We start from the raw sequence: 54,931 nt of genomic DNA on the forward strand, positions 1-54,931 counted from the left end.
GGGCCTTCTACACCGGTGGCGGCCACACCGAGGAGTCCTACAGCGACCCCGCGTTCCGCCGGCACCTCCTGGGCGGCATTCGCTGGGCCGCGGGCATGACCAAGGCGGACTGCCGCCCGGAGACCGGCTACACCTCCCTGTTCAACGGCTCCTCCACCACCGGCTGGCGACAGGCGGGCCCCGGCGGCTTCACCCTCGCCGACGGCAGCCTCACCTCCTACGGCGGTCTCGGCATGCTCTGGTACGCGGCCGAGGAGTTCACCGGCGACTACTCGCTCAAGCTCGACTGGAAAGCCGCGGGCGACGACAACTCCGGTGTCTTCCTCGGCTTCCCCGCCTCGGACGACCCCTGGTCCGCGGTGAACAACGGGTACGAGATCCAGATCGACGCCACGGACGCGGTCGACCGGACCACGGGCGCCGTGTACGGGTTCAAGTCCGCCGACCTCGCCGCACGCGACGCGGCACTGAACCCGCCGGGGGAGTGGAACACGTACGAACTCCGCGTCACCGGCGAACGACTGGAGATCTTCCTCAACGGGTCCAAGATCAACGACTTCACCAACACCGACCCCGCCCGCAGCCTCCAACAGGGTCACATCGGCATCCAGAACCATGGTGACGGCGACGATGTGGCGTTCCGCAACATCAGGATCGACGCGAACGACGACACCCCGCCGGGTCCCCGTACGGGTGCGGTGAAGGGTGTCAACGGCAAGTGTCTCGACGTGGACAACGCCGGTACGGCGGACGGTACGAAGGTCCAGTTGTGGACCTGCAACGGTACGGGTGCCCAGAGTTGGACGGTCGGTTCGGACGCGACGGTGCGGGCGCTGGGCAAGTGCCTGGACGTGTCCGGCGGAGGCAGTGCGGACGGGACGAGGATCCAGTTGTGGACGTGCAACGGTACGGGAGCCCAGCAGTGGGCACCGCAGCCGGACGGCACGGTCCGTAATCCGCAGTCGGGCAAGTGCCTTGACGCCTCCGGCGGTACGTGGAACGACGGCACCGCGGTCCATCTGTGGACCTGCCACACCGGCCCGAACCAGAAATGGACCCTCCCGTGACCCGTTGAGGGTCGGGAGTCTGCCCGAGCAACGCGGTCGCGGGGCGGCGGCGCTTCCCGGGGACCTCGACGAGATCCCCGGGGCGTCGTCGCCCTCCGGGCGGGTGAGATGCGCGCTGCCTACTGCTCGGAGTACGGCGGGACGGTCACGGACTACGGCATCACCAATCAACGGCGGCCCGCCCCCGGCCGCGACGGCGAGCGCAGCGGCGAGCAGCCAGGATCTCGGGGGCGTGGCCCGGGTGCCGAAGAGCCGGTGCAGGCGGAAACCGACCCGGATGCCAGCCGCCCCGCGACAGGGCGTGCTGGCGCCGATACCGTGCCGGTACCCGCGCTGCGCCTATATTCGCAGGTCAGAAGCCCTCTCGGGCAATGGTTCCCGAGCTCGGTCCTCGCTTCCCTGGTGCTCCCACCCTCCTCCACAAATCCTGCGCCGATCCTTCCTGAGCTGGATTGCCCGTTTGGGGTACTCGCACGCGGCAGGGGCCGGACCGGCCGGCCCCGGGAACGATGGACGGGAGGTGACCGCCGTGTCGAGCACGCAGCCGTATTCGTCCGGGACCGACCACAGCCCGCGCTCTGCCGGCCAGGAGTCGGTGGGCGAGCTGGTGCAGAAGGCCTCGGAGCAGCTGACAGAGCTGGTGCGCGGAGAGATGCGCCTGGCTCAAGCGGAGATGAAGGAGAAGGGCAAGCGCTACGGCAAAGGCGGCGGACTGTTCGGCGGCGCCGGAGTAGTCGGCTTCCTGATGCTGCAGGCCCTGGTGACCACCGCCATCGCGGGGCTGGCCGTACCACTGCCCGTATGGGCCGCGGCACTGATTGTCACGGCCCTGCTCGGGGTGATCGCCGCAGTGATGGCCCTGACCGGAAAGAAGCAGGTCAGCAAGGCCGCACCGCCGACCCCCGAACAGACGATCGAGAGCGTGAAGGCCGACGTGGCCGAGATCAAGGAGAGCACCCGCCGATGAACCAGCCACCTCGTGACGAGCAAACCGCCTCCAGCCCGGAGGAACTGCGCGAGCAGGTCGAGCAGACCCGCACGGAACTCGGCGACACCGTCGAGGCGCTCACTGCCAAGACCGACGTCAAGGCACGTGCCCAGGAGAAGGCCACCGTGGTCCGTGAACAGGCCACGATCAAGGCGACCGAACTGAAGACGAAGGCCGCCGACCTGGCCCACCAGGCGCAGGACAAGCTGCCCGATCCGGTCAAGGACAAGGCAGCCCAGGCGGCCGAGCAGGCCCGCTCGAAGGCTGCCCAAGCCGGTCAGATGTGGCACGACAAGGCCCCCGAGCCGGTACAGGAGAAGACCGCTCGATGGGCGCAGCTGGCCCGTGACAACCGCAAGGTGTTGCTGGCGGCCGCCGGTGCGGCCGCTGTGGTGTGGCTGGTACGGCACCGCAAGGAGTGAACCGATGAAGGCATCGAAGATTGCCTACAAGCCGGTCGGTCTGGCCATCGGCGCCGTCAGCGGCGTCGTGGCCGGGGCCGTCTTCAAGCAGGCGTGGAAGATGCTCGGCAATGACGAGGACGCCCCGGATGCCACGGACGAGGAGCGCACCTGGCGCGAAGTGGTGCTGGCCGCCACCTTGCAGGGTGCGATCTTCGCGGCGGTCAAGGCCGTCGTCGACCGCGCCGGGGCCTCCGCGACCCGGGGCCTGACAGGCACCTGGCCCGGCTGATCGCTACGGGGAGGCGGGGGCCGGACCCATGGGGCCGGCCCCCGCCTCAAGGATGCCTCCGCGCTGCTGGAGGAGCCACGGGCGTTTCACAACGCGCGGCGGCTCCTCAGCCCCGCGAGCCGTGCCCGGCGGGGCAGCGGGTGCCTCGTGGCGGGAGGGCCAGGTCGGTGAGGTAGGTGTCCACGGCGTTCCGCATGCACGGGCCGCTGGTGACACTGCCGTGGCCGTGACCCTCGTAGGTCAGGAGCCTGCCGCTGCGGCCGAGTTGCTTGGCCACCGAGACCGCCCAGGCGTAACCGGTGGCGGGGTCGTGCAGTGCGTTGGAGACCAGGATCGGCGGGGCGCCGTGCGCGTCGAGACGGTGTTGGGGGTTGGCGGTCGGCGCGCCCAGGCACGCGGCCACCATGTGCAGCGGTAGCAGGTAAGGCAGTGCAGGCGCGGCCCGGTTCATCGTGCCGACGAGCGAGGCGTACTCGCGGAAGTCGCGCACGGGCAGCTGCCAGTCCGAGCAGAAGACCGGCGTGGCCGCGGGCAGCGGTGCTACCGAGGTAGGCGCTGCGGGTAGCGGGGTGCTGGCTTCCATCGCGGTGATCGCGGTCGCCAAGCCCGCGTAGTCAGCTTGGTAGAACTTCCGGAACGCGATTCTGTTGACCAGGTCCGAAGACGACAGCGAGGTGTTGGGCTTCGCCGGGTCCTCGAGCTCGCCGCGCCCGGCCCGGGCGAGCAGGTCCTGCCAGACGGCGCCGACGTCACGGCCGTGCAGCGCGCAACCCGCGGTGTCGTCACACCAGTTGACGAACTCCTGGAAGGAGTCCTGGGCCGCGGCCGCCGTGGAGAGCAGGAAGCCACGGGTGGTCGGGACGCTGTGGTCCATGACGCTCTCCAGCACCATCGCGCGCACGCGACGCGGGTACGTCTCGGCGTACTGCGCGCCGAGCAGCGTGCCGTACGAGCTGCCGTGGAAGGTCAGTTGCCGCTCGCCGAGGGCCGCACGGAGGGCGTTCAGGTCCCGCACCGTCTGTGCGGTGTCCAGGTGATCGAACACCGGGCCGGTGCGGGCCCGGCAGTCGGCACGCAGCCGCTTGTTGTACGCCACCGTGACGTCGAAGTTCGCCTGGCTCGTCAGGTGCGGTGACGGCCGTCCGGCCAGCAGGTCGCTGGAGCAGCTCACCGGGTTGCTGCCGCCCACGCCGCGCGGGTCGAAGCTGACGATGTCGAACCTGCGGCGCACCTCGGGGCTGAACCGGCTGATACCGCGCACCACCCTCTCCACACCCGAGTCGCCCGGTCCGCCGGGGCCGAACACCATGGCGCCGACACGTGCGTCGGTATCGGTGGCCTTGCGACGAGCCAAAGCCAGGTCGAGCCTCGGCCCGTCCGGACGGGCCCAGTCGACCGGCACGGACAGTGTGGCGCACTCGGCTCCCGGGTTCGCCTGGTCGGCACATGGTGCCCACCGCAGGGCGTCAGACGGTGACGCGTGGACGGCGGGGGCGGCGGCGAGGCCGGTGATGACGGCCATCGCGCCTGTCATGGCCAGGGCCGTGCACCGCGCGGCGATGCGCCGCGGTACGGGTGTGCCGGCTAACGGCATGGATTCTCCTTGTGAGGCGAGTGGTCGTTGGAAGGCGTGCGGACCCGGCCGGGGCACCCTCGTCACGGTAGGTGCCCCAGCACCCGTGCGGTGCCCTTGTCAGGGGCTTTTCCGGGTCGGGGGACCGTTCAGGGGCGATCGGGGCGCAGAGCGAGACACGGTCACAGCGCGGCGAGGGGGAAGCGTCACCTCGCAGATCGGCCCGGCGGGTCTGTGTCCTTCGCCCCCGTGCAGAGAGCGCTGTCCTCAAAAACCTGTCGACGTGAGCGGCTTGGGCGTCGGCATCACGTCACGGTGATGTGGGTCCCGAGTGACTTCTCGCGGGCGGCGGTGACGACCAGTGAGGCGGCGACGGCGTCCTGAACCGCTACTCCCACCGATTTGTACAAGGTGATCTGGTCGGGTGAGGTGCGGCCCGGTTTGGTGCCCGCGACGAGTTCGCCCAGCTCGGCGTGGACGTGCCCGGCCGTGATGACGCCGTGCCGGATGGGGGTGAGCAGGTCGTTGCTGCCCGCCGGGAAGGGGGCCAGGGCGGCTTGCCGCGATTCGACGCACACCAGAGCCTCGGCGATGGTGGCGTCGTCGATTTCGCGGCCGGCCGGGTTGTAGCCGACCGACGTGATGTGCACGCCGGGGGTCAACCAGGGGCGGTGGATCACCGGTTGGTCGGCATGAGTGGTCGCTGCGGCGATGTGTGCGCCGTTGAGTGCCTCGATGGCGGGCATCGCGCGTACGTCGGCGTCCAGTTCGGAGGCGAGTTCCTCGGCGAGGGCGGTGGCCTTTGCCGCGTCGCGGCCGGCGATGCGGATCTCGCGGACGGGGCGGACGCGGCACATCGCGCGGGCGTGGGTGCGGGCCTGTACTCCGGTGCCCAGGATCGTCAGCACGGTGGCGTCCTCGCGTGCCAGCAGGCGTGCCGACAGCGCGGAGCAGGCAGCGGTCCTGGCCGCGGTGATGGCCGTGCCGTCGAGCAGCGCGGCGGGTTCTCCGGTGGCGGGGTCGAACATGACGATGACCGCTTGATGCGTCGGCAGCGGCGTTGTGGCGTTGCGTGGGAAGAGGGAGACCAACTTCGTCATGAGGACACCGGTCGACGGCACGTACCCCGGCATGGCCGCAAGGAAGCCTTCTTGTTCGGGCACGAGTGCCGCGATCCGCTCCGGCACGGAGGCGCGGCCCGCGCTGAGGTCGGCCATGGCCGGGGCCAGGGCGTCGATCAGCGCGTCCATGTCGATGAGGGGCTCGACCTGCGAGCGCCCGAGCACAATCATCCTGCGGAACCTCCCAAGGGTCCTGGCAGCCAGCGGCGGCCGGTCGGTCCGTCTCAGGGTTGTCCCACGGCGTCCGAGCCCGTGCCAGGACACGCCGGGACACACCGCCTTCCTGAGCCGGTCCACCCGTACATCATCCGGCCCGGTCCGCCTGCCCACGAGCCCCGTGATCGTCGACGCGCAGCGCGCGTTCGGACGTCGTCGCGCGTTCGCCGGCTGGACCGCCGGCACGCCACTGAGCATCTCAAGCCGCCCGCGCCTGGACGACGTCCACGGCGCACAGAGCGGGCGCGTGGAAAAGATCCTGACGGTCTGTCGGCTTCTAACCGTCCACCAGCGCGGTCACCAGGCGGGTCATGGCGGGGCGTGGGTCGGGTGTGCCCGGCCAGCTGCTCATCAACAGGTGGTGTGCGGTGCCGACGATGGCGAGGCTCGCCGTGGACGGGTGGACTGTCCCGGCGACCCGGCCGAGTTCCTGCTCGTCCTGGAGATAGCCGGTGATGGCGTCCTGGATCGCGGTGAAACCAGGTGCCCCTGCTTCCAGGGCCTCGCGGACGCGCAGCGCGGCGGCGGGGCGTGTCATGGCCAGGCCGGAGATGGCGGGGCCGCCGGACTCGAACAGGGCGAGGGCGACGGCTTCCAGGTTCTGCGCCACCGTGCCCTGTCCGGCGAGCTCTGAGAGGGCCTGTGCCTTTGCCGCGGTGCGTGCGAACCGGTCGAGGCAGAGCTCTGCCACGAACTCGTCGAACCCGGCGAAGTGCGCATGCAACAGCCCCTTGGCGCAGCCCGCTTCGGTCGTGACGGACCGGCTGGTGAGCGCGCCCGGCCCCTCCCTTTCCACGACGCGCTCGGCTGCCGCGAAAAGCCGCTCGCGTACATCGGGCGTCGCCACTCCGCGCGGGGACATGGGCCTCTCCTCCGTTCCACTCTTCCGTGCCGCCTCCGGCGTCCTCGAAGAGGGACACCGCCGCCCGGATAGTAGCGGGGGATTGCCTGTATGGGCATGTGCCCATACAGTTTGGGCGCATGCCCATTCTGGTCGTCAGCACAGGAGGCACCCGTGCCGGACATCGTCAACACCGAGCAGGCCCAGGCGTGGAACGGCCCCGAAGGAACCCACTGGGCGCGCAACCAGGACCGCTGGAACGCCGTGAACCAGGGCTTCAACCAGCCCCTTCTCGACGCCGCCGAGATCGCCGACGATCACTGGACCCTCGACCTCGGCTGCGGCTCCGGGCAGACCACGCGCCTCGCTGCGCTGCGGGCGCCGCAAGGGCACGCGCTGGGCCTTGACCTGTCCGGCCCGATGCTGGCCGAGGCGCGGGCCCAAGCGGAGCGAGAGGGCATCACGAACGTCTCCTTCACACAAGGCGACGCGCAGGCGCACCCGTTCGAGGCGGGAGTGTTCGACGCGGCGATCAGCCGCTACGGGGTGATGTTCTTCGCCGACCCCGTAGCGGCATTCGGCAACGTCGGTCGTGCGCTGCGGCCCGGCGGGCGCCTGGCGTTCGTCTGCCCGGCCGACGCCGCACGCAACGACTGGGTGCTGGCCATGGCAGCACTGCGCGACTTCCTCCCGGTCGGCGACTTCGGTCAGCCGGGGGTGCCCGGCATGTTCTCCCTGGCCGCGCCGGACCGCATCCGCGAGGTCCTCACCGAGGCGGGATTCACCGGCATCACCATCGACCGGACGCAGGCCTACGGGACATGGGGCGACGGAGCCGAGGACGCGGCGGAGTTCCTGCTGGCCACGGGCCCCGGCCGGCACCTGATGGAGCAGGCCGACGCGAGCACACAGGCCCTCGCCGGCCGCACCCTGACAGACCACCTGCGCGACCACGAGGACACAGACGGAACCGTCCGGCTGCGCAGCACCTCATGGCTGGTGACGGCGGCCAGACCGGCCGAGGCAGCGGACAGGACCTAGCTCGGCCGGCCCGGCCGGGCGTCGCCGATGCCGTCGCGCTGCTTGTCGGGTGTGCGAGAGATGGCCCCGCGTCGTGCAGGGGCGGACGATGACGGCCCCACCTGGTTCCCATTGGACAGCTGACGCAAGCCTGCGGACGGACCCGGTGCACAACCGGGCCCGTCCGGAAGCCGGACCCTAGTACCAGCCGGTGCAGGTGATCGCCGTGTTGTACCCGGAGTCCCCGCAGGCCCGCATGAGGTAGCCGTTGGCGTCCTTCCAGGCTTCGGTGTGGACGCTGGTGCCCGCGTCGATCTGGCGCCAGCCCAGCTGCGGTTCCCAGGTCCTGCCGCCGTCGTGGCTGCGGTCGACCCAGACGTGCATGCCGACGGAGCCGTTGGTGACCCGGCCCCAGGCACAGGTGTTGTTCCCGGAGCCGTTGTACCGCAGCTCGAAGAGCTGACCCCTGGCTCCGACCGCCGAGCGAGCGGTCCCGGTCACCTGGCTGGTGCTGCAACCGTCCGCGGCAGTGGCGGTCGAGGCAGCTCCGGACATGGCCAGCAGTCCCGTGGTCATGGCCAGCGCCGAGACGGTGGCCGCGACCTTCGTGTTGGTGCGCATGTGGCGTGTTCCCCCTTGGGAGCCTTGGGCTCTCGTGGTCGGTTTCGGCTTGCGTGAACCATCCTGCTGTCGGGTCGTCAGGGGGAACAGTTCACGAACCGTCCACGTGTGAACGGTCCGCCGGAAGCCGATCGAGCTGTCCCTGCACCTCCTCGGCCTCCCGGTCACGGCCCTGCCGCCGGTACAGGTCGCGGGCTTCGCGCCACACCTGCCGGGCCTGGTCGTGCCGGTCGAGGGCGGCGTGCGGATGGCCGAGCCGCTCGAGCGTGTCGGCGGCCTCGTAGAGGTTGTCGAGATCGCGGTAGAGGTTGATGGCCTGGCGGTAGTGCTCGACCGCGTCGAGGTGGCGGCCGCTGTGGTGGTCGATGTAGCCGAGGCTGTCCAGGGTCTGCGCCTGCCCGTTCACGTCCTGGTGCTGCCGGTACAGGGCGAGGGCGGCCTGGCAGTGCCGGCGCGCGGTGTCGTCGGCTTCGCCGGAGCCGGACGCTTCGCCGAGGAGCGCGGTGTACCAGCCCACGGCGTTGAGTGCGTTGGCCTCCGCGATCGGCTGGTCGAGGCCGCGGTAGAGGTCCAGTGCGCGCCTGGCGTGCTCCAGTGCCCGGCGGCCGTCCGGCCAGATCGACGCGAGCGTGTAGTGGGCCTGGGCCTGGAGGGCACGGTCGTTCTGCTGTTCGCTCAGGGCCAGGGCCTGGTTCAGGGCGTCGATCGCCTCCTGATGGTGTCCGAGCACGACGTGGGCGCGGCCGAGGAGCCGCTGGGTGAGGATCTGGGCGCCGGGATCGGGCAACCGGGCCGCGGAGTCGACCGCGATGCGCCACACGGCGAGCTGGTCCTGACGGTGTCCTCGCCGGTAGTGGTAGTCGTTCAGCGTCCAGGCCAGCTGCCATGCCGTACGGTGCCACGCGTGCGTGACGGCGGTGCGTTGTGCGGCGAGCAGGGTGCGGTGCTCGGTGTCGAACCAGTCCATCGCCGCCGGGATGTCGGGCAATACCAAGGGGCGGCAGCCAGGGTCCAGCGGTCCGAGCTCGATGGGCTCGCGGTGGGAGTCCAGGAGGCGGGCGGCGGCGTGCGCGGTGTGCGTGTAGTAGGCGAGGACCCGCCGCAGCGCCGAGCGCCGTATGTCGTCGGCCGGGGCATGGGCGGTGGTGGCGTAGCGCCGGATGAGGTCGTGCATGCGGTAGCGGCCGGCTGCGTCCCGGCTGAGGAGGGAGGCCTGTTCCAGCCTGCGCAGTACGGTCCTGGTCCAGCTCAGGCCGCGGCCGGTGAGGCTGGCGGCGGCGTGCAGGCCGGTATCGGGTCCGGGTGCGATCGCCAGCAGCCCGAACACCTCGGCCTCCTCGTCGGTCAGCGCGCGATGGGACGACGAGAGCACGGCGGGCAGACTCGCCGCGGGGTCGGCGTCGTCGAGTACGTCGAGGGCGTCGTCGCGCAGTTCGTCGGCGAGCTCGGCCAGGGACAGGTGCGGATGGGTGTGGGCTCGCCCGGCCATGATGCTCAGCGCCAGCGGGAACCCGCCGCACAACTGGATGAGTTCACCTACGGCCGCTGGTTCGGCTTCGATACGTGCCGTGCCGATCCGGGCGACGAGCAGCGCGCGGGCCTCGGTGTCGGGCAGTGTGTCCACGGACAGCAGGTGGGCACCGTGCCCGGTGATCAGGCCCGACAGCCGGTTGCGGCTGGTGACCGCCACGGCGCAGCTGTCGCTCCCCGGCAGCAGCGGGGTGACCTGGGCGGTGTCGACAGCGTTGTCGAGCACCAGCAGCATCCGCTTGTCCGCCACCAGGCTACGGAACAACGCCGCCTGCGCGTGCGGGGCGACGGGGACGCGGTCGGGCTCGACACCCAGCGCGTCGAGGAACCCGCGCACCGCCACGGCCGGGTCCATCGGATCGCTGTCGGGGCTGAAGCCTCGTAAGTCGACGAAGAGCTGCCCATCGGGGTAGCGGTCGGCGTTGCGGTGCGCCCAGTGCAACGCCAGCCACGACTTGCCCACTCCGCCGGCGCCGGCGATCGCGGAGACGACCACGGTAGCCGTCTCGCCCGAACCGGCCCGCATCGCGGAGTCCAGCAGGTCCAGTTCTTCCAGGCGGCCCACGAACGGCGCGGGCGGGGCGGGCAGTTGGCGCGGCACGGGGACGGTCGGGGGCTCCGCCGTGGCCGCCGCCGCGGCCAGCAGTTCGTCCAGTTCCGCCGACCGCAGCTCGAGCGCCGCGGCCAGTTGCCGCACCGACGCGAGCTGGGGGTTGCGGCGTCTGCCGGTCTCCATGCCGCGGATCGTGCTGACCGAGATGCCGGAACGCTCCGCCAGCGCCTCCTGGGTCAGCCCCGCACGCAACCGAAACCGGCGCATCGCCGCAGCGAAGTGATCTCCCACAGGAACCTTCCTACCAGGGGGATCAGCCATCCGTGACCGGTTCGACGGCACCGGCACCACCCCCGCACACGACTTCGCACGGGCCCGCCGGATGAGCAGCCCTCGGCAGCTTGCCCACGGAAGGAGGAGCGCCTGATGGTTCACCCTCAAGCGAGTCCTCCGGCGACGTGGTCCGGTCGCGTTCGGTGGGACGTGGAGCGTGGACGTGTCCGCTGTCTCGGGGAACCCGGCGCGTTGAGCGGGTGAAGCTTGGGCCCGCGCTTGTGCCGAGGGGCATGCATGTGGTTCGCGGCCGAAGCCGGTCGAGTCGACGGGCACAACCAGCTGGAGGCGGGCCATGGACCCAAGAGACCACCACACCGACCACACGACCCATCACGTCCCTGTCCTCATCGTCGGCGGTTCTCTCGTCGGCCTGTCGACCTCGCTGTTCCTGAGCCGGTTGGGCGTACGGCACACCCTGGTGGAGCGCCACACCGGCACCTCCATCCACCCTCGTGGGCGCGGGAACAACGTTCGTACGATGGAGCTGTTCCGCACGGCCGGGGTCGAGCCGGCGATCCGGGAGGCCGCCGCCACACTGGACGACAACCACGGGATCCTCCAGACACCCACCCTGGTGGGTGACGCGGGGGAGTGGCTGTTCAAGGAGATCGACGCGGGTGGCGCACTGGCCCGCTTCAGCCCCAGCTCATGGTGTCTGTGCAGCCAGAACGACCTGGAGCCGGTGTTGCTCGAACACGCCGAGCGGCTCGGCGGCGATCTGCGCTACGGCACCGAACTGCTGTCGTTCGACAGTGACCCCTCCGGCGTCACCGCGGTGGTCAAGAGCCGGGAGACCGGCGAGCACACCACCATCCGCGCGGACTACCTCGTCGCCGCGGACGGCCCCCGCAGTCCCGTTCGCGAGCAGCTCGGCATCGCCCAGAGCGGCCCCGGCGACCTGTTCAGCAACGTGAGCATCACCTTCAGGTCCCGCCGCCTGGCGGATGTCGTGGGCGACCGCCGCTTCATCGTCTGCTACCTGACGGACCCGGCGGCCGACGGTGCCCTGCTGCCCGTGGACAACCGTGAGAACTGGGTCTTCCACGCCCCCTGGCATCCCGAACACGGCGAAACCCTGGAGGAGTTCACCGACGAGCGGTGTGTCGAGCACATCCGGCGCGCGGTCGGAGTGGCCGACCTCGACGTACAGGTCACCGGCAGGGCTCCCTGGCATGCCGCCCAGCGGGTCGCCCGCAGCTACCGGGCAGGACGGGTCTTCCTGGCGGGCGACTCGGCCCACGAGATGTCCCCCACCGGGGCCTTCGGCTCCAACACCGGCATCCAGGACGCACACAACCTCGCGTGGAAACTCGCCGCGGTCCTCGGCGGATGGGCGGGGGAGGGGCTCCTGGACACCTACGACGCCGAGCGGCGCCCGGTGGCTGAGGCGACCAGTGCCCGCGCCGCCGAACGGTCCGTGGAGCACAGCCACCCCGGTTTCGCCCCGCCGCCCGGCATGGGCGGTGGCGGTGGGCCGCAGCGCGGCATCCTCAACGCGGTCCTGGGCTACCGCTACCCACGCGGCGCCGTCATCGGAACCGACCCCGAGACTCCGGTCGTACCGGAACGCTTCGACCTGTCCGGGGAACCCGGCAGCAGGGCACCCCACTTGGCGGTACGTCACCGAGGCGAGCGGATCTCCACGCTGGATCTCTACGAACGGTCCTTCGTCCTGCTCAGCGACGCTGATCACCCAAGTGGCTGGCACGAGGCGGCCATCCGTGTCGCCGAGTCGATGTCCGTCCCCCTGACCTCGTACCGGGTGGGGAGCGCTCCCGATGCCGAGCTGACGCCCGAGGGCGAGACGGACTGGTCGGCCGTGCACGGGACGCCGCCTGGGGGCGCCGTACTCGTCCGGCCCGACGGGTTCGTGGCCTGGCGGGCCGCAGCACCGGAACCTGACGCCGAGTCGGCACTGCGCCATGCCCTGAGGACACTGCTGGCAGCGGTCTGACCTCGGGATACAGGGCCGGCCGCCCCCATGAGCGGGGCCGGCCGGCCCTGTCGTGCCTCGTGATCCCGATCCCGTCGGGATCCAGGCGTGTTCACCCGAGTGATCGTCCCGAGTGGTGTGAGACAGGCTGCGCCCTGACGGTGGATCACGTCGAGGGCAGGCCACCTCAGCTGACGAACTGGCAGCTGCCCGCTCCTCGGCGGAGGGAATGTCAGATGCACTCTGCTCGCATGCTTCTTGCCACCGCGGCGGCTTCGACCGTCCTCGTTCTCGGCGCACCCGGCGCCTATGCGGCCGGGAACGACTGGGAGGACCACACGGACGCCTCGTACAGCAAGGAGCACGACAAGGACAGCGGACACGAGTCGCCGCGCGGTGGCATGCACACCGGTGGTGGCGCCCTGACCGCGGTGAACGCGGACGGATCGGACCCCACGAAGGACTCCAGGTTCGACCCGGAGACGTACAAGGACAAGGACAAGGAGGACTCCGGCAGCGGCAGGCAGGAGCAGGACTGGAGCGGCAAGCACGACGGCGACGGGTGGAGCGGCCGCGGGGAGAAGCCCAGCGGCGGCATGCACACCGGAGGCGGCGCGCTGGCCTCGCCGGCCGTGACCGCGGGCGGGCTGGCCGTCCTGGCGGTCGTCGGTACGGGTCTGTACGCGGCACGCCGTAAGAAGACCGCTGAAAGCGTGGCCTGACCCATGCCGGGTGCGATAGCCGAGCGGGCCGCCACGCACGTGTCGCGTGGCGGCCCGGCCGGCCCCCCCGTGCCCGTTTCTCGTCCGAACTTCCGCCGTGCCCTGATGAGGTAGCGTCCGATGGCAGACCGTCCCTCTTCCCCCGCGGACAACCCGCCCCGCACCAACTTGCTGGTGGTGGCTGCGGCAGCGGCCCTGGCACTGGCCATGGTCCTGTTCGCAGGCAACGACACCCCGTCCGACGCCTCCCGCGCGTCACAGGCCCCGCACACCGCCGCCGCGGCGCCGCCGGCCGGACAGGGCGCCGGGAAGCGTCTGCCGCGAGCGAGGCCCGTACGCCTGGTCATTCCGAAGATCTCCGTCGACGCGCCCTTCACGGAACTCTCCATCGGTCCCAACGGACAGCTCCAACCGCCCCCGGGAGACGACACCAATCTCGTCGGTTGGCATGCCGGGGGAGCCTCCCCGGGAGAGGCGGGCACGTCGATCATCGCCGGGCACGTCGACACGGCGACCTCGGCGGCTGTCTTCGCGGACCTCGGAGAGCTGAAGAAGGGGGATGTCTTCGAGGTCAGACGATCCGACGGGCGCACCGCGTCCTTCGTGGTCGACACCGTGGAGACGTTCGACAAGGACAACTTCCCCAGTCGACGTGTCTACGCCGACACGGCCCAGGCGCAGGTCCGGCTCATCACCTGTGCGGGTGACTACGACCATGCGGTCAGGGACTACACGGACAACCTGGTGGTCTTCGCCCACCTGGTCTGAACAGAACTCATCGTTGCAGCCCGGAGATCGTCCACGCGGTCGCATACGAGTCGCGCGCTCGCGGGAGCGGGCTGAGGATCGAGGGGATCGAGGGGCTCGAGGCACGTCGGAGGCGTATCGACGTGATCGAGATCCATCCGGTTCCTTCCCGGCCAAGGAGATGTGCGCAGGATGACCACCACGTCCGATCGTGTTTCGGAATCTCTCATGCGAGAGGCGTCACAAGGCGTCGCTCAGTCCGTCTTCGACGGTTCCCGGCTGCGGGTCGTCCTGCTGGTGGACGTCTACGACGGCGCCCAGCAGCAGTTCCTGGAGGCGTACGAGCAGCTGTGCAACCAGGTCGCGTCTGTCCCCGGACATGTCAGCGACCAGCTGTGCCAGTCCATCGAGAACCCCTCGCAGTGGCTCATCACGAGCGAGTGGGAGAGCGCCCCTCCCTTCCTCACCTGGGTGAACAGCGAGGACCACGTACGGATGGTGCAGCCCTTGCACAGCTGCGTCCGGGACACCCGCTCCCTCCGCTTCCACATCGTCCGCGAGACCGGCGGCCCGGCGGCGGGCAGCGAACCCGGCACCCGTCGGCTCCAGGCGTCACCCCGCATGGGGGACGGGCTGGTCCGGCACGCGCTCACCTTCACGGTCAAGCCGGGCAGCGAGAAGGCCGTGGCCGAGATCCTGGCCGGGTACGCCTCGCCGGAGTCGCGGGTCGACGACACCACCCAGCTGTGCCGCACCTCGCTGTTCATGCACGGCAACCGGGTGGTGCGGGCCATCGAGGTGCGGGGCGACCTGCTCGCCGCCCTGCGCCACGTCGCCAAGCAGCCCGAGGTGCGCGCCGTCGAGGAAGCCATCAACCCCTATCTGGAGCAGGACAGGGACCTCGACGACCCCGAGGCCGCCCGCCTCTTCTTCACCCGCGCGGCACTGCCCGCCGTCCACCATGTGACGTCGGGCCAGGACAGTGCGGATGCCGTACGGCAGGCGCTGTACTACCCGGCCCGTGCGGGGTGCGGTATGCGCCTGGCCGAGCTGCTCGCCCGTCAGGACGTGGCAGCGCTGGACGATCCGCGCACGCCGGTGTTGCGCAGCACGATCTTCCAGCGCGACGACGTCGTGGTGCGGCTCATGGAGGTGCGCGGCGGCCTCGACAACGTTGCCCTGCCCGGCCTCCCGGACCCCGGCCAGGTGACCGAGCTCATGGAACTCCTGGACGCGGAAGCCCTCGCAGGGGACGCCATCCCCGCCGGCGACCTCACGGTCCCCCGCATGGCACTCGTCACCGACCGCCGGGCGCCCGACGCCTGATCCGCCACGCCGGCATCCGGGCCGTGACGGCCACGTGTCATGCCGAAGTCACACATGTTCGGAGGAACGTCGTGAACAAACGTCCTGGGATCGTTGATCTGAGCGATGTCGAGCCCAACACCCGGCGCGGCGGGGACCTGCGCGCCCTGCTCACCCCCGCCACCGTCGGCTCCACCAGCGGTTTCATGGGCGTGGCCATCGTGCAGCCCGGCGACCGCATCGCCGAGCACTACCACCCCTACTCCGAGGAGTTCATCTACGTCCTCTGCGGGCAGCTGGAGGTGGACCTGGACGGTGAACCCCACGCGCTGCAACCCGAGCAGGGACTCCTGATCCCCGCTCACATGCGCCACCGCTTCCGCAACGTCGGCAGGGTGGAGGCCCGCATGGTCTTCCACCTCGGCCCGCTCGCCCCGAGTCCGCCGCTCGGCCACGTCGACACCGAGGACGCGGACGGAGTGCCGATCGCGGCGGACGCGACCCACTCGGGCATGGGGCGGGTGGCCGGGCTGCCTCAGGTCCGTTCATGACCAGGCGCGTGGCCGTCACCGGCATGGGCATCGTCGCCCCGGGCGGCATCGGAGCACCGGCGTTCTGGGACCTGCTGTCCCACGGACGCACGGCGACGCGGGGCATCACCTTCTTCGACCCCGCCGGGCTGCGCTCGCGGATCGCCGCCGAGTGCGACTTCGACCCGGCGGCCCACGGGCTGGACCCGGAGCAGATCGCACGGTGCGACCGCTACATCCAATTCGCCCTCGCAGCCGGGGAGGAGGCGGTACGGGACTCCGGCCTCGACCTCGCCGCGGAGAACCCGTGGCGGGTGGCGGTCTCCCTGGGCACCGCGGTCGGTGGCACCACCCGGCTGGAGCACGACTACGTGCTGGTCAGCGAGCGCGGCAGTCGCTGGGACGTGGACCACCGGCAGGCCGGCCCGCATCTGCACCGGGCGTTCTCGCCGAGCACCCTCGCCTCGACGGTGGCGGAACGGTTCGAGGCCCGCGGCCCGGTACAGACGGTCTCCACCGGCTGCACCTCGGGCCTGGACGCGGTCGGATACGCCTTCCACACGATCGAGGAAGGTCGGGCCGACATCTGCATAACCGGGGCGTCGGACTCTCCGATCTCACCGATCACCATGGCCTGCTTCGACGCGATCAAGGCGACCTCCCCGAACAACGACGACCCCGCCCACGCCTCGCGCCCCTTCGACGCGGACCGCAACGGCTTCGTCATGGGGGAGGGCGGCGCGGTCCTCGTCCTGGAGGAGCTGGAACACGCTCTGGCCCGCGGCGCACACGTGTACTGCGAGATCGGCGGGTATGCCACGTTCGGCAACGCCTACCACATGACCGGTCTGACCGGCGAGGGTCTGGAGATGGCCCGCGCCATCGAACACGCCCTGGACCAGGCCCGGTTGGACGGTACGGCGATCGACTACGTCAACGCGCACGGCTCGGGCACCCTCCAGAACGACCGGCACGAGACGGCCGCGGTCAAACGGGCCCTGGGCGCGCACGCCTACGACACGCCCATGAGCTCCATCAAGTCCATGGTGGGCCACTCCCTCGGAGCCATCGGGGCGATCGAGCTCGTCGCGTGCGCGCTGTCCCTCAAGCACCAGGTCGTCCCACCCACCGCGAACTACGAGACGCCCGACCCCGAGTGCGATCTGGACTACGTCCCGCGCACCGCCCGCGAGCGCAGGCTGAACAGCGTGCTGTCCGTGGGCAGCGGATTCGGTGGCTTCCAGTCCGCGGTGGTCATGACTCTGCCGAGGGAGAAGACACGATGAGCGGACATCCCCGGCGCGCGGCCGTCACCGGGATCGGGCTGGTCGCGCCCAACGGGACCAGCACCGAGACCTTCTGGAAGGCGACCAAGGAGGGCATCAGCGTCCTGGACCGGATCACCCGCGAGGGCTGCGGGCACCTGCCGCTGCGGGTGGCCGGCGAGGTCCGGGACTTCGACCCGCCGACGGTGGTCGAGGAGCGCTACCTCGTCCAGACCGACCGGTTCACCCACTTCGCGATGGCCGCGGCAGACCAGGCGCTCGACGACGCCGGCCTCGGCCGGAGCACCACCGACGCCGCGCCGTACTCCGTGGGCGTCGTGACGGCGGCGGGTTCCGGCGGCGGCGAGTTCGGGCAGCGGGAGCTGCAAAGGCTGTGGGACAAGGGCAGTCGCTTCGTCGGGCCGTATCAGTCCATCGCCTGGTTCTACGCCGCGAGCACCGGCCAGATCTCCATCCGCCGTGGCTTCAAGGGCCCTTGCGGGGTGGTCGCTGCCGACGAGGCCGGTGGCCTCGACGCTCTGGCGCAGGCGGCACGGGCCGTGCGGCGCGGCACTGACGTGATCGTGGCCGGTGCGACCGAGGCGCCGCTGGCCCCGTACTCGATGGTCTGCCAGCTCGGCTACGAGGAGCTGAGCACGGTCGACGAACCCGAGCGTGCCTACCGCCCCTTCACCTCCGCGGCCTGCGGATTCGTGCCCGCCGAGGGCGGCGCCATGCTCGTCGTGGAGAGCGAGGACTCGGCCCGTCGACGGGGCGCCTCGGTGCGCGCCACCCTGGCGGGCCACGCGGCCACGTTCACGGGTGCCTCCCGCTGGGAGCAGTCCCGCCAGGGGCTGGCCCAGGCCGTCCTGGGCGCCCTGGACGAGGCCGGCTGCGCGCCCGAGGAGATCGACGTGGTGTTCGCCGACGCCCTCGGTGTACCGGAGGCGGACCGTGCCGAGGCGCTGGCGATCGTGGACGCCCTGGGCGCGCACGGCCGACGTGTCCCCGTCACCGCGCCGAAGACCGGCACCGGCCGGAGTTACTCGGCGGCGCCCGTCCTGGACGTAGCCGCCGCGGTGCTCGCACTCGAGCACGGCCTGATCCCGCCCACCCCCAACGTCTTCGACACCTGCCACGACCTCGACCTCGTGACCTCCCGCGCCCGTGCCACCGAACTGCGCACAGCGCTGGTCCTCAGCAGAGGACTCATGGGGTCGAACTCGGCGCTCGTGCTCCGGCGCGGCGCCGGCGACGCCTGGTGACCAGGCATCGCCCGCACTGATCACACCACACCCGACACCACAGGGAGACACACCGCATGAGCGACCGAATCACCGTGGAAGAGCTCGCCGAGCTCATGAAGAAGTCCGCCGGAGTGACCGTCTTGCCGGAGGACCTCCGCAAGCGGTACGACTCCGGCTTCGACGCCTTCGGCATCGACTCCCTCGCCCTCCTCGGCATCGTGGGCGAGCTGGAGAACCGGTACAGCACGCCCATGCCTCCCGACGCGGAGAAGAGCAAGAACCCCCAGCAGTTCCTCGAACTGGTCAACAGCGCACTGCTGGCGGGAGCCTGAGATGGCCGGGCACACCCAGAACGAGATCACCATCGCCGCGCCGCTCGACCTGGTCTGGGACATGACCAACGACGTCGCGAACTGGCCGCGGCTGTTCAGCGAGTACGCCTCCGCCGAGATCCTCTCCCAGGAGGGGAACCGGACCACCTTCCGGCTGACCATGCACCCCGACGACAACGGGAAGGTGTGGAGCTGGGTGTCGGAACGCGAGCCGGACCGCGACTCCCTCAGCGTGCGGGCCCGCCGTGTCGAGACCGGGCCCTTCGCCTACATGAACATCGTGTGGCGGTACGAGGAGGTGCCGGAGGGCGTCCGGATGGTGTGGACCCAGGACTTCGCGATGAGGCCGGACGCACCGGTCGACGACGCCTGGATGACGGACAACATCAACCGCAACTCCAAGGCGCAGATGGCGCTCATCCGGGACCGGATCGAGCAGGCCGCCCGGGAACGCCGGCCCGCGCCGGTGCTCTCCGACTGAGGCGAGAGGGAGGACAGACCATGCACCAGTCCCTGATCGTCGCCCGTATGGCGCCGGAGTCGGCCCTCGACATCGCCAAGCTGTTCGAGGAGTCCGACCGGGGGGAGCTTCCGCACCTCGTGGGAGTCGCCCGCCGCAGCCTCTTCCAGTTCGGCGACGTCTACATGCACCTCATCGAGTCGGAGCGGGACCCCGGACCCGCCATCGCCAAGGCGGCGGGGCACCCGGAGTTCCGGGACATCAGCGAACGGCTGTCGGCCTACGTCACCGCGTACGATCCGGCGACCTGGCGCTCACCGAAGGACGCGATGGCGCACTGCTTCTACCGCTGGGAGCGGGACGCCACCTCCTGAAGCCCTGGTGTGAACGGCCGGTGGCCAGGCACGCAACGCGTGCCTGGCCACCGGCCGTTCGGAGGACATCACCCGGGGATGGTGCAGTCGAACGCATGCAGATAGGGGTTGACCGGGCTGACGTCGTCGATGACCAGGCCCGCCTCCGTCAGCCTGCTGATCATGCTGGCGGTCGTGTGCTTGGCGCCGCCGACGTTCAGGAGCAGCAGCAGGTCCATGGCGGTGCTGAAACGCATCGAGGGGGAGTCGTCGACGAGGTTCTCGATGACCACGACCCGCCCTCCGGGACCACCCGCCTGGATGACGTTGCGCAGCGTGCGCGTCGTGCTGTCGTCGTCCCACTCCAGGATGTTCTTGATGACGTACACATCGGCCTGGACCGGGACGGCCACACGGCAGTCACCGGGCACGAGGCTCATCCGGTCCGCGAGCGCGCCTCCCTCCCGCAACCGCGGATCGGCGTTCGCCACCACACGCGGCAGGTCGAGCAGAGTACCGTGCAGCGACGGGTACTTCTCCAGCAGACTCGCCACCACATGCCCCTGACCGCCCCCGATGTCGGCGACCGAGGTGGCTCCCGACAGATCGAGGAAGTGCGCCACGTCCCGCGCGGACTGCACGCTGGACGTCGTCATGGCACGGTTGAAGACGTCGGCCGACTCCGGTGCGTCTTCGTTGAGGTAGGGGAAGAACTCCTTGCCGTACAGATCCTGTACGACGTTGCGGCCGGAGCGGACCGCTTCGTCCAGCCGCGGCCACGCGTCCCAGGTCCACGGCTCGGTGCACCACAGCGTGATGTCGCGCAGGCTGTGCGGGTCGTCCGCGCGCAGCAGCCGGGACATGTCGGTGTGGGTGAAGGTCCCGTCCGGCCGCTCGGCGAAGACGCCGTAGCAGGACAGGGCCCGCAACAGCCGTCGTAGCGGCTTCGGTTCGGTCTTCACCATGGCCGCGAGATCCTCCGCGGTCTGCGGGACGTCACCGAGGGCGTCAGCGACCTTCAGGCGTGTGGCCGCGCGGAGGGCGGCAGCGCATGCCGCTCCGAAGACGAGTTCCCTGAGCCGCATCGGCGGCGCCGGGGTGGCCGGTGGCGTTTGGGTGGTCTGTGCGGTGGTGGTCATGGGCCGTCTCTTTCTCGCAGTTCATGGGCCTTCCCGGGGCCGTCAGCACAGTCCCGCGGGCTGGGACGCCCGGCAGGAGTTGCCGTCGAAGGTGTTGTCCTTGCCGGTGTCCGTGTTGACGAGATCCGCCGGGGCGTTGCCCTTGAGCTGGTTGCCGGTGATCCGGTTCCGCTGGTTGGTGGTGCCCACGAAGCTCTTGATCAGGACGATGCCGCCCGACATCGACGAGCGGCCGATGTTGTTCGAGACGTGGTTCTTCGTCACCAGGGTGTCCTCGACGCCGGTCAGCACGATGCCGGAACCCTGCAGTGCGTCGAGCCGCGCGGTCTTCGGGCAGGACTTGTTGTTCCCTTCGACACGGTTGTCGCGCACGGTCAGCGCACCGGCCCTCGGCTTGTTCTCGTCACCCACGACGAAGACGCCCGCGCAGTTGCCGGTGGCGCGGTTGTGCGCGACGGTGAGGTTGCGCAGGCGCCGGACGGTGAGACCGATCCGGTTGCCTTTGAGCAGGTTGCCTTCGACGACTGTTCCTCTTGTGTCCTCGGCGCCCTCCTCCGATCTGACGGTGTTCGCGAGGAACAGGCCGGCGTCGCCGTTGTCCCGGGCGGTGTTCTTGCGCAACACGCTGCGGACCGCGTGCTCCTGCGCGATCCCCCACACCCCGTTCTTCGCGGCGGTCACGTTCCGCACGGTCAGCCTGTCGGTCCCCACCGCGAACACCCCGGCCTTCGCGAAGCCGCGCACGGTCAGAGAGGCGATGGTGACGTCCTTGAGGGTCCTGTCCTTCTTGCCGACCACGCAGATGCCGTTGCCGTTCCAGCCACAGCTCTCGGCGGCCTTCGTCCTGGCCGGCTCGAGGACGGTCTCGTGGCCCATGCCGCGCAGTGTGAGGCCGGGCGTGGTCACCTTGACGCTCTGGCGGTAGGTGCCAGGGGTCAGGAGAACGGTGTCGCCCGGCTGTGCGGCGTCCACCACCTTCTGGATCGAATCCCCCGGGAAGACCACGTGGATCATGTGGTCCGCGGCGACCGACGGGGCGGCGCCGAGCCCCACCCCGGCGAGGGCTGTGGCGCATGCCAGGTAGGCGACATGAGTTTTCATCATATTCAACACGTTATGACCAGAAGATCGGTGAACGGGCGCGATAGACCATCCGGTGGCGTGTCACGGTGTGCCGGTGATGCCGGTGGCGGTCCCGGTGAACGGGGGCCGGGGCCCGACGATCCGTCAGGCCCCGGTGCGGAACAGGGAGGTCAGGCGGCGGGGACGTTGTCCTGGAACGTGGTGCCCGCGCTGCGGTACGCCGCCACTTTGGAGGCGACCTGGGCCGGTGTGAGGACCTGGTCCTTGACGTGCAGTACGTAGTCGACCTGCTGGTCGTAGGCCCGCGGGGTGCTGCTGGACAGCCCGCCGAAGTCGATCAGCCACTGGTTGAAGTTGATGGACATGGGCCGCTCCGGCAGGTACGCGGCGTCATGGGTGCCGAAGAGCCGGCCGTCGACGTAGTACTTGATGCTGCTGTTGTCGATGGTCACCACGAGGTCGTGCCAGCCTGCGTAGCTCTGACGGCTCTCGCTGTGCTGGTTGACCGCCACCCAGGGCTCGGCCTGGTAGGTCTCCCAGGACGTGGTGTAGAGGATGTCGGACGGCTCGCCCCAGCCGCCGTTGGGCAGGTACTCGAAGTCGTACTCGGCGTAGTCGTCCGCCAGGGGCGCCTTGAGGTCGTTGATGGTGAAGAAGGTCTGGACGATGTGGTCGCCGTCCGGCCCGGACCTGGGTGCGTCGCTGAACTTGACGCGGGCCGCGTAGGTTCCGTTCTTGAACTTCATCGACTTGGTGAGGATCTCGGTCTGCTCGGTGCTCGCTCCGGTCCCGGCGGTCGAGGTCTCCAGGTTCATGATGGAGTTGCCGGCGACGGTGGAGAAGGTGACGTTCTCGGGGGCCCAGGTGGCGCCGGAGACGCCGGGGCCACCGGAGTTGGAGCGTACGTTCCAGCCGTTCGCCGAGATCTTCGGGTCGGTGTGGCCGGCGTAGTTGAAGTCGTCGAACAGGGTGGCGCCGCCGGTCGGAGGGTCGGTTGGCGGGTCGGTGGGCGGGTTCGTCGGGTCGTTGCCGGCGGGGGCCTGGCCCCACAGGGTGGTGCCGGCGAGTTGGGCTGTGACCTTGGACCAGTTGGCGTACGAGGTCTGGGCGGCGCCGAAGGAGTAGTCGTCGCTCTGGTTCAGCGGTGCCCACGTCGACTGGTAGAAGCGCAGTTGCATGTCGCCGGTGTCGGCGCCGGGCGCGAGAGAGCCGGCCCCGGAGGTGAAGCCGATCTCCAGGTAACGGTCCGCCGTGGCAGTGGGGTTGGTGAGTGTGCCGAAGGTGCCGGTGATGTTGGCGCAGCCCTTGACGGCCCAGGAACACGCGAAGCGGTAGGTGGCGTTCGCGGAGTCCGCCTTGAAGTAGTAGCGGATCTTGACGTTGTGCAGGGAGACGCTGTTGGTGCCGGTGTTCCGCACCTTGAACCAGGGTTCCGCCTGATCGGCACTGGCCCCGGAGGCGCTGGTCCGGTACTGGACGCTCAGGCCGTCGGTGGCCGCGTTCGCGGTGGCCGGGAGCGCGGTGAGTGCGGCGGCGCCCATGCCGACCGCGACGGCGGCGGCTGCGGTGGCGCGCAGTCGGCTCGTGGTGGATCTCATGGTTGTGCCCTCCAGAAAGGTGGGGGTGTTTCCCGGAATGGGACAGGGTGTGCGTCGGGGATGGTGTGGGGTGTGCCTGCGTTTCCCGTCGTCGAGCCGAGCGGTGTGGTCGCTGAGACGGGACCGGAAGTCGGCCCAGTCGGTGGTGAGCGAGGGTGAAGTGACCGGGTGCGAAGGCGGCTTCGGTGGGCGGGGGACGAGAGCGGGCATGCGTCGCTCCAAGGCGGGGTGGCTGGGCGGGCGGTTCAGTCCTTGACTGCGCCTGCCCGTGAGCCGGAGGGGACGTGGTGCTGGAGCGGTGCTCAGGCGGGCGAACGCCGGGTGCGGGGGGACAACATCTGACCACCTGGCCAGTGGAGGCCACTGGTCAGTTCACCTGTTGAGGTGAGGACGAAGGTGGCATAGACCAATTGAGGCGTCAACCCCCTTTGCACACAAGGGTTTTGCTGCGTTGGGCAGCGGCCGAGCCGACGACTTCCGGATGGTCTGCGGCTAAACTTCGGTCGCTGACAGGGGGAGCCACTGGTTCACCACTGGTCAACTGGTCAGCTGGGTTCAGGGCGAGGGGGAACGCATGAAGGCCGACGCACCGGGTGCGGTGCTCAAACGCGAGCGGGTCCGCGACTTCCTCCTCGACCTCGTGGAGTCCCACCGCCCCGGAGACGCCATCCCCTCCGAGCGAGTCCTCTGCGCCCAACTGGGAGTGTCCCGCCCGACCCTGCGCGCGGCGGTGGACGAACTCGTCGCCGCGGGCCTGCTGGTACGCGAACACGGTCGGGGTATGTTCGTGGCACCCGAGAAGATCACGCAGGAACTCGTTACCGCCGAGCATTCCATGACCGTGCCGCCGGCCGCGGGCGCCTGGTCGAGCCGCCTGCTGGAGTTCACCACCCTTTCCGCCGGCGCGCGCGTGGGCCGCAAGCTGCGTATCTCGCCCTCTGCCGAGATCGTGTACGTCGCGCGGTTGCGCCTGGTCGACGGCGCCCCGATGGCCATCGAGCACCTGCACCTCAAGGCCGAGCTGGTGCCCACCTTGTCCGCGGAGGAACTGGAGGCCGGCGACTTCTACGAGCACCTGCGCCGGCAGCACGGCGTGCACGTCCGGGAGGCCGTCCAGGCGATCGAGCCGACCGTCGTCACCCGCGCCGAAGCGGAACTGCTCGACGTCCCCGAGCTGTCCCCGGCACTGCTCTTCGAGCGGCTCACCTCCGACACCAGGGGGCAGCCCGTCGAATACGTCCACTCCATCTACCGCGGGGACCGGTACCGCATCGTCTCCCGGCTCACCCTCGGCCCCGCGGCCACGGCACCATCCGACCGGCTCGGCCACCACCCGGGCATCCCCCCTGGCGACTTCGCCCACCGCGACGCCATCGCGTCCTCGACACGGGGGGACATTCAGTCCGGAGCCTGAGAGGAAACGGCCGTACGGCAGCGACACCCGCGTCGTCACCCGGTGCGCACCGCTGCCCCGCTTCTACCGCTGCGCCGCCACCGTGTTCGCGATCGACCCCGCCGGACCGATCGACTGGGGCGACCTCGCCGGTGGCGCAGGCTATTGCGACCAGCCCACTTCGGCCGCGAGTTCCGGGTGTCCACGGGACTCACGCCGACCCGGTGCGTCGACTCCAGCGGTGACGTCCCGTCGGGCGAGACTGCTCAGACGCCCTCACGCTCGGCACGCCGGCGGACCAGTTCCTCGACCGCGCTGGGCAACGTCGTCTCGAAGTCGATCAGTTTCGCCCACGTCGGGGTCACCACGATCCGCACCATGCCGTCGTAGAGCGAGCGGACCTCGGCCTCCCACGCGACCCGTTGCTCGGGTGTCATCTTGTACGAGCCGTTGATCTGGAGGTACTCCTCCGGGATGCCGTCCACGACGTCCAGCTCGGCACGGCCGCGGATCAGGAGGATCTTGGGTGGGTGCACCTCGGTGTCGATCGTCAGGGCCACCATCGGGTTCTCGCGCAGGGCCGGGAGCTTCGGGGCGTTCTTCGTGGTGCACATGACGATTTCGGCACCGTTCCAGGTGAACGCGATCGGGATGTTCCGGGGCGTGCCGTCCTTCGCCACGTACGCCAGTCGGACCACGTCGCGCGCGAGCAGCTCCTGGCTGATGGGCCGGCCGAGGATCTCGGTGATCTCAGTCTCATGCATGGCTGTTCCTCCAGGGACGTTGTATCTGTCCCTGGGACGTAGCTGTCGGAGGAGTCTCGACATCCTTCGGCAAAGAATTCCCGCCTCTTGTCCTCGTTCTTCTCGCCCTCTTGTTTCTCGCCCTCTTGCGTCAGGGCTGACCCTGCCTGCGGCTGCACACCGGGGCGGAGATGATCACAGCGGTCATGACGGGGAGGCCCAGGGGAGGCCCGTCGCGCCAGGTGGGCACGCGCGTCCGCGCGCCGCGATCAAGAGGCAGCGGGGAGATTGGCATGCACCGGGCGCGACGGGGTAGGCGGGCTGAGTTGGCCGGGGAAGGACACGTGATCTGGGGAGGTCGAAGTGTCCTTTCCCGGCCTCTGACCCTCACGGGTGCAGAACTCGCCGCCGCGCAACCCTTGTGGTCCGCCGGGTGTACCTGTCGAGGTCGACGGGTGTCGGGCCCCTGCTCCTGATGATGAAGAGCAGTGGGAGACTGATGAGTATGGATATCCGACGCAGGAACAACGTCACTGTCAGCGGGTCTGCGGACGGGGCGGTGCTCTTGCTGGCTCACGGGTTCGGCTGCGACCAGAACATGTGGCGTCTGATGGCTCCCGCGCTGGAGAAAAACTTCCGGCTGGTGGCCTTCGACTACGTCGGCTCGGGCCAGGCGGACCCCTCGGCCTGGGACGAGCAGCGCTACAGCTCCCTGGAGGGCTACGCGCTCGATGTGCTGGAGGTCTGTGAGGAGCTGGACCTGCGGGACGTGACGTTCGTGGGGCACTCGGTCAGCGCGATGGTGGGGGTGCTCGCGGCCGCGAAGGCGTCGGACCGCATCTCCCGCCTGGTGATGGTGGCCCCCTCGCCCTGCTACATCGACGACGAGGATTACCGAGGCGGGTTCAGCGCCGAGGACATCGACGAGCTGCTGGAGTCCTTGGAGTCGAACTATCTCGGCTGGTCGGCGGCCATGGCCCCGGTCATCATGGGCAATGCGGACAGGCCGGAACTCGGGCAGGAGCTGGCCGCCTCGTTCTGCGCGACCGACCCGGACATGGCCCGCGTCTTCGCCCGCACCACGTTCCTGTCCGACAGCCGTAAGGATCTCGCGACGGTCACGGTGCCGACGCTGGTATTGGAGTGCCGCCAGGACGTGATCGCGCCCCGTGAGGTCGGCGCCTACGTCCACGACGCGATCCCCGGCAGCCACCTGGTCACGTTGGAGGCGACGGGGCACTGCCCGCAGCTGAGCGCCCCGCAGGCCACCGCCGAAGCGATCATCGGCTTCATGGGAGCGGCGCGGTGATGTGCCGCACCGACCAGGGGCCCGGTCCGGACGGGGAGCAGGACGTGGACGCCACGAACGCGGCGTTCACCTCCCTGCTGGAGGACAGCGCCGAGGAACTGTACGAGCAGGCACCCTGCGGCTACCTGTCGACGTTGATGGACGGCACCATCGCGAAGATCAACGCCACGTTGCTGGAGTGGCTGGGCCTGGACCGGGCCCAGGTGGTGGGTCGGATGCGGTTCACCGACCTGCTCACCGTGGGCGGAAAGCTGTACCACGAGACACATTTCGCGCCGCTGCTGCAGATGAAGGGCGAGGTCAGCGGCATCGCCATGGAGATCAAGGCCTCCGGCGGCCGGATGCCGGTACTGGTCAGCTCGAAGGTGAAGAGCAGCGACGACGGCGACCCCCTGCTGATCCGCACGACCGTCTTCGACGCCCGCGACCGCCGCGCCTACGAGGCCGAGCTGCTGCGCGGCCGCCGCGCGGCCGAGGAAGCACGTCGGCAGTCCGAGGCCGACCGCCAGCGGCTCCAGGAGGCTCTCGCCGTCCTCCAGCAGAGTCTGCTGCCCGCCGAACTGCCGGCAGTCCCGGGCCTGGAAGCCGGCTCGTACTACCACACGGCCTCTCCCGACCTGCTGGGCGGAGATTTCTACGACCTGTTCCCCCTGGGCCCCGGTCGCTGGGCCTTCTTCCTCGGCGACGTGTGCGGCAAGGGCCCCCAGGCTGCGGCAATGACCTCGCTGACCCGCTACACCCTGCGGGCCGCTGCCCTGCACGATGCCGACCCCGTCACCGTGCTCACCACCCTGAACACCGTGCTGCACGAACGGTACGCAAGCGGCGACACCCGCTACTGCACCGCCATATTCGGTGTCCTCGAACCCGACGACGGCCATGTCAGCGTGCGCCTGGCCTCCGGCGGACACCCCTCGGCACTGATCCAGCGCGCTGACGGCAGCGCCGACTACCTCCCCACCCCCGGTGGGCTGCTTGTCGGCGTCCTGCCCGACGCCCCCTTCGCAGCGGCCCACACCACGCTGCTGCCCGGTGACACCCTGCTGCTGTACACCGACGGCCTGACCGAGGCCCGCACCGGACCCGGCCGTGAGCTCTACGGTGAGGACGCCCTGTGTGCCTTCGCCGCCGCCCAGCCCCCGGCAGGCGCGCAGGCATTGATCACCGCCCTCGCCGGACTGGTCGCCTCCTTCGGTGACGGTCTCGACGACGACACCGCGTTGCTCGCCGTCAGTGTGCCCGCATCCGTTCCCACCACCGCGAGCGAAGACCTGACATGACCCCACTGACGATCACCGTCCGAGACGCCGCAACCGGTCCCGTCCTGGAGATCGCCGGCGATCTTGACCACGCGACGGCGCCCGAACTGCGCCGGGTCATGGAAGGCCTCACCCTGACCACCGGGCAACTGCTGGTGATGGATCTGGCGGACCTGACCTTCTGCGACTCCAGCGGGATCAGCACGCTGCTCATGGCCAGAAGCCAGGCCATCGAAGAGGGCGGCGACATAGCTCTGGCCGCCGTCCCCGCCAACACCGCCCGTATCCTGCGCATCGTCGGCCTGGACCAGGTCTTCACCATCCACCCGGACGTCTCCGCAGCCGTCACCCGCTGACGAGGTGCACTCCCGCGTGTGTTTTCCGGGGTCGGCCCCATGCCTGCGTGAGGTACGCCTGTAGGTTCCTGGTCGGTCGCTGAGGACGAGGACCTCACCGGAGTTACCAGGGGGAGCCCGCAGCATGCCCGGCACCACGGAGGCCCTCGGCGGGGCTGCGGTCGACGATGCGGCACGCAGCGTCACACGCCCGTTCTACGTATACGCCGTGCTCGCCAACTCACTGTTCCAACGTGGCGTATTCGTCCTCTTCCTCTATCAGCGCGGCTTCTCCGCCGGGCAAGTGGCCCTCCTCCAGACACTGATCTACCTGGTCAGCGGAGTTGCGGAGTTGCCGACCGGAGTCATCGCCGACCGCATCGGCAGGCGTGCCAGCATCGTGATCGGCCAGGTGCTGATGGCCGGCTGTCTGCTCGGTCAGGTGACCTCTTCCAACTACTGGGTGTTCCTGACCCTGTTCATCGGCCAGGGCGTCGGCATGGCATGCGTGTCCGGCTCGGACACCGCCCTGCTGTACGACCTGCTCGTGCGCCGTGGCGCGACGGCCGACTACGTCAAGGTCAGGTCCCGCTTCACCATGCTCGGGACGGTCACCTCGGGAGTGGCCATCGCCCTCGGCGGCCAACTGCAGCAGTTCTCCTGGGGAGTTGTCTACGTCGGTTCGTCGGCCTGCCTCGTCCTGGCCGTGGTGGTGCTGATGGCCGGGGTGCCCGAGATCCGCGGCGCGGACGCGGTGGACGAGGAGGGTGGAACCGAGAAGGAGCACGGCGACGCCACAGCATGGCGGGCGCTGCTTCGGATCGCCACGCCGGCGCTGGTGACCCTTGCCGTGGTGTCGGGCCTGATGCATGCGACGTTGACGCCGTACATCATCTTCACGCAGAAGACCCTCTCCGATCAGGGAGCGGGCACCGCGTTGGTCAGCGTGGTCATATCGGCGGGATTCTTCGTCGGCGGACTCACTCCCCTGCTGTCGGACCGCGCGGACGCGCGCATCGGGTACCGGGTCATCGTCCCGGCGTCTCTCCTGACGCTCGCCGTGGCGCTCGGCCTCAGCGGCCTCGGCCTTGTCTGGGTCACCATCGCCGCGTTCCTGGTCCTGGTCGGGATTCCCGAGATCACCGCCGTGCTCGTGGACAACGTCTTCAACGAGGCCGTGCCGTCGCGTCACCGGGCGAGCCTGCTGTCGATGATCGCCTTCGTGGAGTCGGCGCTCATCGGCATCGGCTATCTCGTCCTCGGCGCGCTCATGGACAGGATGGGCTCCAGTATGGGCATGGCCGCGTATGCAGCAGTCCCGCTGCTGGCCTGTCTTCTGTGGCTCCCGGTGCTCTTCCGAGGGTCACGCGTGGCCACCGAGACCAAGAAGGCCGCCGAACAGAAGGCATCCTGAGGCAGACCTTCTCGCGGCGCGTCCTACCCGACGGTAGAGGTGCCGCTCAGCGCTGAGCGGGCTGAGCGGGCTGAGCGGGCTGAGAAGAATCGGGCCACTGAGAGAGCCTCAGTGCGGCGACGTGAGCTGATGCCCATGTGAGACCTCTCTTCGGTCAACCGCTCCCGAGCGGCCAGACGTGTCGTGCCGGTGCTGCTGGAGACCGACGAGGTTCACCGCCGTGTATCCGGTGGCCAAGACCTACCTGCGACGCCGAAGCAACCAGCCCACGATCAGCACCACCAGTAGCGACAGCGTGAACGCCCATACGGTTGTCGCGGTGTCATAGGACCGCTACACGATGGCCAGCATGCAGTGCCGCATACCCGGTCTGGGGTGCGCCAGCCCTGCGGAGATCCGGACCGGCATCCGCTCCCGCCGTAGGGTTCGGGCCCGTGCCCAGCGGGGGCGACAGCTCAGCCGGTTGCCGGCGTGCATTGAGCGGTGAGCGGTGCTGGGCCGACGGCATTCACCTGCGTATACACCTGGAGGAGGCAAAGACTCCCTCAAGCTGGTAGAGCCAGCCCACGCCCGCTGGTGTGCTGTGAACGCACCCCACCTCCTCGCTCTGGTCCGTGCCGGGGCCCGCTTCGAACGCGGCCACCTCGTCGAACGCCCCGAGACCCTCTCGGCGTGAGCAGCCTCAGCCGATCCGCGGCAGCCGTGAGGCTCTCAGGCACCCGCTCGCCGGATGTGCAGGTGGCCATCGCGGGGGAAGGAGGGCGGTGCCGCGGGCAGGATGGTGTCGAAGTCGTAGCGGCTCTTCTGTGCAACCCGGCACGATGCCAGGTTGTCCACCTGGTGCAGGAGTTCGAGACGCTCCAGCCCGTCCGCTTGGAAGGTCTCGAAGGCCCAGCCGGTGAGTGCCTCCAGAGCGCGGGAGGCCACTCCTCGCCCGCGAGCGTGTGCCGCGGTCCAGTAGCCCACTTCGGCCGCCGGTTTGCCGGAGACGACTTCCTTGAGGACCACGTTGCCCACCAACTGCTCGCGCGCTGAGCCGGGTTGTTCCTCAAAGACGGCGAAGCCGAACCGGTTCCCCGCTGCCCAGCCCTGCTGCTGAGCCTGCACCCAGCGTGCCCCGTCGGCGTCGTTGTCCAGGACAGGGTTCGCCCACTGGCGCAGTGCGGGATCCCGGCTCACCTCGACCAACGCGGCAACGTCCTCCAAGCGCCAGGGGCGAAGAACGAGAGCGGGAGAGACCGGCGACGCGGCCACCTGAAGTACGACCTGGGCACTCATCAACTGATCATATGCGGTGGCGTTTTCACCCGACGCCAGCCGCGTCCGCCCCATGCCCCCTTGCGACCATGCCGTCGTTGCTGTGTCCGGACGCGCAGAGCCTGGGCGGACCAATCGGACACTGGAGCCAGACTCACCGGGGCCGGGTTCGGGTCAACTGCAAGGTAGTTCACCTGGGACGGGGCCGGTTGGCGCGATGAGTCGTCCCGGGCCCGCTGGACAGGGCGGGATCTGAAGACACGGTCTGCGACATGCAACCCCAGCCGATGTGGCTGCCCGCAACCTTGCCCCCCATCCCGTGCGCCGCTGCGGGCGGCAGGTCAGAAGGCGCTCCAGGCGCGCAGCTGGCGGCCGATGAGGCCGACCCCGGTCGCCCCGGACGCCGCATCCCGCACCAGGGCCACCGCTTCCTTGGGCGCGTAGTCGAGCCGGTGCCCGTTGAGTGCCAGGTAGGCCTCGGTTGCGTGCCAGGCGAAGGCTTCGTTGCTGTGTTCCAGGCAGGGCAGGCGTACCAGGGTCTGGAGGAGTGCTGCGGCTCTGAGGTGGATGGAGCCGTACACGTCGTGCTCCAGGGCGCGTGCGTTGACCCGGGCGGCGGCCGCGTACAGGGGGCCGTAGTCGTCGACCTGCGGATCACCAGGCAGCAGCTCGGCGGCGTGGAGCAGGAAGGCCACATCGAGAGGGTGCGGCGTTTCGTGCTGGGTCACGCGGCGTGGCCCCGGCCCGGCTTGCGCGCGTCGAGCTCATGGCGGGCCTGGAGCTCCGCGGCGCGCTGCTGGGCACTGGGGTCGACCGTGCTGGCCTCTTCGGCGAACGCGGCTTGACTGTGGGCCATCGAGGCGCGGAAGGCGTCGAGGAAGGCGTTCTCCACGGCGGTGGCGCGGTCGTAGGCGGCGGACAGGATGTATTCCTGCAGGCTGACGCCCGCTTGCTTTGCGGCGGCCTCGATCGCGGCGTGCTGAGCCGGGTCTGGGAAGCGCAGGCTCATGGCTTTCGGTTGCGGCATGGTATCGACGATACCGCCGATACCAAAAGCTGTGCCAGCGAGTCAGATCCTGAGCTTCTTAAAGACGCAGAGGCGGAGCCCCCGGCTTGCCGTGTGCTGACACTCCTGCTGTTCCGTTCCCCGGAGCGGGCCGGGATCGCCTGCATGGGCAGCGGCCCCGCCGCGCGAAGACGCTGCTCGATGCGAAATACTCTCCGGATGAGTTCACGCACCTCCCCGATCAGTCAGCCGGTCACGGTTCGGAGGGCTGTCGCGCGGGATGCCAAGCGGCTCACGAGGCTCGTGCGTGGTTCAAGCGCCTACGAGGGTAAGTACGCGGCCGCGGTCGCCGGCTACCGGGTCGGCGCTGATTACATCGAGGCCCATCGCACGTTCGTTGCCGTCGGCGCCGAGGAGTACCAGGGCAGGATCCTCGGGTTCTACTCTCTCGTCCTCGCTCCTCCGGAGCTTGACCTGCTGTTCGTCGCGGACGAAGCGCAAGGCCGGGGTATCGGACGGCTGCTCATCGCGCACATGCGGTCCGAAGCCCGCGCCGCCGGGCTCGACCGTCTCAGGGTGGTGTCGCACGTTCCGGCTGAGGGCTTCTATCACCGCGTTGGCGCGGTACGCACCGGGACCGTGTTCGCGAACCCACCGGCCGTGCCGTGGGACCGCCCTGAATTCGAGTTCCGCTTTCCTGAGAATTGACGCGTGTGCCGGATCTGTTGCGCCTGTACCGACGCTCGCCGCTCCGGCCAAGTTCCCGAAAATCACACGCGGCCGCAGCCGCGTCCGGGAGAACGGAGAGCAGATTCACCGCTATCGGAGGGCGCGGCGAATGCGCAAGGGGCCGTGTGCCTCGCTCTCCTTGACGGGCCGCCCGCCCTGGGTGACCTCGACTTCGCCGGCCGCAGCCAGGCGCCAGGCCGCCCGGCGCGCCGGTCCCATCAGCGACCGCCAGCCGTCGTCGTCGCCCTCGTACACCTCGCGCGCGGCTTCGGACGGGCAGATCGAGGCGGTCTCGGCACGGCGCTCCAGCAGGCCCCGGATGGCCTGCTCCAACCGCCTGTCCAGTTTGTCAGCGTTTTGCGTCACGCTATCCAGTTTGGCACCGCCCTGGAGGGGGCGGCCGGGTGCGGGCAGGAAGGGCAGGACCTGGCCGTTGCGAGCGCTCCTCGTTGGTATGGCCCGCCTCGTACCCCAGTCGTAGTTCGTGATCTCGATCCTGAGGGGAGTCGAGGGGCGCCGAGGAGGCAGGGGGCAGCGTCGATCATCTGGACGCCGGACGCGGGAGTGTGAACCGCAGCAGCACACGCGGCACTGGTCCATCCTCGCTGTGCCGCCGGGCGGACAGCGAGGGCGGTCCGGTGGAGTGTGAAGCAGGTGTGGGAAACGGTGTCTCCTGCTGCGGTGATCACGGTCCGGTCAGCGCACCGCTGGGTGCTGACGGTGAGGTTCTTCCTGGTGGTTCGTGGGCTCGACCTCGCATTTGAGGCGGATGCATGGGTACCAGCACGACCGAACTCCCGCACCGACGCACGACAGGTACCTCATGGCCTTCTTCGCCCTCTCCCGAATACACCAGCTGACCCTGCACTCCCACAGTGATCTGGTGATGGAGAACGACCGCCTGAGCGTCGAATGCCAGCAGCTGGGGCAGGCGGTCACCTCGCACGCGATCGTCGACCAGGCCATCGGAGCGGTGGTTGTCCTGGGGCAGATGCCGCCGGAAGAGGCCTGGCGCGCCCTACGGGATGTCTCCCAGCGCACCAACACCAAGCTGCGCGTTGTTGCCGAGCACGTGATGGAGTTCGTGCAAGGAGGCGACCTGGCGGATGCCGAACGCGTCGAACTGCAGCAAGCGATCGCTCGGTACACCCACCATCCGGCCCGTACGCCGACCCCCACCAGCCGCAGTAGGGACTCGACTCCTTGACGTGGGCCACGTTGATCGGCGCGCCAAGCTTCTGTGACGGTGGCCTGGCCGACCAGCGGCGGGGTGAGGTGCAACAGACCCCACCCCGCTGCCTCGCGGCCCGACCGATCAGACTCCAAAAGGGGCACGTCCGCTTCTCAGGCACCGCGCAGACAGATGTCCCCCCTCGGGCAGGCGCCCACGGTTCTCCGCCACGAGCCGGTACACGCCGTGAGCGGCCCATCGCACCGGCGGAAGCGTGAGGACCGCTCCCACCGCCGGCCACACACCGCCAAGCGCCCCCGCCCGCTGCCCGCCCCCGTCCCGGGTCATCAGCCGCGGCGTCGGACCGTCCGCGCCACCCCCTTGACGCCGCCGCCCCGCACTGGTTCAGTGGCTCATCCACTGAGCCACTGGGAGGACGCGTGGAGGCACTGCCCCGAGAGACCATCGTGGACGTCCTGGAAGGCCGTTTGAGGGAGGACATCCTCAACGGACGGCATCCGGCCGGCAGTTATCTGCCGCCGGAGCGCACCCTCGCCGACGGATACGGAGTCACCCGTACCACCCTCAAGCACGCCTTCGGCCGCCTGACGCAGGCGGGGTTGCTGGAGACCCGGCACGGGGTGGGTACTCGGGTGAGGGACTACCTGCGCCTGGGCGGGGCCGATCTGCTGCCCATGCTGGTGCGACACAGCCCCGACTGGATCGGCGAGATCTTCGAGGTGCGGCACAGCATCGGCGCCCTGATCGCGGAACGCGCGGCCCTGCGGGCGACGGACAGCCAACGCCGGGAACTCAAGGACCGGTTGGCGGTCGTGGGCGCGGCGGTGGACGCGGACGCGGTGCAGTTGGCGGACATCGAGGTCCACCGCGCTCTGGCCCGCGCCACCGGGAACCGCGTCTACGTACTGCTGACCAACACCCTCTTCAACGCCTACCTCCCGGTGCGCGCCGCGCTGAAGGCCCCGTTCACCGACCCGCAGGCGGCCCGCGAGCGGTTGGAACCCATCATCGAGGCAGTGTCGGCCGGTGACACGGCCGCCGCCCGGCAGGCCGCCGAACACTACCTGACCGTCACCGAACGGCTCATGCTGGAGGGCCTCGCATGAGCCTCGCAGGCACCTCGCACCCGGCAGCCGCCAAGGGCTCCACCGCCCGCGGGACCAGCTTCAGCGAGACGATGCTCGGCACCCTGCGTCTCGACGGGGACGACCGTACCCGCCGAACGCGCCTGGACCTGACCGTCTCAGCCGACCGTCTCCTCCAGCCCTTCGGTACGACCGAGGCCCGCGCCGGCGGACGGATACGCATCGCAGGCTGGGCCGACGACCCCGAAGTGCAGGGCGAGTTGGAGATCTCGCCGCTCGCCCGCCGGCGCATCCGCTACCGGCTGCGCTTCACCGCGGACGGCCGCCGGCTCACCCTGGACGGCTGGAAGTCCATCACCGCCCGCCGCCCGGTGTCCTCCATGACCGTCCTGCCGTTCACCCTCCTCGAGGACGGCGCGCGGATCGGCGCCGGCACCTTGCGCTTCCCCCTCGCCACCGGGCTCGTCCCCTTCCTCGCCGGGTTCCGCTTCCCTGTCCGGGAAGACCCCGCCGCACTGCTGCGACCGCGCTGGCGAGGTGAGGCGGGACGCACCGAGGTCTGGTACACCACCCTCACCGACCCGGCCACCGGCGCCGGACTGTGGCTGCACCACGAACTGACCGCCCCCGACGACGGATCCGAGCCCTACGCCCACGGTTGGGCCGCGGTCTTCCCCACGGACGGACCGGTGCGGCACGCCCGTTTCGGCCCCAGCCGCTGGAACCCGGGGACGACAGGCTTCAGCGCCGACGGCATCGACGTACGACCCGGTCGCCTGGTCGGGTCGGCGGACGGCGGTGCTCTGCACTGGGACCTCACCGAACACGCCACCGACCGCCCGCTGTTCACCTTCCCCCGTTGGGCCTGGCGCCGACCCCTGCTGCCGGCCGCCCACATGCTCCCCGCCGCACGCGCCACCTACGACGGGACCTTCACCCACGACGGCGAGACCCTCACACTGCGAGGCGCCCCGGGTGCGTCCGCGCGCATCTACGGCCACGGCAACGCCCGCCGCTGGGCCTGGCTGCACGCCGACCTCGGCCACGGCGACGTTCTGGAGATCGTCGCCGCCGTCTCCATGCGCCCCGGCCTGCGCCGGCTGCCGCCCCTGGTGTTCCTGCGGCTGCGCCACAAGGGCCGCACCTGGCCGCGCCGCGCAGAACGGAGTGCGGTCGGCTTCGTCGGCCTGGGACGCTTCCGTGCCGACGTCGCCCTGCCCACCTGGACCGTCGTCGGCCGCAGTGGTCTGCGCCGCATCCACGTCCAGGTCACTCAGGCCGCCGACCGCACCCTCACCCTCGACTACACCGACCCCGACGGCCGGCACGCGACCTGCCGCAACAGCGAACGCGCGGATGCGCACGTCATGCTCCAGCGGTGGTGGTTCGGCGGTTGGCGCACCGAAGCCGAGTGGATCCTGGACGCGACCGCCCACGCGGAGGTGGGCACCCGATGAGCCTCACCGGCCTCGCCGCAGCCTTCCTTGCCGACGACCGGGACACCGTGTGGACCTTGGACGCGACCGCCCACGCGGAGGTGGGCACCCGATGAGCCTCACCGGCCTCGCCACCGCCCTGCTCGCCGACGACCGGGACGCCGTATGGACCAGCCGCGTCCCCGCCCGGCTGGAGACCACCCTCGCCGCCCTGCCGTTCCCCGCCCGTACCGCTGTCCGCACGGCCGCGCACGCGGTCAACGCCTACGCCCTCGCACGCACCGGCCGCGCCCTGAACGCACTGACCGGACCGGAGACGGACTCGGTGCTGGCGCAACTGGCCGCCCACTCCACTCTCCGATCACTCCTGGACGTGCTGAAGGTCCCCGTCCTCATGGCGGCCGGCACCGAGCGCATGCTCCAGCACGAGCGGCCGACCTCCCGCGCACTCATCCGCGACGATCCTCCCCTGCACCTGACTCCCGCAGCCCACTGGCCCGCCCGTTCGACCGCCGACGCGGTGGTCATCGGCTCGGGTGCGGGCGGGGCGGCCGCCGCCCGCACCCTGGCCCGCGCCGGCCTCGACGTGATCGTGCTCGAAGAAGGCCACCACCACACCACCGCCTCCTTCGGCCGCCGCCCGCCCTTGGACCGCTTCACCGACCTCTACCGCGACGGCGGAGCCACCATCGCCGTCGGGAACCCGCCCCTGCTGCTGCCGGTGGGCCGCGCCGTCGGAGGCACCACCGTCGTCAACTCCGGGACCTGCTACCGCACCCCCGACCATGTCCTGGACCGCTGGAGCAACGACTTCGGCTTCACCCTCGCCGACGACTTCGACCGCCACCTCGACGAGGCCGAACGCACCCTCGGCGTGGCCACCCAGCCCCTCGACGTCCTCGGCGACAACGGCCGACTCGCCCTCGCCGGAGCCCGCGCCCTCAACTGGCGCGCCGCACCCCTGCGCCGCAACGCGCCCGGCTGCCAGGGCTCCTGCCAGTGCGTGGTGGGCTGCCCCACCGGCGCCAAGCAGAGCGTCCAGCTCTCCGTCCTGCCCGACGCCTGCAGCGCGGGAGCACGCATCGTCACCGGCGCCCGCGCCGAACGCATCCTCATCGACAGGGACCGGCCCGGCGGCCCGCGCGCCGCGGGCGTACGGGTGCGCGGGGACGGAGGCGGAGGCTTCGAGATCCTCGCCCCGCTGATCGTCGTCGCCGCAGGCTCCCTGCAATCTCCCCAGCTCCTGCGCCGCTCCGGCCTGGGCCGCCACCCCCGTCTGGGACGCAACCTCAGCGTCCACCCGGCAACCAGCCTCGCCGGACGCTTCCCCGAACCGGTCACCGCATGGAAAGGGGTCCTGCAGAGCGTCGCCGTCGAAGAGCACCACCCGCAGGGCGTCCTCATCGAAGCCACCGCCACCCCACCCGGCATGGGCTCCTTCGTCCTCCCCGGCCTCGGCACCGAACTACGCCGCGAACTCGAGGACGCCGACCGGCTCGCCACCCTCGGCGCGATGATCGCCGACCGCCCCTCCGGCCGCGTCCTCGGCCGCAACCACACCTTGCTCCGCTACGACCTCGACCCCCGCGACGCCGGCCGGCTGATGCACGCCGTCCACGCCATGGGCAAGCTGCTGTTCGCCGCCGGCGCCGAGGAGGTACTCACCGGCATCCCCGCCACACCCCGCGTGCGCACTCTCGCGGACCTGGAAGCCGTCCTCGCCGCCACCAGCGCCCGCCAACTCCACCTGACCGCCTACCACCCCACCGGCACCATCGCCGCCGGCGCGGACCCGCAGCAGTCCCCGGCCGACCCGAAAGGCCGTCTGCGGGGAGTGCACGGCGTCCTCATCGCCGACGCCTCGGTGCTCCCGAGCTGCCCGCAAGTCAATCCGCAGGTGAGCGTCATGGCAGCGGCACTGGCGATCACCGAGGCCCACACCGGCGGGTGACGGCGTGCACAGGCTGAGCATGGCCTACCCGGCTGCCACGCTGCCCGACTGTCCGCCTGCCCCGCTGCCCCGCTGCCCGGCGAACGCGTCACGCCGCGCTTGAAGGCTGCGCCGAGGGTTGCCCGCCGTGCCCGCCGTGCCCGCCGTGTTCGCCCTGTTCGCCGTGCTCGTCGACGGAGTGGGAGTCGGTGAGGGTGAGGGCGCCGCCTGCCGCGATCACGCCGACGATCACTGCCAGGACGGCGTAGGTGATCCGCTCGCCGTGGAAGAAGGACTGCACGAGGGTGCTGTCCCAGACACCGGCGGGCAGCCGGGTGGTGACCAGCGCGGCGATCATGGTGCCGACCACCGCGGTGCCGACGCTGGTGCCGACCTCCTGGGCGGTGTCGTTGAGGGCCGTGCCCATGGAGGTGCGGTTCTCCGGCATCGCCTCGACGAGGGCGACGGCGCAGATCGTCATGACGGTGCGCAGTCCGATGGTCATCACGACCATGCAGACGGCGATGGCGGCGTATCCGTGCTGCACGCCCCAGGCGAGACCGGCGAGCGCGCCGGCGAGGCAGGCCGCGCCGACCAGGCAGGCGATCCGGTGGCCGAACCTCTTGGCGAGCCATTCGGACAGGGGAGTGGCGATGATCATGGTCAGGATGATCGGCAGGTTCGCCAGGCCCGCCCGCACGGGACTCCAGCCGTAGGCGTACTGGAAGTGGAGGATGAGGCCGAACATCACGCCGGCCATCGCGATGGACGTACCGGTCTGAGCGATGGCCGCGCCGCGGACGGTACCGGTGGAGAAGATCTTCAGGTCCAGCATGGGTGCCTTGCTCCGGCGTTCGTGCCACCCGAACGCGATGCCCGCGGCCAGGGCACCGGCGATCGACACGATCGTGGTCGCGGAGAGCCAGCCGTGCTCGACCCCGCTGGTCAGCGCGTAGCAGGCGAGGCCGATGGTCAGCACGCTCAGGGCGGCGCCCGGCAGGTCGAGCGGGTCCTTGGTCAGGTCGTCGGGCCGGTCGGGCGCCACGCCGAGCCGTACGCCGATGGTCGCGATCAGCGCGATCGGCGCGTTGACGAGCAGGAGCCACTGCCAGCTGACGTGGGTGAGTGCGGTGCCGCCCAGCAGCGGGCCGAGGACGAAGCCGGACATGCCGACGATGATCATCAGGGTCATCGCGCGCATGCGCAGCGCATGGTCGTCGAAGAGCCGGAAGACGAGCGAGTTGGTGATGGGCGCCATGGCCGCGGCGGCGATGCCCAGCCCCGCCCGCAGGGCGATGAGCTGCCCGGCGGAGTGGACGGCGACCACGCACAGGCTCAGCAGTCCGAACACGGCGAGGCCGATGAGCAGCACACGGCGGCGTCCGAAGCGGTCGGCCGTGGAGCCGGCTGTCAGCAGCAGGCCGCCGAAGGTCAGTGAGTAGGCACCGGTGACCCATTGCAGGGCGGTCGTGCCGCTGCCGAGGTCGCGGCCGATCGTGGGCAGCGCGATCGACAGCAGTGTGTTGTCGACCATCTCGACGAAGAAGGCCAGGCAGAGTGCGGCGAGCGGAATCCACGCCGCGCGCAGGGACGGATAGGTGCGGGATATGGCGGGCTGTGTCGTCGTGGTCATGGCCTGCCTCCTTCCTGAACGTCGCCGGTGAGGGGCGACGCGCGATTAGGGAACGCTGTTCGATGAACGAACGATGTTCGATGATGGAACGTCGTTCGAGAGTAGAACAGCGTTCGATGCAGTGGCAAGCTGTGATTGGATGGATGTCATGACGCCCCCGCGAACCCGCTCCGCCGAAGGCGCCACCAGAGGACGCAGGCGCGCTTCGCATTCCATGGACGCCGTCCTCGCCGCGGCCGTGGCCCTGCTCGACGAGGCCGGCGGATCCGCGCTGACGTTCCGCGCCCTGGCCGCCCGCCTCGGCACGGGCGTCGGCACCATCTACTGGTACGTCGCCAACAAGGACGAACTGCTCGACCGTGCCACCGACCACGTGATCGGCACAGTCCTCGCGACCCTCGAAGAACAGCGCGACAGCGACGACCCCATCGCCGACCTGCGCGCCATGGCCATCACGCTCTTCGACGCGATCGTGGACCGGCCGTGGCTGTCGGCCTACTTCATGCGCAACACCGACGTCCAGGGCAACTCACTGCGCCTGTACGAGAAGCTCGGCCAGCAGACCCTCCGCCTGGACCTCACTCCTCGCCAGCGGTTCCACGCCGTGTCGGCGATCACGGGCGTCGTCGTCGGCACGGCGACCGACCTCGGCGTCGAGATCCCCCAGGAAATACTCGACGGCGCCGTCGACCGCGATGCCTTCCTCGACCGCTTCGCCGAGACGTGGCGCTCACTCGACGCCACGGAGTTCCCGTTCGTGCACCAGATCGCCGACGAGTTCGCCGGGCACGAGGACCGTGACCAGTTCCTCGCCGCCCTGGACCTGACCCTCGCGGGCCTGCGCCTCCAGGCCGGCACCTGACCGCCACACCGCACAACGTTCTTCGACGATCATGCCGTGCGGTCCACCGGCACGCCGCCCTGCCGACCGGTGACTTCGGGGTCGCGCTCCGGGCGGCGCGGCGGTGTCATGTCAGGTGGACGAGGCGGCTCTCGTACGCGAAGATCACGGCCTGTACCCGGTCGCGGAGTTCGAGCTTCTGCAGGACCCGCCCCAGGTGGGACTTCACGGTCGCCTCCGCGAGGGACAGGGCAGCCGCGATCTCGGCGTTGGTCAGGCCGCGGCCCACCTGGACCAGTACCTCGCGCTCGCGGATGCTGAGCCGTCTCAGCCGCTCGTCGCGGTCGGCGTGGCTGCCGTCGGGGATGTGCGGGCGGAGGTTCTCCAGCAGGCGGCGGGTGATCCGCGGGGAGACCACCGCGTCGCCCGCGGCCACGCTGCGTATCGCCGTGAGCAGTTCCTCGGGCCTGGTGTTCTTCAGCAGGAAGCCCGAGGCTCCGGCCCTCAGCCCGGCGAAGGCGTATGCGTCGAGGTCGAAGGTGGTGAGGATCAGCACTCTGCTCCGCGGGGAGACCCGGATGACCTGTCGGGTCGCCTCGATCCCGTCGATGTTGGGCATCCGGACGTCCATGAGGACGACATCGGGGCGCAGTTCCCGGGCGAGGCGTACGGCCTCCATGCCGTCTGCGGCTTCGCCGACCGGGGACATGTCGGACTGGGCCTCCAGGACCGTGCTGAAGGCCATGCGCAGCAGCGCTTCGTCGTCGGCGACGAGGACGCGGATCGTCATGCGGACACCTCTCCGCTGCCGGCGAGGTCGAGGCGCGTGTGGACTCTCCAGCCGCCTCCCGGGAGCGGGCCGGCCCGCAAGGTGCCCCCGTAGGCGGCCGCGCGCTCGCGCATGCCCGGGATGCCGTGGCCGGACGGTGTGGCGGCGGGGAGGGGCGGACGGGGGCCGCTGTCGGTGACGTCCACTGTCACGCTCTCGGTCGAGCACCGCACCCGGACCACGGCGTGTGTGCCGGGGTGTGTGTGCTTGAGGGTGTTGGTCAAGGCTTCCTGCACCAGGCGGTAGACGGTCAGTTGTGCGGTAGCGGGAAGGTGGGTGTGAGCGCCCTGGATCTCGAGTCGGGTCGGCAGCCCGGCGACACACATCTGGTCGGCGAGGGCGCGCAGTTGTGCGATGCCGGGCAGCGGGTGGCGTTGCGCGTCCGGTTCGTCGGTCCGCAGGACGCCCAGGGCGCGCCGCATGTCGGTCAGCGCCTGCCTGCCCGTCTCGGAGATCTGGAGCATCACGGTGGTCGCCTTGTCGGGCGACCGGTGCTGCGCGTAGACGGCGGCGTCGGTGAGCGCGACCATGACGGACAGGTTGTGGGTGACGATGTCATGCATCTCGCGAGTGATACGTGTCCTTTCCTCGGCGACAGCCAGCCGCGCCTGCTGTTCCTGTTCCTGCTCCAGGCGCGCTGCCCGTTCCTCCAGGGCCGCGAGGTAGGCGCCCTTGGTCCGCGCGTTCACCCCCAGGACGGCGGCGGCGACGACCATCGCGGTCGCCGCGACGAACGTGGTCGGAAAGGCGCCCTCCGCCGCCCAGCGCAGACAGGCCAGCACAACCCCTGCCTGGACGATGGCGGCGGCGACGATGGTGCCGCGCCGACCGGAGTTCGCCGCCACCGTGTAGAGCGCCACCAGCAAGGCGATGTCCGCGAACAGTTGGATGTCCATCCACCACTGGACGAAGGCCGCGACCGCGACCGCGCCGAACACCGTCAGCGGGGCCCGGCGCCGCCACACCAGGGGCAGCGCGAGTGCGGCGGTGAGGGGCACGGCCCAAGGCAGCTCTTGGGGCAGGCGCGTGGTCATGACGTTGACGAGGAGCAAGGTCGGCAGGAGCGAGTCCCACACCATGGGCGGCAGCCGGGAACCCCAGTGCTGGGCGGCACTCATCAGGCGCGCAGCACATGCGGAGGCACGGTCGGCGTACCTCGTCGGCCGCACCCGGCCTCGGTGACCCACCGGGTGGGCGCTGCGGGACTCTCCGGCCGCCTCGGTCATCGCGCCTTCCCGTCGGTTCGGCATCAGGGGGCTCCGGTCGGGGCCACCTCCCCGTGCAGCCCGAGCCGGGGCGGGTACGGGGAGCGAAGCCGGGCGTGCCCCCGCGTGCACTGCGGCCTCGTCACGGCCCACGGTAGGCCCGCGGTCCCGCGGAACACATGAGCCCACCGTCTGATGGCACCGTGCCCGGATACGACCGTAGGAGGAGTCCCGCCACCTCCCGGAGTCGCACTATGGCCTTTCAGCCGGCGTGCTCGACTGCGACTCCGGTCGCACGGCGGACGTGTGCCTGATTGCGACCGCGGTTGCACGCGATGGCGACCCGGGAGCGATGTGGCAGCGGGGGTCGCGCGCCGACGATGACCGGGTGAACGAGATCATCACGGGACTGCACATGTCCCCCTTGGAGAGCCTTGCCGTACTGGGTGCCCTCACGCTGGTGATGGCGCGCTGGCTTCCCGCCGCCGTCCGCCCACGCGTCACGATCGCGGCTGGAGCGGTTCTCGTGCTGTCCGCGGCTGCGCTGAGCGTGGCGGGGGTCCGCTGGCAGATGCTGCCGGTACTGGCGGGGGCGGCTTTTGCTTTGCCCTTCGCCGTCTCTCCTCTGCTGCGACGACGTAGCGGCCGTCCGGCTCGGCGGGCCCGGTGGTGGCTGGCCTTGCCGGGATCGGTGGCCTGTACCAGCCTGATCGCCGCGGGCCCGGCGGCCGCCTGGGCCTTCCCCGTACCCGTGTTCCCCGAGCCGTCAGGCCACTTCGCGGTCGGCACCCGGGTGATGCAGTGGACCGACCCGCACCGCCCCGAGACCGCGACCGCCGACCCGCACGACCGGCGCACGGTCGTCGTCCAGCTCTGGTACCCGGCGCAGCACAGCCCCGCGGGCGCGCAGCGGGCCCAGTACCTCGGACGCACGGAGCACGAGGCGCGGACAGTCGCCGATGCCCTCGCGCGCTATTCCGGCCTGCCCGCCTTCCTGCTCGACGGCGTCCCGCGTGCCCACACCCACGCGGTCTTCAACGCCCCGGTGGCCGACAAGGGCGGACGGTTCCCGGTCGTACTGTTCTCCCCGGGGCTGGGGGGAGTGCGCACCCAGAACACCGCTTGGGCGGAGGAACTGGCCAGTCACGGCTATGTGGTCGCCGGCCTCGACCACCCCTACGACTCCGCCGCCGTCGTCCTCGCGGACGGCCGAACGATCAACACCAAGATCGCCTCCACCGGCGACGACGACGAAGACGATGAACGGGCCATGGAGACAACAAGGGTTCGGGCCGCCGACCTCAGCTTCGTCCTGACTCGGCTGGGCCGTCTGGACCGAGGCGAGAGTCCGGGCCCGCTGACCGGACGTCTGGACACCAGCCGAGTCGCGGTCACCGGCCACTCCCTGGGAGGCGGTGCCGCCCTGCAGGCAGCCCGCCAGGACCGCCGGTTCGACGCCGTCATCAACCTGGACGGCTACCCCCGCGACCCCAATCTGCGCCCCTTTCGTCAGCCCGCGCTCGCGCTCACCCAGGCCATCGGCCCAGACACCGACACGCGCTACATACCTCGCCTCACCAAGGTCCTCAGGCTCAGCACCGCGACGAGCTACCGGCTCACCATCCCCGGCGCCGCACACCTCACTTTCATGGACGGCCCCCTGTACCTGCCGCCGGTGCCCTCCATAGTCGGGTCCCTCGGCCGCGCCGACAGCGTGCACGTCGTCGCCGCGGCCACTCTCGCCTTCCTCGACACCACCCTGCGGCACGAACCCGGTGACCTGGCCGGGGTTCTTTCGGCCTACGGCGACCTCAGCGTCTACCGCCCGGACAACAGGCGCTGACCGGCTGCGCCGCGGCAGCCGAAGGCAGTTGGCGGTTCGTGACCGCGTCCTTGCCGGCGCGTCGGCCGTGAGTTCGGCGTGACTGAGGGGCTTTCACCGGGAACCCACGGCGTCTTCGGCGGGCAGGCTCGAAAGTGCGGTGGGTTCGTCGCTTCTGAATCCGCTTCTGAATCGGAACGATACTCATTCGCTCTCGGCTCGGTTGATCCACGAGACTTGCGCGTGTTTCCCGACGGAGAAGGGATGGCAAGCATGGTGAACAGCGCACTTCTGGTGATGGACGTCCAACGGGACGTCGTGGCCATCGCCGACGACGGTTCCGGATATCTGCCGCGCCTGCGCAGGGCGATCGACGGTGCCCGGGCTGCCGGCATTCCAGTGATCTACGTGGTGATGGGGTTACGGCCGGGCGATCCGGAAGTCAGCCCTCGCAACAGGGTGATGGCAAACGTCCTGCGGGCCGGCCTGTTCCGCGAGGGGGCTCCTGGCACCGAGATCCATGACGACGTCACGCCCCAGCCGGGCGACGTGGTGGTGACCAAGAGGCGGGGGAGCGCGTTCTCGGGCAGCGACCTCGACCTGGTCCTCAGGGCTCGCGATATCGACGGCCTTGTCCTCACCGGCATCGCCACCAGCGCCGTAGTGCTGTCCACGTTGTGGCACGCCATCGACCTGGACTTCGGCCTCACCGTCCTGGCGGATGCCTGCCTCGACACCGACCCCGAGGTGCACACGATGCTCACCGAAAAGCTGTTCCCGCAGTGGGCAGATGTCGTCGCCGTCGAGGACTGGCTCAAAGCCATCGCACCGCAGTAGCGGGAGGCCGTCCGGACCCACGTGTGCCCGGTCGCCGCGGATGCGTTCGAGGTAGAGACCTGGTGCAGCAGGTGCCGCTTGAGGTGTTCGGCTCTGACAGGCCCGGTTCCCAGGGCCGTCTTCGCGTTGATCAATACGTGCCGGTTGGGAAAATCTTGCTCACCCCAGTGCCGAGCGCGGGGCTCAGGTGGGCGAGCCGATGGTGCCGTGTGCCAAGGCGGTGAGGGCACGGGTGATCTGCCGGAGGTCGAGTTTGAGGTGGTCACGCTGAAACTGGAAGACCTCCGGAGCGAGAGGGGCGAGCAGAAGATCCACCATCGCCTCCCGGTCGGCCATGCCCGCCTCGCCCAGCAGCATTCCGACGTGAACGCGCCAGAACCCGTAGGCACCCGTGGCGAACCGCGACCGTCCTGTCTCCGTTCCGAGGACCAGGTGCGTGTGCTGGTCGAGGAGTTCGATCATCGCCGCGTAGAACGCCGCCAGCCGCTCGGCGGGCGGCGCACCGGGGCCCAGCGGCGGATCACCCCGCAGTAGCTTCTCCTGCAGCGCTCGCTCGTGCTCGTCCAGAAGTGCCACCGCGATGGAGGCGATGTCCGGGTAGCGCCGGTAGAGGGTGCCTTTACCCACGCCTGCCTCACGGGCGATGTCCTGCATGCTCACGTTGCCGGGTCCGTGGGCTGCGAACAGTCGCGCGGCCGCGTCCAGGACGCGCACGCGATTTCGTGCGGCATCGACCCGCTCCCGAGGCGCGGCGGAGCGCTCGGCCGCCATCTCGAGTGGATTTCTCGGCTCATCCCGGTCCATGGCATCACCCTACCAAACAAGTGGACGCACGGTCCGCTTCCCGTGTTACGGTCGGATCCCGGAAGCGGTCGCACCGTCCACTTCCTTCGTCCGTCAGAGCCAGAGGAACACCATGCCTCACCTGCTCCACCTCGACGCCAGTGCCCGACGCCGCTCCATCTCCCGGGAGGTCAGCGCCGCCTTCGCCGACTCCTGGCGCCACCAGAGCGGCGCAACCGTCACCTACCGTGACCTCGCCACCGACCCGGTACCGCCGATCACCGAGGCGTGGACCGGCATATGCGACAACCTCCTCGCCGACGGCATCACCGCCCTCGACCGCCTCACCGAGGGCGTGCGCACTCCGGAGCAGGCGGCGGCCTGGGAGGTGGTGCAGCCGCTCCTGGACGAACTCGTCGCGGCCGACGTCGTCCTCATCGGCACCCCGATGTACAACTACTCCGTCCCCGCATCGCTGAAGGCGTGGATCGACCAGGTCACCTTCCCCCGGATGTCCCTGACCGGACGGACCATCGTGGTCGCCAGCGCACGCGGCGGCTCCTACCTGCCCGGTGCGCCGAAGGCCGCCTTCGACCACCAGGCCCGCTACCTGCAGGACTTCGCCGCCGGACACTTCGCCATCACCGACATCCGGTTCCTGCACGCCGAACTGGCCAACTCTGTCATCGATCCCCACCTCGCCGACCTCCGCGCCAAGCACGAGGCCTCCCTCGCCGAAGCCCTGAAGGAAGCGCATGACCTCGGCCGCGACCTCGCCACCCGGGTGGCCGGATGAACTGGGTCTTCCTCGCCCTGGCCGGACTGGTGGAGATCGGCTGGTCGCAGAGCATCAAACCGACCCAGAACTTCACCCGCCCCCTGCCCACCGTGATCTGTTTCGTCCTGGCGGCCGGCGCCGTCTACCTGCTCACCCTCGCGATGCGCACCGTCCCCGTCGGCACCGCTTACGCCGTGTTCGCCGGCATCGGAGCCGTCGGCGCCATCACCGTCGGCATCGTCATCAACCGCGACCCCGTCACCCTCCTGCGGATCACCGCGTTGACCCTGATCGTCGGCGGCATCGTCCTGGCCCGCATCGCGAGTCCGGACGGCTGACGCCGGATCACCTGGCGGCGGAGAGGGCCACGGCGCGGCCGGTCAGGCCGCCGGACCAGCGGGAGGGCCCGGACGTGCCTGAGTCAACTCAGGCCTGTCACCCTCGACCTCCGTGCGTGGAGATCACGCCCGTCAAGCCGGCCGTACTGAAGACGGGCCGCGCCAAGGCAGGGACGGCCCCCGGCGTGAGGGGCGGCACGCACCCATCGTCCGGTCCCCTGGCTGCCAAGGAGGCTGCGTCCGCGTCCCGTTCGGGCGTCACTGGGTACGCGGTTGCCACTCCACCATCATGATGGTCGCGTCGTCCCGGAGCCGGCTGGTCTCGACGTCCAGGATCGAGTGGATCAGCCGCCGCAGGCTCTCCGGGGCGGGCTCTCCCGCGGCGGTTGCGCGGATGACGTAGTCGGCGAACCGCTGGAGCCCGAACAGTTCCCCGTCATGGGTGCGGGCCTCGGTGACACCGTCGGTGTAGAGCAGTACCCGGTCGCCCGGCCGCAGGGTCACCTCGTGGATCCTGCGGCCGCGGTCGCTCAGCAGGAACGGCAGTCCCAGCGGAGGGTCGGCGTCTCTCTCCAGGGCGTTCTCCACCAGCCGCTGGTCCCGGATGAGCAGGGGGGCGGGGTGGCCGCAGTTGCACCACCGCAGCACGCCCGAGGCGAGATCCAGTTGGGCGAGGATGCCGGTGCTGAACTGGTCGGGCAGCCATTGGGCGAGCGCCTCGTCCACGGTCTGCGCCAGCTCCGGCAGTTCGGCTCCGATCCGGCGGGCGTTGCGGCAGGCCGCCAGGGACAGGGCGCTGGTCAGGCCGGAGGCGAGGTTGTGTCCCATGGCGTCGAGGACGATGGCGTGCAGGGTCGTCTCGGTGAGGGCGTGGTCGAAGGCGTCGCCACCGATCTCGTAGGCGGGTTCGAGGACGGCCGTGGAGACCACGCGCGCGGTGCCGATCGTCCGGGGCGGCAGGAAGGCGCGCAGCATCTCGGAGGGCAGCTGCATGCGTTCGGTGCGGGTGCGCTGGACGTAGGAGTCCTTGAAGGTTCGCCGGGAGGTGACCATCATCGCCACGAGCGTGGCCAGGGCCTTGCCGCGATTCAGGGAGGCGGCGGTGAGAGAGGGGCCGTGGACGGCCAGGACTCCCAGGCGTTCGGCGCCGTCCAGCAAGGGGAACCAGGCCGTCATCGCGCCGGACTCCGCGGGCTCGACCCGCAGGGACTGGGTGCGGTACGCCCAGCCGGCCAGGGAGTCGTCGATGGGCAGTGTCGCCGTCACATCGGTGAGCGGGACCAGGTGACGTTGCTGGATGTCGGCGAGGTAGGCCACCGAGTGATGCAGCCCGAGAGCCTTGGTGCAGCGGGCCATGGCGGTGGTGAGGTCGACGGTCCGATTGGCCGAGTCGGCGAGGAACTGGTGCAGCAGCTCGTCACCGGCACCGGACATCGTCACCCCGTTTCGCCTCCTCAGACCGCGTGCCGTCTGGCGTCCGTCGTCGTTCAGCAGTCTCACACCGGGGGCACGCGGGCGCACTCGCACCACCGTCCCCGGAGTGACGCGGGGCGCCGAGATCAGGAGCGGCGCTTTTGCTTCGACGGCGGCGCCAGCACTACGTAACGCCGCCCACCCCGGTGGTGACCCAGCAGCAGGCAGGCTGTGTCTCCGGTGTGCGCTGACGGCGGTAGAAGAGGTCGTTGTCGTCGAGCGGGAGTATCCGATGCACCCGGCCGAACTGGCATCGCCGTATCGGGACCGCTTCTCCGCCGCGGCCGCTCAGCGGTACCAAGCGCAGGGAATCGAGCGTGACGACCCCGACAGGCCCATGCAGATCGCACCCTTGAACTCGGAGGCGTTCGGGGCGCCGGTCGTGGTGAGCTTCATCGGAGTGTGACGGTTCCTTCGCGGCCGAGATCCACAGGACCCGGTCAGGAACAGGTACCGACTCTGTCGGCGGCAGGAGAAAATCCCCACGTACGGCCGGTTCGATGCCCCAACCGGCAGCCACATTCAGTAACTTCGGTGCTCGCCGGGGGACCTGGCGCATGAAGGAGTGGTGATCGTGGCACGTACCTGGCTGTCCATCCGGGTGGAGTTGGTCTCCGGGCACGGTGCAGACCTGTGGCCTCGCCCCGGCCGCGTCTTCGCCGCCGCGCGCTCGCACTCCTTCGCTCAGCTCGCCACGGCCATCGATCTCGCCTTCGGCCGCTGGGACCTGGCGCACCTGCACCTGTTCACGTTGGCCGACGGCGCCCGGGTCAGCCCCCTCGACTGGTGGGACGACGAGGCCCCGGACGGCACCGTGGATGGCCATGCCACCAAGCTGAGCAGGCTGCAGGCCGGCGAGCAGTTCGCCTATGTCTTCGACATGGGCGACGACTGGGCCCACGTGTGCACGGTGGGGGAGCAGCGTATCGATCCCCTCGAGGAACTCGGCGAGGTGCCCGACCGCCCGGTTCCCTATTGGGGCTGGGGCAACCTCCCGGACCAATACGCACGCCGCTGGGACGGGGACGACGGGGAATCGCCGATGCCGAAGCGCCCAGCCCGCGGGCTCAGCGACCTGCCTCCGATCCTGCCGTGGTGGGGCGAGCGCCGCCGAGAATGACCGCGCGCTGCTCATCCGTTCCCACACGCCGATGCCGTCTCTCCCGCTGGACCATGGGAGAGACGGCATCGGCGTGTTCAGAAACTGGGCCCGGCCCAGGCATCCCGGCAGCCGGGCCACGTTCGAAGGCGGCGGCGGCACCGTCGGTCGAGCTTCCCTCGGGTGCGACCGTGACGCGTGCACCGCCTGCCGGTTCACACGCCCGCACACACAACCGCCGTGACGATGACTCGCGTTGGAGGCCGCCCCGCACTCGGCCGGTGAGAGCGCCGACCGCTGGGTTCGTCGCGTCAGAGCGGTCAGCCGCCCACGTACCAACTGAATCCACCGTTGTTGGCGGCGACGATGAGGAGCACGACCCACAGGACGATGTCGACGATACCGAGGATGATTCCGGCCTTCGCCATTCCGCCGCCCGCCTTCACCCCGGCCTGGCGGCGGGCGACAGCACCGAAAATGATGGCCAAGGGGCCCAGAATGATGTTCAGGATGAACAGCCCGATGACTCCGCAGCACAGGCTGGCGATAGCCAGCCCATTGGCGCGCGAACCCGCAGGCGCAGCAGAAGACCCGCCGTAACTCGTCATTGGACACTCCCAGTTGTCGCTTGCGCGGACCGAATGGACCGCTCTGCTTGTCACTGTTCGCTTCGCTGTCCGAATTCCCCGTCAAGGCCGTCCCATGTCCACGACTCGTCGGCTGCGCCCGTCTGCGAAGGGTGCGACAGAAGGGCTCGGCCGTAACGCCGGCGCAGTCGGCACCTGGGAATGATGAGGGCACGAGCCGCGATCGCAGCTCATCGAACTCGGCCGCCGAATAATGCGGTTGAGGGGGCGGTGATCTTCGGAGAAGATCCTCGGCATGTTCTCGCGCAGGAATCGCCGCCCCCGGACCCCCGAACTCCTCGATGCCTGGCAGGCCTTGGACGAGGGTGACATCCCGGGTGCGTTGCGCCGGTTGCGGAACGGCACCGACGACCTGCCGATCGATGAACTCGCGCTCGTGACCGCCCGGGCCGCCAGGAGCGCCGGCTTTGACGACCTGAGCACCGCCGCCGACGCGCTGACCGCCCGCCCCGCAAAGGCCCGCGCGCTCTACGACTTCGGGTACGCGTGCATCGAGCGGGGCGTGCCCTATCTGGCGATACCCGCGCTGCGCGAGGCGCTGCGGCAGGCGCCGGACTCCGCGGGGATCCTGCGGGAACTGGTCTCGGCCTACGAACGCGAGGGACGGCACCGCGATGCCGTCGACATACTGACCGCACGCGAGAGCACCCTCGTCGACTGGCCGGACCGCTACCTGCTGGTCTTCAACGCCGTGATGGCCGGTGACCTCGCCCTGGCCCGCCGTCATCACGCACGACTGCCCGATCCACAGGACGAGATGTGGCTGCCCGCGCAGACCCGTCAGCGCGCGATGCTGGAGAGGGCGGCCGGGGCCGAACCGTTGACCCCGCTGGACGCCGGCGATCTGCGGGGCTGGCAGTACGTCATCGGCGGCACCGTGCTCACCACCCTGTCCCCCTATGGGTTCGACGCGGGGATGACCGGCCGGTTCGCCTGGCTCCAGGACACCCACGGCCAGTGCCTGCGCGGACTACTGAGGCTGAAGGCGGTTCTCGGCGCCGCCGGGGCGCATCCCACGTCGGTATCCCTGCTCCCCGACCGGGGCAGCCGCATCCTCGGCCTCGCGGCGGCCCGGGTGCTGGAACTGCCCGCGAAGCCCTTCGCGCCCGACCGCGAGGACACGGTCGTCATCGCGTACGACCTGAACGAGGTGGCCGGCGCCGAACAGGGCCCCGAGATCCTCGGCCGGCTCTACGAACGGACGCCGGGCCAGATCCTGCACGAACACGCGAGCAACTGGACCGACCCACCGGTGGTCACCGCCGACACCATCACCCTGCTGCACCAGTCGGCGACGGCGCCCTGGGAAGGGCAGTTGCGCGCCGGAGAGGACGGCCTCGCGGAACGTGGCGCGCCCGACAGCAGGCCGGAGGAGGAGATCGCCGCGGACATCCTGGCCGCCGACCCCACTGCCGACGACGGGGACGGCGCGACGCCCGCCGATCCGGTCGACAAGCTCACCGACTTCGTGTCCGCCGTCCGCGACACCTGGCTGCGGGGCGACCGGGCGGCGCTGACGTCCACGGGCCCGGTCTCCAGCTCTCGCTTCCGCTGACGACACGGACCTGGTGTGAACGAGTACCGGATTCCCGACAGCGGCGCATGACAGGCTCCACCTCGATGCCCGGACTGACGGGCTGCCTCCACTCGGGGCGCAGCCTGGTCAACAGTCGCTGACCCCTCCTGAACGGCGGATTCCGGTCAGGAGGGGTGTCACGATGCTGTAGGCCCGCCCGCCGCCCCTGTCAGCATGCTGACACCGATGTCCCCCCTTGTACGGCTTCCAGGCCGCGGCGCAGGCGCAGCACGAGCAGGCCGCGCTGGGCCAAGTGACCCAGGCCGTCTGCCAACTGGTCAACGGCTGGGACCAGGCGGACGCCCTGCCGTCGCCCGGTGCGGCAGGCGGGCGGGGGGTGAGTCGACCTCAACGGACCTGTCCAAGAAGCCACGTACACAGGTGAATTGCAACTTCGACAGGGCTCTCAGAGGCGGTTACCTTCATCTGGCCTTCGGCGGTTGTCCACGGCCGCAAGGGAGTTCGTTCAGGCCCAGTCGGTCGCGACGGGTCACGCCCAACGGGCCCCGCCCCCTGCGCAAGCCACCGAGCCGGGCCCATCCACGTCAGGCAGCCCCACCCAAGGAGCGACGCATGCCTCAACTTGCTCTGTACACATTCGGCGTCCTGAAGTCACCGCTCGCCGACCCCGCAGATCTCACGCGCGAGTTCTACGCCATCGGTGAGGCCGTCTACCGGAAGGTCAGTCAGCACCCCGGATACCTCGCACATGCAGAAACGGCCGGCGGTGACCGGGGCGTGCTCTTCGAGGCGGACTGGGGTGCATGGGGGGAGTTCGCCGTACCGAACTGGTACGACAAGGGCCGTACGCCGGAAACCACCGCCCTGGCCGCGACCCTCTCACTCTGGACCGACCTGCGCCCCGCCTTCGAGGCCGTCTACAGCGGTCTGCACCGTGAGGCGCTGACCAGGCGTTACGACTGGTTCGAGAGGACAGGTCACCCGAATTATGCGTCCTGGTGGGTCCCCGACGGCGTGATACCCACCTGGCGGGACGGAGTGTCCAGGCTGGAGCACCTTCAGGACCATGGCTCGGCGCCGCACGCCTTCACCTTCCGCGACCCGTTCACCCCGGACGGAACCCCGACCCGCATCAAAGACGTCGGGCCGAACACTGATGCCGCGGCGATCCCGTCCGTGCCTCAATAACCGTCCCCGCGGACCGAAAGCTGCGAGCACGCCACCGAGACGCCCCCGGGGCCCCACAGCCACCAAGCCCAACGGCATCACGCACATGCCCGGGACGAGCTGGTGGCCAGGTACGCGCTGGGCGTGGCGGCTCGCGGCTTCCCGTTCCTGGGCAGGCTCCCGGAGTCACACCGGGCCGGTCACGTGTGAGAGAGGGCGAAGGAGACCAGGAAGCCGCTCACGGTGATCAGCCCGATGGCCAGGTGGGCATCTTCGAATGCCTCGGGGATCATCGTGTCGGCGACCATGGCGAGGATCGCGCCGGCCGCGACGGCTGTCACCGCGGCGATCATGGCGGGGGAGAGGGAGCCGACCACGGTGTAACCGAGGACGGCCGACACGGTGCTGGCGGCGGCGATCGCGGCCCAGACGCCGAAGACGTACCCCTTGGTGCGACCGGCCTGCTTCATCCCGGCCGAACTGGACAGCCCCTCGGGCACGTTGCTGATGAACACCGCGGCCACGGTCACCAGGCTGACCGCGCCCCCGTCGAGCAGGCTCACGCCGATCACCGCGGACTCCGGCACGCCGTCGAGCAAGGCGCCGAGCGCGAGGGCCATCCCGGAACCGCCCTGCTGGGCCTCCGAGGGTTGTGCCGTCGCCCGCGCGTGACCGGAGCGCTTGCGGTGCCGTGCGCCCCGGCGGGCCAGCCATACGTTGCCCGCGGTGTAGGCCAGGGCGCCGATGAGCGTGCCGATGACCGCCGGGGTGAGCCCTGCCTGGTCGTACGCCTCCCCGACCAGTTCGAAGGAGACCGCCGACAGCAGCACTCCGGCACCGAAGGCCATCACGGTCGCGATCACCTTCTGCGGCACCCGCAACCCGTACCCCAGCGCGGCACCGAGCAGCAGCGCCGAGCCCGCCACCAGCCCCCACAGTCCAGCCTGTACCACTTCAGCCATGCCGACCCGTCTACCCGGTATGGAGGTAGATCAACAGGCGCCACGCGCGGCCGACCCCCCGCCCGCGACGTCGGGGTGACACCTGGCGCGGCCACACGGCGTCACCCCGACCAGGGAGGTGGCCGTAACCGACCCAGGTCGTGGCCCGGCCGACTTCAGCGAGCGGTCTGTCCGCGCTCCGCGGCTCCCACTTCGGCTACACCTGCGAGGCGGCGAGCAACTGAAGTGCCTTCGCCTTGAGTTGGGGACTGGCGTCTGCGGCGTTGCCGGAGTGGAAGGGGGGCTGGGGGTCGTACTCCACGGCGAGTTGGATCGCTGCTGCCGTGTCGTCATCCGCGATGAGGGAGGCGAGATACAGGGCCATGTCCACCCCCGCCGACACGCCGGCCGCAGTGATGATCTTCCCCGAGCGTACGTAGCGCCGCGGCAGGTACGTCACGTCGAACGTGGACTGGAGATACTCGGCGGAAGCCCAGTAGGTCGTCGCCTGCCTGCCGTCCAGCAACCCGGCCGCGGCGAGGATGATGCTGCCCGTGCACACGGAGGTCGTCCACTGGCTGTGCCGGTGGATCCGGCGGATCCAGCGCAGGAGCACATCGTTGTTCATGGCTGCGACGGT

At 70.1% G+C, this 54,931-nt stretch carries 54 protein-coding genes and 2 pseudogenes (2 of these 56 running past the window's edge); 35 read left to right on the top strand and 21 right to left on the bottom strand.

The features are described 5' to 3' along the window. The 4 genes from ACZ56U_RS04925 to ACZ56U_RS04940 all read left to right on the top strand — a co-directional run. Window positions 1–1,067, top strand: partial view of a ThuA domain-containing protein gene (locus ACZ56U_RS04925; protein ID WP_469082614.1) — the 3' portion only. 715 nt of this gene lie to the left of the window's left edge; only the last 1,067 of its 1,782 coding nucleotides appear in the window; its start codon lies beyond the left edge, outside the window; it ends in the stop codon at window positions 1,065–1,067. A 595-nt stretch (window positions 1,068–1,662) separates the two neighbouring features. Next, window positions 1,663–2,034, top strand: coding sequence for a phage holin family protein (locus tag ACZ56U_RS04930; RefSeq protein ID WP_469082615.1), 372 nt, complete (start codon window positions 1,663–1,665; stop codon window positions 2,032–2,034). After that, window positions 2,031–2,477, top strand: coding sequence for a DUF3618 domain-containing protein (locus ACZ56U_RS04935; protein WP_469082616.1), 447 nt, complete (start codon window positions 2,031–2,033; stop codon window positions 2,475–2,477). Before ACZ56U_RS04930 ends, ACZ56U_RS04935 begins: the two co-directional genes overlap by 4 nt. Before the next feature lie 4 nt (window positions 2,478–2,481). Further along, window positions 2,482–2,748: a DUF4235 domain-containing protein gene (locus ACZ56U_RS04940; protein WP_469082617.1), complete on the top strand. Its 267-nt coding sequence runs from the start codon at window positions 2,482–2,484 to the stop codon at window positions 2,746–2,748. A gap of 106 nt (window positions 2,749–2,854) precedes the next feature. Here ACZ56U_RS04940 and ACZ56U_RS04945 read toward each other — a convergent pair whose 3' ends face one another. The 3 genes from ACZ56U_RS04945 to ACZ56U_RS04955 all read right to left on the bottom strand — a co-directional run bounded on the left by ACZ56U_RS04945 (window position 2,855) and on the right by ACZ56U_RS04955 (window position 6,520). After that, a complete protein-coding gene (locus tag ACZ56U_RS04945; protein ID WP_469082847.1) occupies window positions 2,855–4,282 on the bottom strand; it encodes an alpha/beta hydrolase in 1,428 nt (475 codons plus the stop codon). A 344-nt stretch (window positions 4,283–4,626) separates the two neighbouring features. Then, window positions 4,627–5,613 carry an ornithine cyclodeaminase family protein gene (locus ACZ56U_RS04950; protein ID WP_469082618.1) on the bottom strand — a complete coding sequence of 329 codons (987 nt, stop codon included), beginning with the start codon at window positions 5,611–5,613 and terminating at the stop codon, window positions 4,627–4,629. Window positions 5,614–5,935: 322 nt separating this feature from the next. Beyond that, the gene (locus ACZ56U_RS04955) at window positions 5,936–6,520 is read right to left on the bottom strand and encodes a TetR/AcrR family transcriptional regulator (protein WP_469082619.1); all 585 of its coding nucleotides are present in this window, start codon (window positions 6,518–6,520) and stop codon (window positions 5,936–5,938) included. A 153-nt stretch (window positions 6,521–6,673) separates the two neighbouring features. Between ACZ56U_RS04955 and ACZ56U_RS04960 the strand changes: the two genes are divergently transcribed. Then, complete coding sequence (locus tag ACZ56U_RS04960) at window positions 6,674–7,540, top strand: class I SAM-dependent methyltransferase (RefSeq protein WP_469082620.1); 867 nt, start codon at window positions 6,674–6,676, stop codon at window positions 7,538–7,540. Between the two features lie 177 nt (window positions 7,541–7,717). Here the strand turns inward: ACZ56U_RS04960 and ACZ56U_RS04965 are convergent, their stop codons facing one another. Both ACZ56U_RS04965 and ACZ56U_RS04970 read right to left on the bottom strand, forming a co-directional pair. Beyond that, window positions 7,718–8,140 (bottom strand): glycosyl hydrolase, encoded by a 423-nt coding sequence (locus ACZ56U_RS04965; RefSeq protein WP_469082621.1) that lies wholly within the window; start codon window positions 8,138–8,140, stop codon window positions 7,718–7,720. Window positions 8,141–8,231: 91 nt separating this feature from the next. After that, a complete protein-coding gene (locus ACZ56U_RS04970) occupies window positions 8,232–10,490 on the bottom strand; it encodes an ATP-binding protein (protein WP_469082622.1) in 2,259 nt (752 codons plus the stop codon). Between the two features lie 361 nt (window positions 10,491–10,851). On the opposite strand from ACZ56U_RS04970, the gene ACZ56U_RS04975 reads away from it, so the two are divergent. The 10 genes from ACZ56U_RS04975 to ACZ56U_RS05020 all read left to right on the top strand — a co-directional run bounded on the left by ACZ56U_RS04975 (window position 10,852) and on the right by ACZ56U_RS05020 (window position 19,474). Continuing rightward, complete coding sequence (locus tag ACZ56U_RS04975; RefSeq protein WP_469082623.1) at window positions 10,852–12,513, top strand: FAD-dependent oxidoreductase; 1,662 nt, start codon at window positions 10,852–10,854, stop codon at window positions 12,511–12,513. 215 nt (window positions 12,514–12,728) lie between these two features. Further along, window positions 12,729–13,214 carry a hypothetical protein gene (locus tag ACZ56U_RS04980; RefSeq protein WP_469082624.1) on the top strand — a complete coding sequence of 162 codons (486 nt, stop codon included), beginning with the start codon at window positions 12,729–12,731 and terminating at the stop codon, window positions 13,212–13,214. 120 nt (window positions 13,215–13,334) lie between these two features. Then, a complete protein-coding gene (locus ACZ56U_RS04985; protein ID WP_469082625.1) occupies window positions 13,335–13,982 on the top strand; it encodes a class F sortase in 648 nt (215 codons plus the stop codon). Between the two features lie 171 nt (window positions 13,983–14,153). After that, window positions 14,154–15,287 carry a SchA/CurD-like domain-containing protein gene (locus ACZ56U_RS04990; protein WP_469082626.1) on the top strand — a complete coding sequence of 378 codons (1,134 nt, stop codon included), beginning with the start codon at window positions 14,154–14,156 and terminating at the stop codon, window positions 15,285–15,287. 71 nt (window positions 15,288–15,358) lie between these two features. Next, complete coding sequence (locus tag ACZ56U_RS04995; protein WP_469082627.1) at window positions 15,359–15,817, top strand: cupin domain-containing protein; 459 nt, start codon at window positions 15,359–15,361, stop codon at window positions 15,815–15,817. Beyond that, window positions 15,814–17,082 carry a beta-ketoacyl-[acyl-carrier-protein] synthase family protein gene (locus ACZ56U_RS05000; protein WP_469082628.1) on the top strand — a complete coding sequence of 423 codons (1,269 nt, stop codon included), beginning with the start codon at window positions 15,814–15,816 and terminating at the stop codon, window positions 17,080–17,082. Before ACZ56U_RS04995 ends, ACZ56U_RS05000 begins: the two co-directional genes overlap by 4 nt. Beyond that, on the top strand, window positions 17,079–18,326 hold the full coding sequence (locus tag ACZ56U_RS05005) for a ketosynthase chain-length factor (protein WP_469082629.1): 1,248 nt from the start codon (window positions 17,079–17,081) through the stop codon (window positions 18,324–18,326). Before ACZ56U_RS05000 ends, ACZ56U_RS05005 begins: the two co-directional genes overlap by 4 nt. A gap of 56 nt (window positions 18,327–18,382) precedes the next feature. Continuing rightward, window positions 18,383–18,640, top strand: coding sequence for an acyl carrier protein (locus ACZ56U_RS05010; protein WP_469082630.1), 258 nt, complete (start codon window positions 18,383–18,385; stop codon window positions 18,638–18,640). A gap of 1 nt (window position 18,641) precedes the next feature. Then, window positions 18,642–19,121: an SRPBCC family protein gene (locus ACZ56U_RS05015; RefSeq protein WP_469082631.1), complete on the top strand. Its 480-nt coding sequence runs from the start codon at window positions 18,642–18,644 to the stop codon at window positions 19,119–19,121. Window positions 19,122–19,141: 20 nt separating this feature from the next. Further along, on the top strand, window positions 19,142–19,474 hold the full coding sequence (locus tag ACZ56U_RS05020; RefSeq protein ID WP_469082632.1) for a TcmI family type II polyketide cyclase: 333 nt from the start codon (window positions 19,142–19,144) through the stop codon (window positions 19,472–19,474). Between the two features lie 68 nt (window positions 19,475–19,542). Here the strand turns inward: ACZ56U_RS05020 and ACZ56U_RS05025 are convergent, their stop codons facing one another. The 3 genes from ACZ56U_RS05025 to ACZ56U_RS05035 form a co-directional block, all read right to left on the bottom strand. After that, window positions 19,543–20,592 carry a methyltransferase gene (locus ACZ56U_RS05025; protein WP_469082633.1) on the bottom strand — a complete coding sequence of 350 codons (1,050 nt, stop codon included), beginning with the start codon at window positions 20,590–20,592 and terminating at the stop codon, window positions 19,543–19,545. Window positions 20,593–20,634: 42 nt separating this feature from the next. Next, window positions 20,635–21,696 (bottom strand): right-handed parallel beta-helix repeat-containing protein, encoded by a 1,062-nt coding sequence (locus tag ACZ56U_RS05030; protein ID WP_469082634.1) that lies wholly within the window; start codon window positions 21,694–21,696, stop codon window positions 20,635–20,637. A 149-nt stretch (window positions 21,697–21,845) separates the two neighbouring features. Then, entirely contained in the window at window positions 21,846–23,273 is a 1,428-nt protein-coding gene (locus ACZ56U_RS05035; RefSeq protein ID WP_469082635.1) for a cellulose binding domain-containing protein, read from the bottom strand. A 574-nt stretch (window positions 23,274–23,847) separates the two neighbouring features. Here ACZ56U_RS05035 and ACZ56U_RS05040 point away from each other — a divergent pair. Beyond that, on the top strand, window positions 23,848–24,687 hold the full coding sequence (locus ACZ56U_RS05040; protein ID WP_469082636.1) for a GntR family transcriptional regulator: 840 nt from the start codon (window positions 23,848–23,850) through the stop codon (window positions 24,685–24,687). A 245-nt stretch (window positions 24,688–24,932) separates the two neighbouring features. On the opposite strand, the gene ACZ56U_RS05045 is transcribed toward ACZ56U_RS05040, so the two are convergent. Beyond that, window positions 24,933–25,430, bottom strand: a complete 498-nt coding sequence (locus tag ACZ56U_RS05045; protein ID WP_469082637.1) for a pyridoxamine 5'-phosphate oxidase family protein — start codon at window positions 25,428–25,430, stop codon at window positions 24,933–24,935. 484 nt (window positions 25,431–25,914) lie between these two features. Here ACZ56U_RS05045 and ACZ56U_RS05050 point away from each other — a divergent pair, with 484 nt between their 5' ends. From ACZ56U_RS05050 to ACZ56U_RS05070, 5 genes and pseudogenes are all read left to right on the top strand, one after another. Next, window positions 25,915–26,718 carry an alpha/beta fold hydrolase gene (locus ACZ56U_RS05050; protein ID WP_469082848.1) on the top strand — a complete coding sequence of 268 codons (804 nt, stop codon included), beginning with the start codon at window positions 25,915–25,917 and terminating at the stop codon, window positions 26,716–26,718. Next, a complete protein-coding gene (locus ACZ56U_RS05055; protein WP_469082638.1) occupies window positions 26,718–27,998 on the top strand; it encodes a SpoIIE family protein phosphatase in 1,281 nt (426 codons plus the stop codon). Before ACZ56U_RS05050 ends, ACZ56U_RS05055 begins: the two co-directional genes overlap by 1 nt. Beyond that, entirely contained in the window at window positions 27,995–28,333 is a 339-nt protein-coding gene (locus tag ACZ56U_RS05060; protein ID WP_469082639.1) for an STAS domain-containing protein, read from the top strand. The genes ACZ56U_RS05055 and ACZ56U_RS05060 overlap by 4 nt, the downstream gene beginning before the upstream one ends. 124 nt (window positions 28,334–28,457) lie before the next feature. Further along, window positions 28,458–29,726: an MFS transporter gene (locus ACZ56U_RS05065; RefSeq protein WP_469082640.1), complete on the top strand. Its 1,269-nt coding sequence runs from the start codon at window positions 28,458–28,460 to the stop codon at window positions 29,724–29,726. Between the two features lie 547 nt (window positions 29,727–30,273). Then, window positions 30,274–30,402, top strand: a pseudogene (locus ACZ56U_RS05070) (IS256 family transposase); the annotation flags it as partial. 35 nt (window positions 30,403–30,437) lie between these two features. Here the strand turns inward: ACZ56U_RS05070 and ACZ56U_RS05075 are convergent. From ACZ56U_RS05075 to ACZ56U_RS05085, 3 genes are all read right to left on the bottom strand, one after another. After that, a complete protein-coding gene (locus ACZ56U_RS05075) occupies window positions 30,438–31,004 on the bottom strand; it encodes a GNAT family N-acetyltransferase (RefSeq protein ID WP_469082641.1) in 567 nt (188 codons plus the stop codon). 320 nt (window positions 31,005–31,324) lie between these two features. Further along, entirely contained in the window at window positions 31,325–31,711 is a 387-nt protein-coding gene (locus ACZ56U_RS05080; RefSeq protein WP_469082642.1) for a fic family toxin-antitoxin system, toxin component, read from the bottom strand. Next, complete coding sequence (locus tag ACZ56U_RS05085; RefSeq protein WP_469082643.1) at window positions 31,708–32,010, bottom strand: hypothetical protein; 303 nt, start codon at window positions 32,008–32,010, stop codon at window positions 31,708–31,710. Before ACZ56U_RS05085 ends, ACZ56U_RS05080 begins: the two co-directional genes overlap by 4 nt. A gap of 198 nt (window positions 32,011–32,208) precedes the next feature. On the opposite strand from ACZ56U_RS05085, the gene ACZ56U_RS05090 reads away from it, so the two are divergent. After that, the gene (locus tag ACZ56U_RS05090) at window positions 32,209–32,697 is read left to right on the top strand and encodes a GNAT family N-acetyltransferase (RefSeq protein ID WP_469082644.1); all 489 of its coding nucleotides are present in this window, start codon (window positions 32,209–32,211) and stop codon (window positions 32,695–32,697) included. A 111-nt stretch (window positions 32,698–32,808) separates the two neighbouring features. Here ACZ56U_RS05090 and ACZ56U_RS05095 read toward each other — a convergent pair whose 3' ends face one another. After that, window positions 32,809–33,084 carry a DUF3253 domain-containing protein gene (locus ACZ56U_RS05095; RefSeq protein ID WP_469082645.1) on the bottom strand — a complete coding sequence of 92 codons (276 nt, stop codon included), beginning with the start codon at window positions 33,082–33,084 and terminating at the stop codon, window positions 32,809–32,811. 457 nt (window positions 33,085–33,541) lie between these two features. On the opposite strand from ACZ56U_RS05095, the gene ACZ56U_RS05100 reads away from it, so the two are divergent. From ACZ56U_RS05100 to ACZ56U_RS05115, 4 genes are all read left to right on the top strand, one after another. Further along, window positions 33,542–33,925 (top strand): ANTAR domain-containing protein, encoded by a 384-nt coding sequence (locus tag ACZ56U_RS05100; protein ID WP_469082646.1) that lies wholly within the window; start codon window positions 33,542–33,544, stop codon window positions 33,923–33,925. Window positions 33,926–34,329: 404 nt separating this feature from the next. Beyond that, on the top strand, window positions 34,330–35,016 hold the full coding sequence (locus ACZ56U_RS05105) for a FadR/GntR family transcriptional regulator (RefSeq protein WP_469082647.1): 687 nt from the start codon (window positions 34,330–34,332) through the stop codon (window positions 35,014–35,016). Next, on the top strand, window positions 35,013–36,452 hold the full coding sequence (locus ACZ56U_RS05110) for a hypothetical protein (protein ID WP_469082648.1): 1,440 nt from the start codon (window positions 35,013–35,015) through the stop codon (window positions 36,450–36,452). The genes ACZ56U_RS05105 and ACZ56U_RS05110 overlap by 4 nt, the downstream gene beginning before the upstream one ends. Window positions 36,453–36,543: 91 nt before the next feature. After that, the gene (locus ACZ56U_RS05115; RefSeq protein WP_469082649.1) at window positions 36,544–38,382 is read left to right on the top strand and encodes a GMC family oxidoreductase N-terminal domain-containing protein; all 1,839 of its coding nucleotides are present in this window, start codon (window positions 36,544–36,546) and stop codon (window positions 38,380–38,382) included. An 88-nt stretch (window positions 38,383–38,470) separates the two neighbouring features. Here the strand turns inward: ACZ56U_RS05115 and ACZ56U_RS05120 are convergent, their stop codons facing one another. Then, on the bottom strand, window positions 38,471–39,994 hold the full coding sequence (locus ACZ56U_RS05120; protein WP_469082650.1) for an MFS transporter: 1,524 nt from the start codon (window positions 39,992–39,994) through the stop codon (window positions 38,471–38,473). A gap of 214 nt (window positions 39,995–40,208) precedes the next feature. On the opposite strand from ACZ56U_RS05120, the gene ACZ56U_RS05125 reads away from it, so the two are divergent. Further along, on the top strand, window positions 40,209–40,856 hold the full coding sequence (locus tag ACZ56U_RS05125) for a TetR/AcrR family transcriptional regulator (protein ID WP_469082651.1): 648 nt from the start codon (window positions 40,209–40,211) through the stop codon (window positions 40,854–40,856). Window positions 40,857–40,962: 106 nt separating this feature from the next. On the opposite strand, the gene ACZ56U_RS05130 is transcribed toward ACZ56U_RS05125, so the two are convergent. Together ACZ56U_RS05130 and ACZ56U_RS05135 are read right to left on the bottom strand one after the other, a co-directional pair. Further along, window positions 40,963–41,625, bottom strand: coding sequence for a response regulator (locus tag ACZ56U_RS05130; protein ID WP_469082652.1), 663 nt, complete (start codon window positions 41,623–41,625; stop codon window positions 40,963–40,965). After that, window positions 41,622–42,782, bottom strand: coding sequence for a sensor histidine kinase (locus tag ACZ56U_RS05135; RefSeq protein WP_469082653.1), 1,161 nt, complete (start codon window positions 42,780–42,782; stop codon window positions 41,622–41,624). The genes ACZ56U_RS05130 and ACZ56U_RS05135 overlap by 4 nt, the downstream gene beginning before the upstream one ends. A gap of 439 nt (window positions 42,783–43,221) precedes the next feature. Here ACZ56U_RS05135 and ACZ56U_RS05140 point away from each other — a divergent pair, with 439 nt between their 5' ends. Both ACZ56U_RS05140 and ACZ56U_RS05145 read left to right on the top strand, forming a co-directional pair. Then, window positions 43,222–44,712 (top strand): alpha/beta hydrolase family protein, encoded by a 1,491-nt coding sequence (locus ACZ56U_RS05140; protein WP_469082654.1) that lies wholly within the window; start codon window positions 43,222–43,224, stop codon window positions 44,710–44,712. 252 nt (window positions 44,713–44,964) lie between these two features. Then, entirely contained in the window at window positions 44,965–45,528 is a 564-nt protein-coding gene (locus ACZ56U_RS05145) for a cysteine hydrolase family protein (RefSeq protein WP_469082849.1), read from the top strand. A 183-nt stretch (window positions 45,529–45,711) separates the two neighbouring features. On the opposite strand, the gene ACZ56U_RS05150 is transcribed toward ACZ56U_RS05145, so the two are convergent. Further along, the gene (locus tag ACZ56U_RS05150; RefSeq protein WP_469082655.1) at window positions 45,712–46,332 is read right to left on the bottom strand and encodes a TetR/AcrR family transcriptional regulator; all 621 of its coding nucleotides are present in this window, start codon (window positions 46,330–46,332) and stop codon (window positions 45,712–45,714) included. A gap of 112 nt (window positions 46,333–46,444) precedes the next feature. Here ACZ56U_RS05150 and ACZ56U_RS05155 point away from each other — a divergent pair, with 112 nt between their 5' ends. Together ACZ56U_RS05155 and ACZ56U_RS05160 are read left to right on the top strand one after the other, a co-directional pair. Further along, window positions 46,445–47,107 (top strand): FMN-dependent NADH-azoreductase, encoded by a 663-nt coding sequence (locus ACZ56U_RS05155; RefSeq protein ID WP_469082656.1) that lies wholly within the window; start codon window positions 46,445–46,447, stop codon window positions 47,105–47,107. Next, the gene (locus tag ACZ56U_RS05160) at window positions 47,104–47,427 is read left to right on the top strand and encodes a DMT family transporter (RefSeq protein WP_469082657.1); all 324 of its coding nucleotides are present in this window, start codon (window positions 47,104–47,106) and stop codon (window positions 47,425–47,427) included. The genes ACZ56U_RS05155 and ACZ56U_RS05160 overlap by 4 nt, the downstream gene beginning before the upstream one ends. A 258-nt stretch (window positions 47,428–47,685) precedes the next feature. On the opposite strand, the gene ACZ56U_RS05165 is transcribed toward ACZ56U_RS05160, so the two are convergent. Continuing rightward, complete coding sequence (locus ACZ56U_RS05165) at window positions 47,686–48,861, bottom strand: PP2C family protein-serine/threonine phosphatase (protein ID WP_469082850.1); 1,176 nt, start codon at window positions 48,859–48,861, stop codon at window positions 47,686–47,688. Window positions 48,862–49,117: 256 nt separating this feature from the next. On the opposite strand from ACZ56U_RS05165, the pseudogene ACZ56U_RS05170 reads away from it, so the two are divergent. Together ACZ56U_RS05170 and ACZ56U_RS05175 are read left to right on the top strand one after the other, a co-directional pair. Further along, window positions 49,118–49,288 (top strand): annotated as a pseudogene (locus ACZ56U_RS05170) (nitroreductase); the annotation flags it as partial. Window positions 49,289–49,474: 186 nt separating this feature from the next. Continuing rightward, a complete protein-coding gene (locus tag ACZ56U_RS05175; RefSeq protein ID WP_469082658.1) occupies window positions 49,475–50,020 on the top strand; it encodes an IS1096 element passenger TnpR family protein in 546 nt (181 codons plus the stop codon). A 299-nt stretch (window positions 50,021–50,319) separates the two neighbouring features. Here the strand turns inward: ACZ56U_RS05175 and ACZ56U_RS05180 are convergent, their stop codons facing one another. Then, window positions 50,320–50,607: a DUF4190 domain-containing protein gene (locus tag ACZ56U_RS05180; RefSeq protein ID WP_469082659.1), complete on the bottom strand. Its 288-nt coding sequence runs from the start codon at window positions 50,605–50,607 to the stop codon at window positions 50,320–50,322. Between the two features lie 274 nt (window positions 50,608–50,881). Between ACZ56U_RS05180 and ACZ56U_RS05185 the strand changes: the two genes are divergently transcribed. Both ACZ56U_RS05185 and ACZ56U_RS05190 read left to right on the top strand, forming a co-directional pair. Beyond that, window positions 50,882–52,201 carry a tetratricopeptide repeat protein gene (locus ACZ56U_RS05185; RefSeq protein ID WP_469082660.1) on the top strand — a complete coding sequence of 440 codons (1,320 nt, stop codon included), beginning with the start codon at window positions 50,882–50,884 and terminating at the stop codon, window positions 52,199–52,201. A 594-nt stretch (window positions 52,202–52,795) separates the two neighbouring features. Further along, window positions 52,796–53,371, top strand: coding sequence for a DUF3291 domain-containing protein (locus tag ACZ56U_RS05190; protein ID WP_469082661.1), 576 nt, complete (start codon window positions 52,796–52,798; stop codon window positions 53,369–53,371). Between the two features lie 179 nt (window positions 53,372–53,550). Here ACZ56U_RS05190 and ACZ56U_RS05195 read toward each other — a convergent pair whose 3' ends face one another. Both ACZ56U_RS05195 and ACZ56U_RS05200 read right to left on the bottom strand, forming a co-directional pair. Then, window positions 53,551–54,312, bottom strand: coding sequence for a ZIP family metal transporter (locus ACZ56U_RS05195; protein WP_469082662.1), 762 nt, complete (start codon window positions 54,310–54,312; stop codon window positions 53,551–53,553). Window positions 54,313–54,508: 196 nt separating this feature from the next. Then, window positions 54,509–54,931 carry the 3' portion of a DJ-1/PfpI family protein gene (locus tag ACZ56U_RS05200; protein WP_469082663.1) on the bottom strand. 339 nt of this gene lie beyond the right edge of the window, so 423 of the gene's 762 nt are visible here — the last part of the coding sequence; its start codon lies off the right edge, out of view; its stop codon occupies window positions 54,509–54,511.

The sequence above is a fragment of the Streptomyces sp. NPDC034103 genome, assembly GCF_055575395.1.

Coding starts and splice junctions, on each gene's coding strand:
- ACZ56U_RS04945 (WP_469082847.1), bottom strand. CDS start 4,282: ATGACAGGCGCGATGGCCGTCATCACCGGCCTCGCCGCCGCCCCCGCC.
- ACZ56U_RS04955 (WP_469082619.1), bottom strand. CDS start 6,520: ATGTCCCCGCGCGGAGTGGCGACGCCCGATGTACGCGAGCGGCTTTTC.
- ACZ56U_RS05015 (WP_469082631.1), top strand. CDS start 18,642: ATGGCCGGGCACACCCAGAACGAGATCACCATCGCCGCGCCGCTCGAC.
- ACZ56U_RS04935 (WP_469082616.1), top strand. CDS start 2,031: ATGAACCAGCCACCTCGTGACGAGCAAACCGCCTCCAGCCCGGAGGAA.
- ACZ56U_RS05020 (WP_469082632.1), top strand. CDS start 19,142: ATGCACCAGTCCCTGATCGTCGCCCGTATGGCGCCGGAGTCGGCCCTC.
- ACZ56U_RS05100 (WP_469082646.1), top strand. CDS start 33,542: ATGGCCTTCTTCGCCCTCTCCCGAATACACCAGCTGACCCTGCACTCC.
- ACZ56U_RS05025 (WP_469082633.1), bottom strand. CDS start 20,592: ATGACCACCACCGCACAGACCACCCAAACGCCACCGGCCACCCCGGCG.
- ACZ56U_RS05040 (WP_469082636.1), top strand. CDS start 23,848: ATGAAGGCCGACGCACCGGGTGCGGTGCTCAAACGCGAGCGGGTCCGC.
- ACZ56U_RS05055 (WP_469082638.1), top strand. CDS start 26,718: ATGTGCCGCACCGACCAGGGGCCCGGTCCGGACGGGGAGCAGGACGTG.
- ACZ56U_RS04975 (WP_469082623.1), top strand. CDS start 10,852: ATGGACCCAAGAGACCACCACACCGACCACACGACCCATCACGTCCCT.
- ACZ56U_RS05125 (WP_469082651.1), top strand. CDS start 40,209: ATGGACGCCGTCCTCGCCGCGGCCGTGGCCCTGCTCGACGAGGCCGGC.
- ACZ56U_RS05110 (WP_469082648.1), top strand. CDS start 35,013: ATGAGCCTCGCAGGCACCTCGCACCCGGCAGCCGCCAAGGGCTCCACC.
- ACZ56U_RS04985 (WP_469082625.1), top strand. CDS start 13,335: ATGGCAGACCGTCCCTCTTCCCCCGCGGACAACCCGCCCCGCACCAAC.
- ACZ56U_RS05010 (WP_469082630.1), top strand. CDS start 18,383: ATGAGCGACCGAATCACCGTGGAAGAGCTCGCCGAGCTCATGAAGAAG.
- ACZ56U_RS05065 (WP_469082640.1), top strand. CDS start 28,458: ATGCCCGGCACCACGGAGGCCCTCGGCGGGGCTGCGGTCGACGATGCG.
- ACZ56U_RS05115 (WP_469082649.1), top strand. CDS start 36,544: ATGAGCCTCACCGGCCTCGCCACCGCCCTGCTCGCCGACGACCGGGAC.
- ACZ56U_RS05160 (WP_469082657.1), top strand. CDS start 47,104: ATGAACTGGGTCTTCCTCGCCCTGGCCGGACTGGTGGAGATCGGCTGG.
- ACZ56U_RS05180 (WP_469082659.1), bottom strand. CDS start 50,607: ATGACGAGTTACGGCGGGTCTTCTGCTGCGCCTGCGGGTTCGCGCGCC.
- ACZ56U_RS05090 (WP_469082644.1), top strand. CDS start 32,209: ATGAGTTCACGCACCTCCCCGATCAGTCAGCCGGTCACGGTTCGGAGG.
- ACZ56U_RS05165 (WP_469082850.1), bottom strand. CDS start 48,861: ATGTCCGGTGCCGGTGACGAGCTGCTGCACCAGTTCCTCGCCGACTCG.
- ACZ56U_RS05140 (WP_469082654.1), top strand. CDS start 43,222: ATGTGGCAGCGGGGGTCGCGCGCCGACGATGACCGGGTGAACGAGATC.
- ACZ56U_RS05155 (WP_469082656.1), top strand. CDS start 46,445: ATGCCTCACCTGCTCCACCTCGACGCCAGTGCCCGACGCCGCTCCATC.
- ACZ56U_RS04940 (WP_469082617.1), top strand. CDS start 2,482: ATGAAGGCATCGAAGATTGCCTACAAGCCGGTCGGTCTGGCCATCGGC.
- ACZ56U_RS05000 (WP_469082628.1), top strand. CDS start 15,814: ATGACCAGGCGCGTGGCCGTCACCGGCATGGGCATCGTCGCCCCGGGC.
- ACZ56U_RS05045 (WP_469082637.1), bottom strand. CDS start 25,430: ATGCATGAGACTGAGATCACCGAGATCCTCGGCCGGCCCATCAGCCAG.
- ACZ56U_RS04950 (WP_469082618.1), bottom strand. CDS start 5,613: ATGATTGTGCTCGGGCGCTCGCAGGTCGAGCCCCTCATCGACATGGAC.
- ACZ56U_RS05050 (WP_469082848.1), top strand. CDS start 25,915: ATGGATATCCGACGCAGGAACAACGTCACTGTCAGCGGGTCTGCGGAC.
- ACZ56U_RS05135 (WP_469082653.1), bottom strand. CDS start 42,782: ATGAGTGCCGCCCAGCACTGGGGTTCCCGGCTGCCGCCCATGGTGTGG.
- ACZ56U_RS05145 (WP_469082849.1), top strand. CDS start 44,965: ATGGTGAACAGCGCACTTCTGGTGATGGACGTCCAACGGGACGTCGTG.
- ACZ56U_RS05130 (WP_469082652.1), bottom strand. CDS start 41,625: ATGACGATCCGCGTCCTCGTCGCCGACGACGAAGCGCTGCTGCGCATG.
- ACZ56U_RS05005 (WP_469082629.1), top strand. CDS start 17,079: ATGAGCGGACATCCCCGGCGCGCGGCCGTCACCGGGATCGGGCTGGTC.
- ACZ56U_RS05150 (WP_469082655.1), bottom strand. CDS start 46,332: ATGGACCGGGATGAGCCGAGAAATCCACTCGAGATGGCGGCCGAGCGC.
- ACZ56U_RS04990 (WP_469082626.1), top strand. CDS start 14,154: ATGACCACCACGTCCGATCGTGTTTCGGAATCTCTCATGCGAGAGGCG.
- ACZ56U_RS05185 (WP_469082660.1), top strand. CDS start 50,882: ATGTTCTCGCGCAGGAATCGCCGCCCCCGGACCCCCGAACTCCTCGAT.
- ACZ56U_RS04980 (WP_469082624.1), top strand. CDS start 12,729: ATGCACTCTGCTCGCATGCTTCTTGCCACCGCGGCGGCTTCGACCGTC.
- ACZ56U_RS04970 (WP_469082622.1), bottom strand. CDS start 10,490: ATGCGCCGGTTTCGGTTGCGTGCGGGGCTGACCCAGGAGGCGCTGGCG.
- ACZ56U_RS05035 (WP_469082635.1), bottom strand. CDS start 23,273: ATGAGATCCACCACGAGCCGACTGCGCGCCACCGCAGCCGCCGCCGTC.
- ACZ56U_RS05085 (WP_469082643.1), bottom strand. CDS start 32,010: ATGCCGCAACCGAAAGCCATGAGCCTGCGCTTCCCAGACCCGGCTCAG.
- ACZ56U_RS05190 (WP_469082661.1), top strand. CDS start 52,796: ATGCCTCAACTTGCTCTGTACACATTCGGCGTCCTGAAGTCACCGCTC.
- ACZ56U_RS05030 (WP_469082634.1), bottom strand. CDS start 21,696: ATGATGAAAACTCATGTCGCCTACCTGGCATGCGCCACAGCCCTCGCC.
- ACZ56U_RS04965 (WP_469082621.1), bottom strand. CDS start 8,140: ATGCGCACCAACACGAAGGTCGCGGCCACCGTCTCGGCGCTGGCCATG.
- ACZ56U_RS05075 (WP_469082641.1), bottom strand. CDS start 31,004: ATGAGTGCCCAGGTCGTACTTCAGGTGGCCGCGTCGCCGGTCTCTCCC.
- ACZ56U_RS05060 (WP_469082639.1), top strand. CDS start 27,995: ATGACCCCACTGACGATCACCGTCCGAGACGCCGCAACCGGTCCCGTC.
- ACZ56U_RS05195 (WP_469082662.1), bottom strand. CDS start 54,312: ATGGCTGAAGTGGTACAGGCTGGACTGTGGGGGCTGGTGGCGGGCTCG.
- ACZ56U_RS05120 (WP_469082650.1), bottom strand. CDS start 39,994: ATGACCACGACGACACAGCCCGCCATATCCCGCACCTATCCGTCCCTG.